The following is a 56,331-nucleotide window of genomic DNA, read 5'->3' on the forward strand; positions in this document are numbered from 1 at the left end:
GTCGCCGGGTCGCGGACGAGGGTGACGCCGGAGGTGATGTAGCGGCCCGCGTCGTCCCGCGAGTGGACGCCGAAGGGCAGCGCGGACAGGTCCACCTCCTCCCCCCGCTCCACCACCTCGTGGACCGGCGCCCGCTCGGCGTGCCGTACGGGGAGCGGGTGGCGCATGCGGTCGAGGACGTGGGCGACGGCCGCGTCGACGTCCACGCCGAGGGCGAGCGCGATGCGCCGCCGCGTGCCGTACAGGCCGGCGACCACCGGCATCCCGGCGCCCTTGACGCGCTCGAAGCGGACGGCGGGGGCGCCGTGCGGCTCCAGTGCCTTGACCACGGCGGACAACTCGTACGCCGGATCGACCTCGCCGGCGACGGTGACCAGCGCGTCGGGGTCGGCCGCGACCAGGTCGCACAGGAAGCTCCGCAGGTCCGCCGGAGCGGCGGAGCTCACCGGCCGTCCTCCGTCCCGGCCTCGTCGGCGTACCGGACGTCGCCGTGCGTGAGGAAGGCCCCGCCGAGGACCAGGCTCTGCACCGCCTCCATCTCGGGGGCCAGCACCCGGTCGGCGTCGAGATAGGGCGCCTCGGCGCGGACGAGGTCGTAGACCGGCCGGGTCCCGGGCGCGGTCCGGCCCTCGGCGCGCAGGTCCACCCCCTGGGCCGCGCACAGCAACTCGACGGCGACCACGTACGCCGCGTTGACCGCCATCCGGTGGACCCGGCGGGAGGCGTGCGTCGCCATGCTGACGTGGTCCTCCTGCCCGGCGGAGGTCGGGATGCTGTCCACGCTGTTCGGCGCGGCCAGCGCCCGGTTCTCGGCGACGAGCGCCGCGGAGGTCACCTGGGCGAGCTGGTACCCGCAGTTGAGCCCCGCGTCCTTGACGAGGAACGGCGGCAGCCCGCTCATGCCCGTGTCGTTGAGCATCGCCGTACGGCGTTCCGAGAGGGAGCCGATCTCACAGAGCGCGAGCGCGATGATGTCGGCGGCGTAGGCGACCGGCTGGCCGTGGAAGTTGCCGCCAGAAAGGATCTCGGCCTCGTCCGGGAAGATCAACGGGTTGTCCGAGACCGAGTTGGCCTCGCGGAGCAGGATGTCCGCGGCGAACTGCATGAGGTCGAACGCGGCGCCCATCACCTGCGGCTGGCAGCGCATGCAGTACGGGTCCTGCAGCCGGCGGCCGGGGAACTCCTCGGCGAGGATGGGGCTGTCCTCGACCAGCCGGCGGAGCGCGGCGGCCACCCGGATCTGGCCGTGCTGCCGGCGGATCCGCTGGATGCGCGGGTCGAGCGCGGCGGGACGGCCGGCGACGGCCTCCAGGCTGAGCGCCCCGGCGGCGACGGCCGCGTTGAACACGGCCTCGGCGGCGAAGAGGGCGCGCAGCGCGAGGGCGGTGGACGCCTGGGTCCCGTTGATGAGGGCGACGCCCTCCTTGGGGCCGAGCACGAGGGGGCTCACCCCGGCGATCTCCAGCCCGCTGAGGGCGTCCGTCTCCTCGCCGCGCACCCGGACCCGGCCCTGGCCGGTCAGTACGGCGGCCATGTGCGACAGCGGGGCGAGGTCGCCGGAGGCGCCCACCGAGCCCTGGGACGGCACGACGGGCAGCACGTCGGCGTTGATCAGGGCCTGGAGCGCCAGCACCACGTCCCTCCGCACGCCGGAGTGGCCCTGGACGAGGCAGGCGAGCTTCACCAGCAGCATCGCCCGCACGACGTCGTCGGGCAGCGGCTCGCCGACGCCGGTCATGTGCGACACGATCAGCCGCCGCTGGAGCTCCAGGAGGTCGTCCGGCGAGATCCTGCGGTCGGCCAGCTTGCCGAAGCCGGTGTTCACGCCGTAGATGGTGTCGCCGCGGGCGATGGCGGCGTCGATCACCTCGCGGCCGCGGTCCACCCGCGCCAGGACCTCGTCCGCCAGCCGGACCTGAACGGGCCCCTCGAACGGCCGGCGGAGCATGTCGAGGTCGACGCCCCGCGCCGAGATGTGCAAGGTCGTGCTCATGGTGGGTCCTTTCGTCAGTACGGCTGGTCAGTACGGCTCATCAGTACGGCGTGGCCGGGATCGGCACGGCGGCGTCGGTGCGGGCCCCGGAGCCGGGGTCGTCCGCCCGGGGAGCCCGGGGAGACGGAGCGCCCTCCCAGCGGTGGACCAGCCCGGAGTCGATGCCGAAGAGGTCGAGGACGCGGCCGACGGTCTCGTCGACGATGTCGTCCAGCGTGGACGGCATCGTGTAGAAGCTCGGAGTCGGCAGCGCGATGATGCCGCCCATCTCGGTGACCGTCGCCATGTTGCGGATGTGGGTGAGCGTCAGCGGGGTCTCCCGCAGCAGGAGGACCAGGCGGCGGCGCTCCTTGAGCGCCACGTCGGCGGCGCGGGTCAGCAGCGTGGTGGTGACGCCGGTGGCGATCTCGGCGAGCGTGCGCACCGAGCACGGCGCGATGAGCATCCCCATGTTCTGGAAGGACCCGCTGGACACCGGCGCGGCCACGTTGTTGATCGCGTGCGCGTGGTCGGCCAGCCCGCGGACCTCGCGCACGGTCATCGGGGTCTCCATGGCGATGGTCAGCGCCGCCGCCTTGGACACCACCAGGTGGGTCTCCACGTTCTGCCGGGCCAGCACCTGGAGCGCGCGGATGCCGTAGATCGCCCCGCTCGCCCCGGACATCCCGACGACCAGCCTGCGGGGCGGCCCCTCCTGCGCGCTCATCGGCCTCCCTCCCCGGTGGAGGCGGACGGGCGGGGGACGCGCACGTTGACGGCCTTGGTCTCGTAGTAGCTCAGCAGCTCGTCGAAGCACTCCTCACGGCCGACCCCGCTGTTCTTCACCCCGCCGAAGGGCGCGCCCAGGAAGTGGCGGTTGGCGTCGTTGACCCAGACGTAGCCCGCCTCGACGTCGTGCGCCGCGCGCAGGGCGAGGTCGATGTCGCGGCACCACACCGCCGCGCTCAGCCCCAGATCGACGTCGTTGGCGAGCCGGACCATCTCGTCGTAGTCGGACCACTCCATCGCGGCGACCACCGGGCCGAAGATCTCCTCGGTGGCGATGCGCATCCGCGGGGTCACCTCGGCGAAGAGGGTCGGCTCCAGGTAGTAGCCCCCCTCCGGCACGCCGAACGGCACGCCGCCGCCCGTGACCAGGGCGGCCCCCTCCTCGTGCCCGGAAGCCACGTACGCGCGGACCCGCGCCAGGTGCTCCCGCGAGACGAGCGGGCCCATGTCCACGGACTCGTCGTACGCGACCCCGACCCGGATCCGCCGCAGCCGCTCCGCGAGCCTGGCCACGAACGCGTCGTGGATCGACGCGTGCAGCAGCAGCCGGGACGTGGACTGGCAGGACTGCCCCTGGCTGATCGTGAAGCTCATCCCGGCCACGGCGGCGTCCACGGCCGCGTCGAGATCGACGTCGGGGAAGACGACCATCGCGTTCTTGCCGCCGAGCTCCGTGGTGAGGTGCTTGATCCGGCCGCGCGCGCCGAGCCGGGACTGGATGGCCAGCGCGGACGGCAGGCTGCCGGTGAAGGCGATCCGCTTGACCGCCGGGTGCGTCACCAGCGCGTCACCCGCCTCGGCCCCGCCCGCCACGATGTTGACCACGCCCGGCGGGAGGACCCCCTCCAGGATCCGGCCGAGCGCCAGCGTGGCGAGCGGGGTCTGCGGCGCCGCCTTGATGACCACGGTGTTCCCGGCCAGCAGCGGGAAGATCATGCCCCCGAGCGCGAACAGCGTCGGATGGTTGAAGGCGATGATCTTCCCGACCACTCCGTAGGGCATGCGCAGCGTGTACGACAGCGCGTCGCCGGCCGGCGTGGTGGCCCGGCCGGCCAGCGCGAAGGCGTACGACGGCCACCGTTTGAGGTAGCGCAGCGCGAGCGCGACGTCCCTGCGGGTGGAGGGCAGCGGGTTCCCGCTGTCGGCGGAGTCGAGGAGCGCGAGCGCCTCCCCGTGCTCGCGCAGCCGGGCCGCCACGCCTTCGAGCGCGTCGGCGCGCGCCTCCAGGCCGGCCGCCGACCAGGCGGGCTGGGCCAGGCGCGCCGCCTCGACGGCGGCGTCCACCTCGGCCGCGGACGCCACGGGCGCCTCGGCGAGGACCTCCCCCGTCGAGGGGTCGTACGAGGGCGCGGCGTCGGCCGAGGCGGCCCATTCCCCCGCCACGAACGATCTGGGCCGCGCGTCGGGCCAGAAGCGGGTGAGCGCCTCTGCGGCACCGGACATACCGGGCTCCTTCCTGGGGGTCGTGGTCAGCCGTTGACCGTGGTCACGAGGCCGCGGTCGGGGCTGCGCAGGCGTGAGTAGGCGGACAGGTGGATCTCGCGGCCGGTGTGCGTCCCGGTGACGGTCAGCGGCTCCGCGTCCACGTCGCGGCCGGACTCGACCGCGTCGATGAGTGTCGACATCAGCGCGCCCACGAGCGGCGCGGTCTTGAACTGGTTTCCGCTGGTGCCTATGGCGACGTAGAACCCGTCCAGGTCCGTACGGTCGTAGATCGGCGCCCAGTCGTCGGTGATGTCGTACAGGCCGGCCACCCCCGAGGGGCGGGAGGGGATCCGCAGCGTGGGCAGGCGCTGGGCGAGCCGCAGCACGTGCCGGTCCCAGACCTCCAGGCTGACGGCCGGGTCGTGGGCGTCGGGGTCGGCCACCTCGACGGTCGGGTCACACGGGGCGCCGTTGCCCCCGACGAGGATCGCGTTGCCCAGCTCGGGCCGGAAGTTGATGCCGAGGTCGCCGTCGACGACGTGCAGCCCCTGGGTCAGGTAGTCGATCTCGGGCGGCGCGGTGACCTGGTGGAGCTCCTGCCGGATCGCCCGGGTGCGCACCCGCATGCCCTCCTCGACCCCGGCCATCCGGTTGAGCAGGGAGGAGTGGGGGCCGGCCGCGTTGACGACCACCGGGCAGTCGACGCGCGTGCCGTCCGCCAGGGTCACCCCGGCCACGCGGCCACCCGCGCGGCGGATCTCGACGACCCTGGCCCGCAGGGCGCAGTCGGCGCCTTCGAGGCGCGCCGCGGCCATGAGGTTCTGCGCGGCCAGCGCCGGGTCGCCGACGAATCCGGACGACGGCGTGTACAGCGCCCCGGTGATGACGTCCTCCGGCTCGCGCCCGAAATCCTCGTCGTCCGGCAGGCACGGCGGCCCGAAGGCGCGCAGGTCGAAGTAGGGCAGGTGCTCGGCGAGCCGCTCGGCGCTCCACCGCTCGTGTGGCTCGCCGAGACCGGCCAGCGTCTCCTCCGCCCGCGCGCCGTACCCGGAGCCGTCGTCGAAGATGACCGAGCCGCACCGCTGGAACTCGGCGAGCCGCTCTCCCGGCGGCAGCCGCACGAAGTCGGCCCAGCCCTCCCAGTACGGCAGTGCCTCGGCGGCGAGGACGACCGCGTCCCGCGACGTGGCGTGGACCCGCAGGATCCCGGCCGACGCGCTGGTGGATCCATGGCCGGGCATGCCCTCGCGATCGACGTTGAGCGTCCGCCAGCCGGCGCGCGTGAGCGCGAGTGCGACGGACGCGCCGATCACGCCGGCGCCGACGATCACCGCGTCGTACGTCCGCCGCGGCGAGGTCGCGTCGTTTGCCAGGACCATGCGGGCTCCTCGTGAGCGTGCCGTCCCCTCCGAATGAGGAAACGACGGCAATCTTCCATCAGGCAGCAGAGTATGCCACCAGACGGTAGACACTCCGCAAGAGACGAGCGCCCGGAGAATCAGGACATAGGAGCGATGAGGCGAGGTAGGGGCGTCGCATCAGGGCATAGCTGCTGAACATCACGGCAACCGCTGCACAGTTGTTAGTTCCGCTCTGGGGTAGACACTCCCTCGCCGTGATGGCAATATCACGCCCCAAGTGGTGCGTCGCGCCACCTCGTGCCTGCACCCCTCACCACGAGGAGAACCATGACCGTGCGACTCCAACCCCTTCGGCCCCGTACCGCCGCGCTCCTGGCGGCGAGCCTGGTCTCCGCGGTCGCGCTGGCCGGCTGCGGCTCGGGCGGCGACCCGGCCGCCGACGACGTCACGTCCCCCGCCGCCGGCGGTCCGGCCGCGAGCGCCGCCGGGACCGAGATCCCGGCCCAGGAACAGGACCCGGCCGTCGCCGCGCTGGTCCCCAAGGAGTTCCGGGACAAGGGCACCGTGACGATCGCCAGCGACGCGAGCTACCCCCCGATGGAGTTCATGGCCTCCGACGGCCAGACGGTCGTCGGCCTCGACCCCGACCTGGGCAAGGCCCTCGGCGAGGTGATGGGCCTCAAGATCACGATCGTCAACTCGCAGTTCGATGCCATCATCCCCGGCCTGAGCGCGGGCAAGTTCGACATCGGCATGTCCGGCTTCAACGACACCGAGGAGCGGCGCAAGATCCTCGACTTCGTCGACTACTACAAGGGCGGGTCGTCGTTCTTCGCCAAGTCGGGCGGCGTCGTGGTCAAGACACTGGACGACCTGTGCGGTCACCGCGTCGCCGTCCAGAAGGGCACCGTCCAGCAGGACGATGTGACCGCTCAGGACGCGAAGTGCAAGAGCGCCGGCCAGAAGAGCGTCGACCTGCAGGTCTATCCCGACCAGGCGGCGGCGAACCTGGCCCTGGTCAGCGGCCGGGCCGACGTCAGCATCGCCGACACCCCCATCGCGGCCTACCAGGTCGCCCAGTCGGGCGGCCAGTTCGCGCTGACCGGCGACGAGTACGGCGTGGTCATGCACGGCATCGCGGCGCCCAAGGGCAGCGGCCTGGTCAAGCCGCTCACCGCCGCGCTCGACACGCTCATGAAGAACGGCGCCTACCAGAAGATCCTCGACAAGTGGGGCATCGGACACACCAAGCTCGACGCGCCTCTGGTCAACGGCGCCGAGCCGCAGCAGTGAACAGCGGGGCCATTCCATGCAGGTACAGCACATGACCCAGGCCGCCGAGTCCGTGGAGTCGATGCCGACCGTACGCCGCCGGCAGCCGGGCCGCTGGGTCGCCGCCGCGGTCGTCTGCGTGCTGCTGGCGATGCTGGTCAACACGTTCGTCACGAACGAGCGGTTCCAGTGGGACGTCGTCTTCGACTGGTTCACCTCGGACCGGATCCTCGCCGGGCTCGGGCGCACCATCCAGCTCACCGTGATCTCGATGCTGATCGGCATCGTGCTGGGGCTGGTTCTGGCCGTCATGCGGCTGTCCGACAACCCGCTGCTCTCCGGGGTCGCCTGGGCCTACATCTGGCTGTTCCGCGGGACGCCGGTCTTCGTGCAGCTCCTGTTCTGGGGGTTCATCTCCGCCCTGTACCCGCGGCTGTCCCTCGGCGTGCCGTTCGGCCCGGAGTTCACCAGCTTCTCGGCCAACGAGCTGATCAGCCCGTTCGTGGCCGCGATCCTCGGCCTCGGGCTGAACGAGGCCGCGTACATGGCGGAGATCGCCCGCGCGGGCATCCTCTCGGTCGACCGCGGCCAGGCCGAGGCGGCGCAGGCGCTCGGCATGACCCGGGGCCTGGCCCTGAGGCGGATCGTGCTGCCGCAGGCCATGCGGGTCATCGTCCCGCCCACCGGCAACCAGGCCATCGGCATGCTCAAGACCACGTCGCTGGTGGCGGTCCTGGCCTACCCCGAGCTGCTCTACTCCGCGCAGCTCATCTACTCCGCCAACTACCAGACCATTCCCCTGCTGATCACGGCATCGCTGTGGTACCTGCTGATCACCTCGGTGCTCAGCGTCGGCCAGTTCTTCGTGGAACGGCACTTCGCCCGGGGATCCGTCATCTCGGCGGGCGCCACCGACCGCCGGGGAAGCCTGCGCCGGCTGGCCGCCCGGCTGCCCGGACGCCGCCCCTGATCGCCGGACCGCCGGCGCCGCCCTCCCCCTGGAGCACAGGAAGGACCCGTTGATGGCCCAGCCGATGGTCAAGGCCGTGCAGGTGCACAAATCGTTCGGCCGAGTGAAAGTCCTGAACGGCGTCGACCTCGAGGTCGCCCCGCGCGAGGTGCTCTGCATCGTGGGGCCGTCCGGATCAGGAAAATCCACTTTCCTGCGATGCATCAATCATCTGGAGAAGATTGACGCCGGACAACTGTTCGTGGACGGCGAACTCGTCGGCTACGCGCGCCGCGGCGGGAAAATGCACGAACTCGGGGAACGTGCGGTCGCGGAACAGCGGAAGAACATCGGAATGGTCTTCCAGCGCTTCAATCTCTTTCCGCATATGACCGCTCTGGAGAATGTGATGGAAGCGCCGGTCCGGGTGCGCGGGGAATCCCGGGCGACCGCGCGCGAGCACGCCGTGAAGCTCCTCGACCAGGTCGGGCTGTCCGCGCGGCGGGACATGTACCCCGCCCAGCTCTCCGGAGGCCAGCAGCAGCGCGTCGCGATCGCGCGGGCGCTGGCGATGCGGCCCAAGCTGATGCTCTTCGACGAGCCGACCTCCGCGCTCGACCCCGAGCTCGTCGGCGAGGTGCTCGACGTCATGCGCTCGCTCGCCGAGGACGGCATGACCATGGTCGTCGTGACCCACGAGATGGGCTTCGCCCGCGAGGTCGGCGACGCGGTGGTCTTCATGGACGGCGGTGTCGTCGTGGAGTCTGGCCACCCCCGCGACGTGCTGGTCAACCCGCGGCACGCGCGGACCGCGGCGTTCCTCTCCAAGGTGCTCTGATCTACCCGGTCGAACCGATCCGGCCGCGCTCGCTCACCCTCGCGCCGCGTACCGGCGGCCCCGCCGGTCGGCGCGCGGGGCGCGGGCCGACCCGGAAACGCCGCCTCGGCGGCTGAAACCGCAGGTCAGCGGGTGAAACCGGGGAAGCCGAGCTCGGCGGACAGCGCCTGGGCGTGCTCGGCGACCGCCTTCGCGTAGGACGCCAGGTCCTCCTCGCTGATCCGGAACGACGGCCCGATGATGCTCAGCGCCGCCACGACACCGCCGGCCGAATCGTAGACCGGGGCGGCCGCCGCCGCGGCTTCCGGCTCGACCGCGGTACGCCGGGACACGGCGTACCCTCCCTCGGACAGCCGCCCGTTCAGCGCCGCGCCCACCGCCGTGCCGACCGTGGGGATGGCCCGGCCCGCCCAGGTCGCGTGCCGGATCGCGCGGGGGCTCTCGACCTGGCGCAGGTAGAGCGCGTGGCTGTCCCCCTCGGCGACGGCGAGATAGGCCGTCTCGCCGGTGAAGTCGGCCAGGTCGCGCAGGTGCGGCTCAGCGATCTTGTAGACCGGCAGGTGCCCGAGCGCGATGGCGCCGGCCTGGAGCATCCGGGGGCCGGGGTGGTACAGCCCGGACGAGTCCCGCCAGGCGAAGCCGGACAGTTCCAGCGCCTTGAGCAGGCGCGCGGCCGTGCTCAGGGCGAGCTCCGCCTCGCGTGCCGCCGCGGTGAGAGTGAGCCCGCCGGACGAGATGGCGACGATGTGCGCCAATCGGAGCGCGCGTTCCACCGTGCGTATCGCCGTCGGCTCGGCACTTTCGGACATGCGCCCCCGTCTCCGCGAGAGATTCGTCGGCCTGGACACCGGTGCGCGTTTCCGTGCCGCAATTCCGATCTGCGACCTGGGCCACACCCGATCACGGGCTAAACCCGCGATTATTTAACTGTACCGCAGAATATCATCGGTAAGCGTCATTCCCTCTCGATCCGGCCGCCCGCATATCCCGAGCCCGGGACGCGATTTCATCCTCGCCTTCACCTTGTACCGCGCTTAGTTCGCAATGTCGCCCCGACCCCTCCGAACCGCGTGATCCATGCGCTCCCCGCCGCCTGTGCGCCAACGCGGAGTCTCGCGACCTCCGACGTCGCCTTCCACACTCCGGCACTCAGGTTGAGCCCCTCCACCCTGTCCAAGTGCCGCCGGAGAAACACCGGGCCACGGGAAGCCGCCGCTCCATGACAAGGCGTGCCGGATGCGGCACAGGGCCCGGGAACGGACAGAGTCGCGCACCTCATCGGCAAACCCGTTCCCGTCGGTGAACCCGCGCATCCGTACGACACAGCCACGACAGGCCGGAGCCGCCCCCACCCACCTGTCGCCGTTCGCCCAGTTCACGACGCGCAAAGGCGGCCACGAGCGAGAGTCAGGGGCCCGCCAAGACGGAGCAGGGGGCGCGCGACCTGTCCAGAAGGTGACATCACCCTCAACCCCCGACTCCCGATGTCGCCATATTCCGGCCGATGACGACTATCGAAACCTTGCCGATCACCAGGCTTGAAGTAACTCTGAGTAATCAATCAGCAACCATGAGCGCCTGGAGGCACCCAGATATGAGAACCATCCCCCTGCTCGTACGGCTGGCCGCCGTAGGAGCGGCGTCGGCCACGCTGCTCACCGGCGCCGGTACCGGCGCCGCGGCGGCCGCGCCCCGGCCGCCCGTCCCCTCCGGCGTCATTCGCGCCGCGGGCTCCCCCTTCAGCATCCCGGGCCAGTACATCGTCGTGCTGAAGGACAACGCCGCCAACCGCAGGCGCGGGGCCGAGCGCCTCGCGCAGGACCTCGCCTCCCGGCACGGCGGCACCGTGCACCAGGTGTTCCGCAACGTCATGATGGGCTTCGCCATCAAGTTGAAGCAGCCGGACGCCGAGCGGCTGGCTTCTGACGGAGCCGTCGATTACGTCGAACAGGACCAGCGGGTCACGGTCAACGACACCCAGCGCAACCCGACGTGGGGTCTGGACCGCATCGACCAGGCTTCTCTGCCGCTCAGCGGCACCTACACCTACCCGACCACCGCGTCGGGCGTCCACGCGTACGTCATCGACACCGGCATCCTCACCACGCACAGCGACTTCGGCGGCCGGGCGAGCAGCGGGTACGACTTCATCGACAACGACAGCGACGCGACCGACTGCCACGGCCACGGCACCCATGTGGCGGGCACCATCGGCGGCACGACATACGGCGTGGCCAAAGGGGTCAAGCTCGTCGCCGTCCGCGTGCTCGACTGCTCGGGCGGCGGCGCGGTCTCCGGCGTGATCGCGGGCGTCGACTGGGTCACGGCCCACGCGATCAAGCCCGCGGTGGCCAACATGAGCCTCGGCGGCGGCGCGAGCAGCACCCTCGACTCCGCCGTGCAGCGGTCCATCGCCTCTGGCGTCACATACGGCGTGGCCGCCGGGAACGACGGCGCGAACGCATGTGACTCCTCCCCCGCCCGGCTCCCCGAGGCGATCACGGTGGGTGCGACGGCCTCGAACGACGGGCGGCCGTCCTGGTCCAACTACGGGAGCTGCCTGGACGTCTTCGCCCCCGGCGACTCCATCACCTCTGACTGGTTCACCGGCCCCACCGCGACGAACACGCTCAGCGGCACGTCGATGGCCACCCCGCACGTCGTCGGCACGGCGGCGCTGATCCTCGGCCTCATGCCGTCGGCGACCCCGGCGCAGGTGGCCGCGACGATCGTGTCCCAGGCGACCAACGGGAAGGTGACGAACGCGGGGAGCGGCTCGCCGAACCGGCTCCTCTACACCGGCACGCTCGGCGGCGCCGCGCCAAGCCCGTCGCCCACCCCCACGCCGACCCCGACATCGGCCCCGACGCCGCCGAGCGGCACCAGGGTCTTCTCGGACGACTTCGAGACGCCCACCGGCTGGGTCACCAACCCCAATCTGACCGACACCGCCTCCTTCGGCACGTGGATGCGCGCCCGGCCGGAGGCGACCAGCGTCAACGGCATCCCCACCCAGCTCGGCACCCCGACCAGCGGCAGCTACGACCTGGTCACCGGCCCGTTCGCCGGAATGGACGCGGGCACCTGGGACATCGACGACGGTGTCACCACGATCCAGTCGCCGCCCATCAAGCTGCCCGCGTCCGGGAAGCTGACCCTCTCCCTGAACTGGTACTTCGCGCACCTCAACAACGCGTCGAGCGCCGACTACTTCCGGGTGCGCGTGGTCGGCTCCACCACATCCACGGTCCTGCGCCAGCTCGGCTCGCCGACGAACCGGCCGGCCGCGTGGGCCAAGGCCACCGCCGATATCTCCGCCCACGCCGGGCAGACCGTACAGATCGTCATCGACGCGGCGGACAACGCCGAGCCCAGCCTGGTCGAGGCCGCCGTCGACGACGTGCTGATCACGCGATCGTGACGGACGGCTGAGCACAGCCCCCGAACGTCGGCCCGGCGCGGGGCCGACAGGAAAGACGGCCGGTGCGGCTCGCGTGAGCCGCACCGGCCGTCCTGTTTCTCCCGTTTCCCACACGGGAGCCCGCCCGCGCACCACCGCACCGGGCGCGGGCGGGCGGCTCAGCGGGTGTCGGAGCCGTCGGAGGCGAGCGCCGCGCGCCCCGCCTCCAGCCGGGCCACCGCGACCCGGAACGGCGAGCACGACACGTAGTCGAGGCCGATTTCGTGGCAGAAGTGCACCGACGCCGGGTCGCCTCCGTGCTCGCCGCAGATGCCGATCTTGAGGTCGGGGCGGGTGCGCCGGCCCTCCTCGACCGCGATCCGCATCAGGCGGCCGACGCCGTCCCGGTCGATCGACTCGAACGGCGAGACGCCGAAGATGCCGAGGTCCAGGTACTTGCCGAAGAACGCGCTCTCCACGTCGTCCCGTGAGAAGGCCCAGGTCATCTGGGTGAGGTCGTTGGTGCCGAAGGAGAAGAACTCGGCCGCCTCGGCGATCTGCCCGGCGGTGAGGGCCGCGCGCGGCACCTCGATCATCGTGCCGATCATCGCGTCCACGCCCTTGTCGGCGAGGATGCCCAGCGCCTCCTCGCGGACGCTCTCCAGCTCCTGCACCGCGCCCACCAGCGGGATCATGATCTCGGCCCGGGGGTTGGCGCTCTCCTTGGCCGCGTCGGCGATCGCGCGTACCTGCATCGCGAACAGGCCGGGGATGACCAGGCCGAGCCGCACGCCGCGCAGGCCGAGCATCGGGTTCTGCTCGTGCAACCGCTTGACCGCGTCGAGCAGCCTGCGGTCCTTCTCGTCGGCCGCGTCGCCGGCGAGCGCGATCTTGACGGCCAGCTCGGTGTAGTCGGGCAGGAACTCGTGCAGGGGCGGGTCGATGAGCCGGACGGTGACCGGCAGGCCGTCCATCGCCGCGAAGATGCCGGCGAAGTCGGCCTTCTGCAGCGGTTCGAGCGCGTCCAGCGCCGCCTGCCGCTCCTCGTCGGTGGAGGCCAGGATCAGGTCCTCGACCAGCTTGCGCCGATCGCCGAGGAACATGTGCTCCGTACGGCACAGCCCGATGCCCTGGGCGCCGAACGCGCGGGCGCGGGCGGCGTCCTCCGGCGTGTCGGCGTTGGCCCGTACGTCGAGGCGCCGTACGGCGTCGGCGTGCCGCATGATCCGGTCCACCGCGGCGACCAGCTCGTCCTCGACCGGGCCGCCCTCGAAGTACTCCATCGCCGGCGAGGCCACCACGGGCACCTCGCCCAGGTAGACGGCGCCGGTGCTGCCGTCGATCGAGATCACGTCGCCCTCGTTGACGACGACACCGCCTGGAGCGGTGAAACGGCCGGCGCGCGTGTCCACGACCAGTTCCTCGGCGCCGCACACGCAGGTCTTGCCCATGCCGCGGGCGACCACGGCCGCGTGCGAGGTCTTGCCGCCGCGCGAGGTGAGCACGCCCTGGGCGGCGATCATCCCGGCCAGGTCGTCCGGGTTGGTCTCCCGGCGGACGAGGATGACCGGCTCGCCCCGGCCCGCCAGTTCGACGGCCTTGGCCGAGGTGAAGACGGCCTTCCCCACGGCGGCGCCGGGCGAGGCGTTCATGCCCGTGGTGAGCCGGGTGTTGTCGGCGGTGGCGGAGAAGCGCGGGAACATGAGCTGCGCGAGCTGGTCGCCGGAGACGCGGCTGACCGCCTCGTCCATGTCGATCAGGCCCTCGTCCACGAGCTGCGTGGCGATGCAGAAGGCCGCGCCCGCCGTCCGCTTGCCGACCCGGGTCTGCAGCATCCAGAGCTTGCCGCGCTCGATGGTGAACTCGATGTCACACAGGTCGCGGTAGTGGTTCTCCAGCGTGCTCATGATGTCGAGCAGCTCGCGGTAGGAGGCGGGGTCGATCCGCTCCAGCTCCTGCAGCGGCACGGTGTTGCGGATGCCGGCCACCACGTCCTCGCCCTGCGCGTTCTGCAGGTAGTCGCCGTACACGCCCTGCTGGCCGGAGCCGGGGTCCCGGGTGAAGGCGACGCCGGTGCCCGAGTCCATCCCGATGTTGCCGAAGACCATCGCGACGACGTTGACGGCCGTGCCGAGGTCGGCCGGGATGCGTTCCTGCCGCCGGTAGAGGACGGCCCGCGGCGCGTTCCACGAGTCGAAGACGGCCCTGATCGCCAGCTCCATCTGCTCACGCGGGTCCGAGGGGAACTCCCGCCCCTTCTGCTCCCGGACGATCCCCTTGTACGTCTCGACGAGGCGCTGGAGGTCGCCCGCGTCGAGGTCGGTGTCCTGGCGGGAGCCCTTCAGCTCGTCGAGCGCGGCCTCGAACAGCTCGCCCTCGATGCCGAGAACGGTCTTGCCGAACATCTGGATCAGCCGGCGGTAGGAGTCCCACGCGAAGCGCTCGTTGCCGGACTGCTTGGCCAGCCCGAGCACCGAGGCGTCGTTGAGGCCGATGTTGAGGACGGTCTCCATCATGCCGGGCATGGAGAACTTGGCGCCCGACCGGACGCTGACGAGCAGCGGGTCGGCGGCGTCGCCGAGGCGCTTGCCCATCGTCGTCTCGAGGGCCTCGAGGTGGGTGGCGATCTCGGCGGCGAGACCGTCGGGGGCGTCGCCCTCGGCGAGGTAGTGCCGGCAGGCCTCGGTGGTGATCGTGAAGCCGGGGGGGACCGGGAGACCAAGATTGGTCATTTCCGCAAGATTGGCGCCCTTTCCACCGAGCAGATCCTTGAGATCCTTGTTGCCCTCGGTGAAGTCATAAACAAACTTGCGCACGCGAGCTCCTTCGGCCACTTCAATTACACGGGTCCGTCCGCATTCGCACTGTACCGAGCATCAACCCGGCGAAACATCACCAGTCGAGAGATATCGTGTTTACCCAGGTAGGAGGGCACATGGAGGTCTAATCCATTCCAGCCTAGATTAAAAACGAGCATTTTTCTCCGATCATCAAAGAGTGGTGTAAACCAATTCCATCCGACATTGGAGATCGTTCATCTCGCGTTAATTGGTGTAGACCATTACGCTTTCGAGTGGCGTGCGGCTTTCGGGGGCGGGACACGGCGACCGGGTAACGGGAACACCGGAGGCATGGGGCCTAGGATTGATCCACCCCTCCGAAGATGATCCGTAACGGAGGGTGTTCGCATGTCACCAAAGTTCCGGCATATCGCCATCTCCGGACTCGTCGTACTCGCCGCGATGGGCTGTGGGGCCGGCCGGACCGAGATCTCCCCCACCCGGGTGGACGGCGCCTCCACCATCGACCCGTCCCCGCAGTCCCTCAAGTGGGGGGCGTGCACGGGCGTGCCCTCCTCCGCGGGCTTCCAGTGCGCCACGCTGAAGGTGCCGCTCGACTACGCGAAGCCGTCCGGCGAGACGATCGGCATCGCCCTCGTCCGCCGTCCCGCCATCGACAAGAAGAACCGGATCGGCTCGCTGGTCTTCAACTTCGGCGGGCCCGGCGGCTCCGGCGTGTCCACACTGCTCGACGCCGCGGGCGCCTTCTCCACGCTCAACAAGCGCTACGACCTGGTCAGCTTCGACCCCCGCGGGGTGGACGAAAGCAGCGGGATCAGGTGCCTGAACAGCGCCGAGCTGGAACGGTACCTCGCCCGCGAGCCGAGCGCCGACACGGTCGAGGAGACCCACCTGCTCACCCAGTTCGCCAAGGCCTGCGAGCAGAACGCCGGGCACATCCTGCCGTACGTCGGCACCCTCAACGCGGCGCGGGACATGGAGGTCATGCGCGCCGCGCTCGGCGACCAGCACCTGAACTATTTCGGCTTCTCCTACGGCACCCACCTGGGCGCCCTCTACGCGACGCTGTTCCCCAAGCAGGTGGGCCGCATGACGCTCGACTCCACGGTCGACCCGACTGTGGGGATGCTGGACACGGCCCGCACCCAGATCAAGGGCTTCCAGAAGGCGTACGGGAACTACCTCGCCGCCTGTGTGAAGCAGCCGAACGGGTGCCCGCTCGGCAAGACCACCAAGGCGGCGAACGCGGCCGTGCTCAAGCTCATCGACCGCCTTGAGGCGCACCCCGCCAAGTCGGGCGACCGCGAGGTCACCTCCACCGTCGCCAGGACCGCCGTCGCCCAGGCTCTCTACAGCAAGATGGCTTGGCCGCTGCTCACCGAGGCCCTGGATGAGGGGATGAAGGGCAACATGGCCGGGCTGCTGACCCTCGCCGACCAGTACGGCGGGCGCCGCCCCGACGGGACGTACTCGACCCTGCAGATGTCACTGCCCGCCATCCTGTGCGCGGACACCACGGCCCGGCCGAGCATCGAGGAGTCGGAGAAGGCGGCGCACGAGCTCAAGAACGAGTCGCCCATCTTCGCCATCACCGCGGCCAGCTCGGGCATCTGCAGCGTGTGGCCCGTCCCGGGTGAGGACACCAACCGGCACATCGACGCGTCCGGGGCCAATCCGATCGTGGTCGTCGGCGTGACCCACGACCCCGCCACGCCGTACGAGTGGGCGCCCAGGCTGACCGAGCAGCTGCGCAGCGCCGTCCTGGTGACGCTGAAGGGCGAGGGCCACGGCGCCTACGGGCAGAACAACCCGTGCGTGGACAACGCCGTCAACTCCTACCTGCTGGAGGGGAAGGTCCCGCCCAAGGGCCTGATCTGCTCCTGACCTTCACCACACCGCCGACGCGACCGAAGCCGCCCCCGGGGACAGCCCCGGGGGCGGCTTCCGCATGAGACCCGGGACGCGCTGTCCGAAGCCCCAGGATCAGCCCGCGGACTCAGCGGCCTGGTGGGGTGTCGACGAACCTGGTAGGCACAGGCCCGGACACGGAAGAGCACCCGCCGGACGGACCGGCGGGTGCTCTTCGCTGCTCCGATGCCGCCCCGCACCCGCTCTACGCGGGCGGTGGGGCGGGCACTCAGTCGTTGAGGTGCGTGCGGAGGTAGGACTCGACCTGGTCGATGGAGATCCGCTGCTGCTCCATGGAGTCGCGCTCGCGGATGGTCACCGCGTTGTCCTCCAGGGTGTCGAAGTCCACCGTGATCGCGAACGGCGTGCCGATCTCGTCCTGGCGGCGGTAGCGGCGGCCGATCGCGCCCGCGTCGTCGAAGTCGACGTTCCAGCGGCGGCGGAGCTGGGCGGCGAGGTCGCGCGCCTTCGGCGACAGGTCGGCGTTGCGCGAGAGCGGCAGCACCGCGACCTTGACCGGCGCCAGCCGGTGGTCGAGGCGCATGACGGTCCGCTCCTCCATGACGCCCTTGGCGTTGGGCGCCTCGTCCACCGTGTACGCGTCGAGCAGGAAGGTCAGCGTCGCCCGGTCCACACCGGCCGCCGGCTCGATCACGTACGGCACGAAGCGGTCACCGGACTCCTGCTCGAAGAACGACAGGTCGGTGCCGGACGCCTTGCCGTGCGCGGTGAGGTCGAAGTCGGTGCGGTTGGCGATGCCCTCCAGCTCGCCCCACTCCGAGCCGGTGAAGTTGAAGCGGTACTCGATGTCCACCGTGCGCTTGGAGTAGTGGGACAGCTTCTCCTTCGGGTGCTCGTAGAGCCGGAGGTTGTCCTTGTTGATGCCGAGGTCGACGTACCAGCGCAGGCGCTCGTCGATCCAGAACTGGTGCCACTCCTCGTCGGTGCCCGGCTTGACGAAGAACTCCATCTCCATCTGCTCGAACTCGCGGGTGCGGAAGATGAAGTTGCCCGGGGTGATCTCGTTGCGGAACGACTTGCCGATCTGGCCGATGCCGAACGGGATCTTCCTGCGCGCCGACTGCTGCACGTTGAGGTAGTTGATGAAGATGCCCTGCGCGGTCTCGGGCCGGAGATAGGCCAGGCCGGACTCGTCCTCCACCGGGCCGAGGTACGTCTTCAGCAGGCCGCTGAACTGCCGGGGCTCGGTGAACGCGCCCTTGTTGCCGCAGTTGGGGCAGGTGATGTCCGCGAGGCCGCCCGCGGGCGCCTTGCCGTGCTTCTCCTCGTACGCCTCGAGGAGGTGGTCGGCGCGGTAGCGCTTGTGGCAGGACTGGCACTCGGTCAGCGGGTCGCTGAAGGTGTCCACGTGGCCGCTGGCCTGCCACACCTCGGGCGCGAGGATGACGCAGGAGTCGAGGCCGACGACGTCGTCGCGGCCCTGCACCACGGCCTTCCACCACTCGCGCTTCACGTTGTTCTTCAGCTCGACACCGAGCGGTCCGTAGTCCCACGACGCGCGCAGGCCTCCGTAGATCTCGCTCGACGGGTAGACGAGCCCGCGGCGCTTGGAGAGGCTGACGATCGTTTCCATGACGTCGGTGCGACGTGCCATTGGTGAGAACTCCATCCGGCTGGGTGTCGGGTTGGGATCGTGCGCACACGTGCGGGGCCGCGCCGACGGGCCTGCCGTCGCCCGGGCGGAAGTCGCGCCCGCTACCTGCTCGATCTCATCCAAGCTTAGGGGAACCCCGGCCCGACTCGCTCACAGCTCGCTCAGGTCTGATCGAGGACCCGTGACGGGGCGGCCGGGGCCGCGTCCACCGGCTCGAACGCGCTCGGCTCATTGATCATCAAGGTCATCAGGGGGTACATCGCCATCCGGGCGGCGCCCAGCGCCCGGCGGTAGAAACCGGCCCCCTCCCACTCGCTGACCAGGGCCCACAGGTCGGGCTCGTCGACGGACCTGCCGAGCTGGCCGCGCAGATATCCGGGCTGGGCGGCGAACAGGTCGAGGATGTCGCGGGCCTGCGCGGCGAACTCGTCCGCCTGGGCGGCGGGCACAGCGTAACGGATCAGGGCGAGCATGGGCCCAGCATCCCACGTGCCCGGCGGTCAGCGGGTGCGCCAAGGCGGCACGCGTGACTAGGCTCGGCACGTGGCAGGTGACACAGGGCAGGACAAGGGGCCGGGCGCGTCGAAGGTTCCGGCGCATCCCCTGGCCAGGAAGCCGGTCGGCGAGCCGGCGCGGGGACGCGGTCCGGGACGGCCGGGGACCCCGGGGCGGAAGGGGGCCGGACGTCCGCTCCCGCCGGGCGAGCAGTTCTTCACACCGGGCGCGACCGGCCTGCGGCGGGCGGTGGAGAGCAGGAGCGCGACCGCGCTGGTGTTCCTCTTCCAGCTCCCGCGCTGGGTGGTCCCGGTCGTCATGGTCGTCCTGATGCTGACCGGTGTCGTGGTGGACGACTGGCGCGGCGGCCTCGCCGTGCTGCCGGTGCTGGCGTTCGTCTTGTGGCTCGCGTACATGTCGTGGCCGTCCCTGCGCCCGGTCGCGCGCCTGCTGCGGGTGGCGCTGGTCACCTTCCTCGTCCTGCTCGCAGCGACCCGGTTCGGCTTGTTCTGACCGCGACAGGGGGCTTCTATAGCGTCCTGCGCCGGTTCAGCGCACTCTGCCGATTTTGACAACGGTTTTCATTTTGCCGGATACTTGGTGGCGTGATGTCCCGTATGCGCTCTCTCGTCCTCACCGGCGCCCTGCTGAGCGCCACCACCGCCACCGCCGCGGCCTGCGGCTCCGGAAACGCCGCCACCGGCGGCAAGCCCGCCGTGATGGCCGCCTTCTATCCGCTCCAGTGGATCTCGCAGCAGGTGGGCGGGCCGGACGTCTCCGTCGCCGGTCTCACCAAGCCCGGCACCGAGCCGCACGACCTGGAGCTGACCGCGCGCCAGGTCGCCGACATCCAGGACTCCTCGCTCGTCGTCTACATCAAGGGTGTCCAGCCGGCGGTGGACGAGGCGGTCGCGGGGCACGCGTCCGCCAAGGCGTTCGACGCCGCCTCCGTCGTGGCCACCCTGCCCGCGACGGCCGAGGAGGAAGCGCACGACGAGCACGGACACGACGACGTCCCCTACGACCCGCACATCTGGCTCGACCCGAGCCGGCTCGCCACCGTCGCCGGCAAGCTCGGCGAGCGGCTGGCCGAGGCCGACCCCGCCCACGCCGCGGCGTACCGGCAGCGCGCCGCCGCCACGGCCACCGAGCTGAACAAGCTGGACGAGGCGTACCGGAGCGGCCTGACCGGGTGCGGCAAGAAGACGATCGTGACCAGCCACGCCGCCTTCGGCTACCTGGCCGCGCGGTACGGCCTGGAGCAGATCGCGGTCAGCGGCCTCGACCCGGACGCCGAGCCCTCCCCCACGCGCCTCGCGCAGGTGGCCGACGTCGCCAAGCGACAGAATGTGACTACCATTTTCACCGAGGAACTCGTCAGCCCCAAGGTGGCCGAGATCCTGGCCAAGGAGGTCGGCGCCCAGACTGCCGTACTCAACCCCATCGAGAGCGCGCCCGATGGCGGTGACTACCTCTCCGCGGCCAAGCAGAACCTGGAAGCCCTGAGGAAGGCCCTGGAATGCCCCACGACGGAAGGGTGATCGTGCGGTGAGTGCCGCGTTCACGATGACCGGCGGCGAGGTCGCCCTCGACGGCCGGCCCATCCTGCGGGGCGTCGACCTGGCGGTGAAGGACGGGGAGTTCCTCGTCGTCCTCGGCGCCAACGGCTCCGGCAAGTCCACGCTCGTCCGCACCCTGCTCGGGCTCGTCCCGCTGTCCGGCGGCTCCGTCCTGCTGTACGGCACGCCGCCCGGCAAGTTCCGCGACTGGGGGCGGATCGGCTACGTGCCGCAACGCCTGTCCGTCGGCGGCGGGGTGCCCGCCACGGTCCGCGAGGTGGTCTCCTCGGGGCGCATCGCCCGGCGCCGCCGCTTCCGGCGGACCGCCGCTGAGGACCGGCGCGCCGTCGCCGACGCCCTCGACGCCGTGGGGCTCGCCGACCGGGCCGGATATCCCGTGCAGTCCCTGTCCGGAGGACAGCAGCAGCGGGTGCTCATCGCCCGCGCGCTGGCCGGCGAGCCGGACGCGTTCGTGATGGACGAGCCGACCGCCGGTGTGGACGCGGACAGCCAGCGCCTGCTCGCGGGCACCCTCGCCGGGCTGCGGGAACGCGGCAAGACGGTGGTCCTGGTCGCGCACGAGCTCGGCCCGCTCGAACCGCTGATCACCCGCGCCATCGTGCTGCGCGAGGGCCGCATCGCCTACGACGGCGCGCCTCCGGCCGCGGCGGAGGCGGGGGCCGGCGCGGGCGGGCACGTCCACATCCACGCCCACGCCCACGCGCACACCGGCGTGCTGAACGGCTGGCCGGACGTCATCGGATCACGGTCGGCGGCCGCCGAGGCCGGCGCGACGGGAGAGGCATGAGCGGCATCCTGCAGTACGACTTCATGGTCCTCGGGCTGGTCGCGGCCGTCTTCGTCGGCCTCGCCGCCCCCGTCGTCGGCACGTTCATCGTCCAGCGCCGTCTGGCGCTGCTCGGCGACGGCATCGGGCACGTGGCGCTGACCGGTGTCGCGCTCGGCTTCCTGACCGGCACCGCTCCCCTGGTGACCGCCATCATCGTGGCCATTCTGGGCGCCGTCGCCATCGAGATGGTGCGCGCCCGTGGCCGGACCAGCGGCGACGTGGCCCTCGCCCTGCTGTTCTACGGCGGCATCGCGGGCGGCGTGCTGCTCATCTACCTGTCGCCGGGGCAGAGCAACTCCACGCTGACGTCCTACCTGTTCGGCTCGATCTCCACGGTGGCCGAGCGGGACGTATGGGTGATCGGCGGCCTGGCGGCGGCCGTGCTCGGCGTCGTCGCGATCTTCGGACGCGAGCTGTTCGTGCTCTGCCAGGACGAGGAGGTGGCCCGGGCGAGCGGCCTTCCGGTGCGCTTCCTCAGCCTGCTGCTCGCGGTGACCGCGGCCCTCACGGTGGTCATCGCCATGCGTGTGGTGGGCCTGCTCCTGGTGAGCGCCCTGATGGTCGTCCCCGTCGCGACCAGCCAGCAGATCATGCGCAGCTTCCGCGGCACGATGATCCTCGCCACGGCGCTCGGCGTGGTCGCCACGGTCGGCGGCCTCACCACCGCGTTCTACATCGACGTCCCCCCGGGCTCGGCGATCGTGCTGATCGCGCTCGCCGGGTTTGTGCTCTCCCTGCTGATAGGTAGATTCGTACGGCGAAGCCGTACCTGGGAGTCGACACCATGAGTAAGAGCAGTGACGCCGTTCACGCGATCCTGCGGCAGAGCGAGGGGTTCCGAAGCGCCCAGGACATCTTCACCAAGATGCGGGCGGACGGCGCCAAGATCGGACTGACCACGGTCTACCGGGCGCTCCAGTCGCTCTCCGACGACGGCCGGGTGGACATGCTGCGCACCGACGACGGCGAGTCGGTCTACCGTGCCTGCGAGAGCGACGTCCACCACCACCATCTGGTGTGCCGCCGCTGCGGCCACACCGTCGAGGTCGCCGGGCCCGACGTCGAGCGCTGGGCCGAGGCCGTCGGGGCCGAGTACGGGTTCACCGAGGTCACCCACACGGTCGAGGTCTTCGGCACCTGCCCCGACTGCGCGTCCGCCGCCGGGAGCCGCTGACCGGTTCATGACGATCCGCCGCTCGGCCGCGCGCCGGCCCTCTCCGCGGGGTACGCTGCCCCCGCCGACATAGGGAGATGCCGTGCCGTTCAGCCATGACATGGTGTACTCGCTGACCACCGTGGTCGATCTGCTCAACACCTCGCCCGCGGCGGGCGGCGGCGAGGGCCTGACGAGCGTCGAGGACCTCCGCGCTTTCGTGGGCCGCCGCGTGATAAGCGACGTGGAGAACCTGGACGACCGCGACCTCGCCGAGGTGCGGGAGCTGCGTGACGAGTTCTACAAGGTCTTCACGGCGCCGGATCGGGAGACCGCGGTGTCCCTGCTCAACACGCTGCTCGGCCGTACGCGCATCACGCCGAGCCTGGCCGAGCACGACGGTTTCTCACTGCACGTCCACTATTTCGCCCCGGGGGCGTCGCTGGCCGAGCACCTGGCCGCCGACTGCGGGGTCGCGCTCGCCCACGTGCTGGTCGAGGACGAGCGCGACCGGCTGCGCACCTGCGCGGCGCCCGACTGCGACCACGTGTTCGTGGACGAGTCGCGCAACCGCTCCCGGGTGTACTGCGACAGCCGTACGTGCGGGAACCGGATGCACGTGGCCGCCTACCGGGCCCGCCGCCGCGCCTAGAAGGCCACTCGGGTCCCGGAACCGGCGGCCCGGTCCCGGGACGCGGTCAGCTCTGCCGTAGGGCGGGCATCGGGATGGGGATGGCGTACGCGGTCGCGCCGCCGCCCACTCCTCCTTCGCAGGAGTTCGGAGGCGTGGTGGTCACGCCCTTGGTGGAGGGGCGTTCGGCGGCCCAGAACATGTAGCCGAGCATGCCGGGGGTGAGGCCGGCACCCTTCGGCGCGGCCGTCTGGACGAACGATCCCGTCGACTTCTGCAACGAGGCGGTGAAATCCGCGCATTCGGCGCGGACCTTGTTTCCTTCGGCGATGTAGAACGCGCCGGTGAACTTGGCCGGAGCCAGCGGCGGGATCGGCGGGGAGTAGGTGGGCTTGCCGTCGAGGTGCTCCTGCCAGTTGGCGATGGCGTCGGAGCTGCTGGGCTGGCGGGCGGGCACCATCGCGTTGGCGTAGTCCAGGACCGGGGTGTCGGTGCGCAGCCAGTCCGCGGTGGCCTTCCTGCCGATGTCGATGAGCCAGCGGTCACCCGCGGCGAGGTCGATGGTGAGCCGGGCGGCCGGGTTCGCGCCGCTCGGGTCGTACGGCAGGACGGAGCGGTAGGCGTCGATGAAGGCCTGCAGGCCGACCAGGTCGGGCTTACTGTTCTCCTCGTAGTCGATCTCGATGCCGACGCCGAGCCGCTGGGCGACCTCGGCCGCGTTGCGGCCGAACTGCGCCGCGTTCTCCGCCAGGGCGGAGTTCCACGCGGTGGTGTACGTGATGCCGCCGATGGAGAGCATCACCCGAATGCCCCGGCCGGCGAAGTAGTTGACGATGTCAGCGGTCATGCCGCGCGGCACGCCGTCGAGTGTCTGCGTGTCGGTGGTCTTGTGCAACAGCTTGACCGGGTGGACGAAGCTGAGAACCACGACGTTGACCGACGGGCGGCCGTCGCCACGGTCGATCAGCCAGTGGTTCTTGGCGTCGAAGTCCGTTGTGCTGCGGACGTTGCCCCAGATGCAGGCGTCATCACCGCAGTGCCACGCGCCGTAGACCTGCAGCGGGGTCGCCGCGGCCTGGGCGGGGGTGGGAAGGAGGAGGGGGAGGAGGAGTAAGGAGACGAGTGCGGCCAGGCGGCGCATGCTGATACCTCCGTACGCGAGAGATCAGTGCCCCTCCTGGCAATCTTTGCCTCGTCGCGTCGCCAGGACAGCGGCTCGCCGCGTTATCGCGTCACCCGCGAAAACTCGTCACAAGCTCGGGCTTTCCGCAGGGCCTGGGACTGTCGGCCGTAGGTTCCGCTACGGCCTTCTCCGCCTTGCGATGCACCACCCTGGACATCGCTCCTTCCGAGCCAAACCCCGCCGATCACGGCACTGGAAAGAAGGTTAACCACTGCTGCGTGGTGCCGTCCCTCGCCTGGAGGACACATCCGCCTCCGTCACACCGGGCAGGGTGTGCCGCTCTTCATCGGCGTGATCGCCTCGCCGGTCTCCGCGATGCCGCTCATGTGGGTGCTCGCCGAGTGGGCGGTCGGGCGCAGGGCCGTCCAGACGCGGCCCAAGATGTCCGGGGTCGGCACCGTCGGCGGCCTACGCACCTGGCAGGCAGGAAGAACCCGCCGAGCTGTATTCGGCCGCTTCTAGAGTGCGACCGGGTTGGGGACGGCCCCGCCGTACCTGCGGTCGCGCTTGGCATAGATCTCGCAGGCCTGCCACAGGTCCCGGCGGTCGAAGTCGGGCCAGAGCTGGTTGAGGAAGACCATCTCGGCGTACGCGGCCTGCCAGATGAGGAAGTTGGACGTGCGCTGCTCGCCGGAGGAGCGCACGAACAGGTCCACATCCGGGATCTCGGGCTCGTCGAGATAGCGGGCGAAGATCTTCTCCGACACCTTGTCCGGCTTGACCCGCCCGGACGCGATGTCCTGGGCGAGCTTGACCGCCGCGTCCACGATCTCGGCGCGGCCGCCGTAGTTGACGCAGAACTGCAACGTCAACGTCCTGTTGTCCCTGGTCATCTCCTCGGCGTCGCACAGCTCGGAGATGACGCTCCTCCACAGCCGTCCGGGACGGCCGGCCCAGCGGACCCGCACCCCCATCGCGTGGAGCTGGTCGCGGCGGCGGCGGATCACGTCCCGGTTGAAGCCCATGAGGAAGCGCACCTCGTCGGGCGAGCGCTTCCAGTTCTCCGTCGAGAACGCGTACGCCGACAGGTAGGGGATGCCGAGCTCGATCGCGCCCTCGATGACGTCGAAGAGCGACGCCTCGCCCATCTTGTGGCCCTCGGTCCTGGGCAGGCCGCGCGCCTTGGCCCAGCGGCCGTTGCCGTCCATGACGATCGCGACGTGACGCGGCACGAGGTCGCGCGGGATCGCGGGCGGCGTCGCGCCCGAGGGATGCGGAGACGGAGGACGAACCATGACCACGAGCGTATTGGGTGTGACAGGGTCCTCAGGCGCGGAAAATGTGAGAGTTCGGTGTGGATTCCGCGCCGAATTCAGGCGGTGACGCCGCTCCGCGCTCCCCCGCCGACGGCCACCACTCACGGCCGGACTCCCGCACGGACTCGCGCTCGACGTGGCGCAGCGAGCGGATCCCGTGCTCCAGGTGCCACTGCAGGTAGGCGGCCACGAGGCCGCTGCACTCGCTGCGGTGCCGCGACTCGGACGCGTCCGCCATGGGCCAGTCGCCGCGCAGCAACGCGATCATCAGGGCGATGGTCTCCGCCGCGGGCACCGTCGCGGCCGGCGGCCGGCAGCTTCCGCACACGACGCCGCCCGCCGCGATCGCGAACGCGCGTACCGCCTCGGCGCCGCATCGGGCGCACTCCGACAGGGCGGGCGCGTACCCGGCCACCGCGAGGGAGCGCAGGAAGTAGGCGTCGAGCACCAGCCGGGCCTCGTGCTCGCCCTCGGCGAGGGTGCGCAGCCCTCCGACGAGCAGCAGGAACTGACGCAGGGCGGGTTCCTTCTCGCCCATGGTCAGCCGGTCGGCGGTCTCCAGCATGGCGGTCCCGGCGGTGTAGCGGGGATAGTCCGCTACCAGCGCCTCGCCGTACGGGCGGATGGTCTCGACCTGGGTGATCACGTCGAGGGAGCGGCCCTCGTGCAGCTGGAGGTCGACGTGGCTGAACGGCTCCAGCCGCGCGCCGAAGCGCGAGGTGGTCCGGCGCACGCCCTTGGCCACACCGCGCACCTTGCCGGTGCGTTTGGTGAGAACCGTAATGATGCGGTCGGCCTCGCCCAGCTTCTGGGTGCGCAGCACGACGCCCTCATCCCGGTACAGGCTCACCAGGCCATCGTATGACCTCCCGCTGACTCCCCCCTGAGATCACAAACGGTGAAATTTCGGTAATGATGCGGACTCGACGCTGACCGGACATCACCATCAACATGGACATTTCGGAACGGTCCCGGGAGGCTGGATGCACCGACTTGACCGAAAGGTCACTAAGCTTTGCCCCCTGGCGGAACTTCCCCGCGCCTCTTCTAAAAGGCCCTGCCCCCGTGTTTGAAAGGGTGCCATGACCCTCGTGGTCCTGCTGGGCTCATCGCCCGGCCCGATCGGTTCTCTGCCGCCGGGATCCGGCGGCCGGCCCGTCCTGCCGACGGACCTGAAGCTCACCTCACTCCCCGGCGCGCCCACGGCGTACGGCAGGCTGCTGGGGCAGGTGGCCTCGCTCGGCCCGCAGCCGGTCACGATCGCCCGCCCGGCCGACGCGTACGCGTACCGCGAGCAGGGCGGCCGGGTCGTCGAGAGCGCCGGCGTCGCCGAAGACCTGTGGGCCCTCGCCGACCTGGTCGAGCACACGACCGACAACATGCTGATCATGCCGGCCAACTCGTTCGTCCACGACGAGCTGATCTACCAGATCACCAAGGCGAAGCGCGCCGCGCTCGCGCTGATCGTGCGCGAGGAGCGGGACGAGAACGCGCCCGAGCCGCCCCCGATCGAGGAGGCCGAGCCCGAGATCGGGCGCGGCGTCCTGGAGGGCCTGCCGCAGCGCACCCGCGCCGGTCGCGGCCGCGTCACCTCGGTCGGCACGTCGTACCACGCCGTCACCCGGCCGAACGCGGCGCTGCTCGGGCCGATCCACCTGCACCAGCGGCACGCCGCGGTGCTCGCCGACGTCGCCCGCGAGCTGGCCGGCATGGCGCACCTGTTCGGCCCCGAGGACGACGTCACCGAGTTGCTCGTCCTCGGCCTGGTCCGGCGCGGCGTCTCGGTCGGCGTCCGCGGACGCCGCGACCTGTTCTACCGCCGCCTCCACACGCCGGAGGACACGGCCGAGGCCGAGCGGGACTTCGCCGGCTTCGACGAGGACCGGGCCCGCCTCGACAACGCGGTGAAGGGCGCCGACGGCTTCTTCACCACGTTCTTCGTCAGCACGTACTCCCGGTTCATCGCGCGCTGGGCGGCCCGCCGCGGCCTCACGCCGAACCAGATCACCCTGGTCTCGATCTTCTTCGGCCTGCTGTCGGCCGCGTCGTTCGCCACCGGCACGCGGGCGGGGTGGATCGCGGGCGGGGTGCTCATCTACTTCGCCTTCGTCTTCGACTGCGTGGACGGGCAGGTGGCCCGGTACGCCAGGAAGTTCGGCGTGCTCGGCGCCTGGCTGGACGCCACGTTCGACCGGTTCAAGGAGTACGCGGTCTTCGTCGGCCTTGCGGTCGGCGCCACCGTCTCCGGCCAGTTCGGCGACGGCGAGGGCGTGTGGACGCTCGCCTTGGCCGCGATCGCGCTCCAGTCGGTCAAGCACCTCCTGGACTTCTCGTTCGGTGCGGCCAACCGCCGCCGGGCGCCCGTCCCGCTGCCGACGCTCGAACTGCACGTCGCCAATGACCGCCCGCTGCGCGACGCCCTGGAGGAGCGCCGGGTCAGCCGCAGCACCGGCGTGCGCGGCCTGCTCAAGCTCTGGACCAAGGCCGGGAAGTTCCGTCCCGTCCACTGGGCCCGCAAGATGATCGTCTTCCCCATCGGCGAGCGCTTCGCCGCGATCGCGATCACGGCGGCCTTCTTCGACCCCCGCGTCACCTTCATCACGCTGCTGATCTGGGGCGGCGTCGCGGCCACCTACACCCTCACCGGACGCATCCTGAGGTCTATCGCATGATCACCCAGCCACAGGTCACCCCCACGCCCGACCCGGACGAGGAGCGGCGCCGCATCCAGACGGAGCGGCTGCTCGCCTACCGCGACGACGGCCCCCTGGTCGCCGCGCTCAAGGGCCGTCTCGGCCGCGGCCTGCCGCCCGTGCCCGCGGTGCTCGCCGCGCTGATCGCGATCATCGCGCTGGCCGTCACCGGCTCGCTCAAGGACGGCCCGATCCTGCTCGTCCCGGCGCTGGTGCTGGTCCTGCTGGTGGTGCCCAGCGCGCCGCGCGACCACCTCGGCCGGCTCGACTGGCTGACGCCGCCGCTGCTGCGCGGCGCCGAGTTCCTCACGATCATCCTGCTCGGCCTCGCGGCGGGCACGCCCAAGTGGCTGCTGTTCGTGCTGCTCTACGTCATCGGCTACCACACGTACGACACGGTCTACCGGACGCGGCAGAGCATCTGGCCGCCCACCTGGATCTTCCTGGCCGGGCTCGGCTGGGAGGTGCGTCTGCTCATCCTCGGCGTGGGCGCGGCCCTCGGGCAGCTCACCCTGGTCGCGGCGATCCTCACGGTCTACCTGTTCCTGCTGTTCTCCATCGAGAGCGTGGTGAGCTGGGTCGGCCTGGACAAGGCGACGGCGCAGGCCAACGCCGACCACGAGCAGGACCTGGAGCAGTCCCCCGAGGACGCCGCCGAGCAGGTCACCGGCGAGGCCGAGCACGCCTGACCGTTGCCCCTCCGTCTCCGGCCCCGTGCGATCGCGATCGCACGGGGCCGCGCGTTTTCCGGCCGAGGCGCTCAGGCGGGGTGGTCGAGCAGGGCCCAGACGATCTTTCCCCGGCCCCTGATCAGGATCCAGCCCCAGGTGATGCTGACCGCCTCGATCAGGTGGAGGCCGCGGCCGGACTCCGCGAACTCGTCGTCGTGCGGCCCCGGCAGCGGCTCCCGCTCGCTGGGGTCGCGTACCGCGCAGAGCATGTGCGGCCCGTGGGTGAGCAGCCGAAGCTGGATGTGCGCGTCCGGAACGGCGGACAGCGCGTGGCGCAGGGCGTTGGTGACCAGTTCCGAGACCACGAGCTGCGCGTCGTCGATGAGCCCGGCCAGGCCCCACCGCCCGAGCGTGTGGGCGGTGAAGTCACGGGCGGCGGAGGCGGAGGCGGTGTCCCCATGGAGCGCGCAGCTCGCGAACGGCGCGGATGATGTGTCGGCGCTGTCAGGACCGAACGCCGGCGTGGCCCACGAAGGTGCGGCGCCGGCTCTTCTGCCTGCCAGGTCTGCGGTCATCGGATCCCTACGCGAGTCGTTGTCACATGGGTGCGCTGCCGCCGTCTATCGTTCCCTGAGCCTTGTCGGAGCAAGCGCGCCCGCACTCGCGAATGCGGGAACTTAGCCATGTCCTGCGTTGATTTACCGTAACCGTGACGTTGTCCGTCCGGAACCGTCATCATCTCCTCGTCACTCTGACGAAATGAGACACTGTTCGACCATCGTCAGAAGCCGACTGCCATAGGAACCGTCAAAGCACAACGTTGTAGTAATCCGTCCGCGCAATGGAGTCCATGTGAAATCCCTGCAGGTCGCCCACGCCGATCCCCGATTAACGGGGCGCCCCCGAGGCGGGCCGACCGTGCTGCGCATGCTGCTCGGAGCCCAGCTTCGCCGGCTCCGCCGGGAGAGGAACATCACGCCGGAGGAAGCGGGCCACGCCATCCGGGCCTCGCACGCCAAGATCAGTCGCCTGGAGCTCGGCCGGGTCAGCTTCAAGGAGCGCGACGTCGCCGACCTGCTCACCCTGTACGGCCTGGCCGACCCGGACCAGCAGGCGACGCTGCTCGACCTCGCCCGGCAGGCCAACGCCCCCGGCTGGTGGCACAAGTTCACCGACATCCTCCCGCACTGGTTCGAGGTCTACGTGGGCCTGGAGGAGGCCGCCTCGGTCATCCGGACGTACGAGCTGCAGTTCGTGCCCGGTCTGCTGCAGAGCCCCGACTACGCCCGCGCGGTCATCCTGCTCGGGAACGCGGGCGCGCCCGAGGAGGAGATCTCCCGCCGCCTCGACCTGCGGATGCGCCGCCAGGAGCGGCTGACCGGCCCGGACGCGGTCCGGCTGTGGGCCGTGGTGGACGAGGCCGCGCTGCGCCGCCCGATCGGCGGCAACAAGGTCATGCGCCGCCAGATCGAGCATCTGATCGAGGCCACCGCCAACCCGAACGTGACGGTGCAGATCGTCCCCTTCAACCGGGGCGGGCACTCGGCGGCGGGCGGGCCGTTCACGATCCTGCGCTTCGAGGAGACCGAGCTGCCCGACGTCGTCTACCTCGAACAGCTCACCAGCGCGCTCTACCTGGACAAGCCCGAGGAGACCGACGCGTACCGGCAGGTGATGAACACGCTGTGCGTGGAGGCGCGGCCGGCGTCGGCCACGCGCGCCTGTCTGGAGGAGATCCTCTCCGACCTGGAGTGATCCGGTTCCTCGCGGTGGGAGCCCGGCCGGTCAGGAGACGTTGGCGAAGAACGCCTCGCAGGTCTCGGTGAACGCGGTGGCGCGGGCGGTCAGCCGCACACCGCGCATCGAGGCCAGGACGATGTCGAGGACCGGCACCTCCTCGCTGATCGGCCGGGAGACGACGTAGCCGCCGTCGTACGTCTGGTCCGTCGCGGCGCGCTGGTTGAGTATGGAGTAGCCGTGGCCTCCGGCGACCAGCGCCCGCACGGTCTCGTAGCTGGAGCTGCGGAACCGGACGCGCGGCTCGACCGGGTGCAGCGCGCGGAAGTAGTCCCGGCTGTGCGGCAGGTCGAGCAGGATCATCGGCTCGCTGGCCAGCTCGACGAGCGAGACCGCCTCCGCGTCGGCCATCGCGTGCCCGGACGGCAGCAGCACGTACGGCCGGACCCGGGTGAGGACGCGGACGTCGAGGTCGAGGGCGAGGTCGATGGCGTACAGCAGGGCGACCTCGCACCGGCCGTCCACGAGGGCGCGCTGGACGGCCGAGATCTCCCCTTCGGCGAGCGTCACCCGCACACCCGGGTGCCGGTCGGCGAACTGGCGCAGCAGCTTGGGCAGGTAGAACGGCGACAGCGTGGTGAAGCAGCCGACCGCGAGCTCGCCGCTCAGCGAGCCGGCCAGGCCGCGCGCCGACTCGGCGAGCGCCGCCGCGTGGGAGAGGAAGTCGCGGGCCTCGACGAGGAACCGCTCGCCCGCGCGGGTGAGCGAGAGACCCCTGGCGTGGTGCCGGATGAGGAGCTGGACGCCGAGCTCCCGTTCCACCTGCGCGATGGCCGCCGAGATGGCCGACTGCGCCACCATCAGCTCTCGGCTGGCCGCGGTCATGCTTCCCAGCTCGGCCGCTGTCACGAAGTAACGCAGCTGGACGAGCGTGAAATTGACGTCCGCCACGTCACCCATTGTGACCTCCTGACCGTAGGGCGCTCGCAGAAATCACTTCAAGGCTGCGTCGCGGTTCCGGCTGGATTTTTCGCGTTTCAGACGTTCTCGCTCTGGAAGGTCCGTCCGCCGACGGCCACGTTCACGATCCCCCCGGTGAACAGCCCACGAACGGCTTCGACAAGATATCGGAAAGGCGCGAGCCTGGACAGGAGGTCGAGCGCGTCCGAAGCCGCGGTATCGGCGGAACACGCCCACCCGGGACGGCTGCCATGCGCCGGCGGGGACTCCACGGCGCCGATCGCGGGTTCCCGTGCGGTTCGCGGTATACAGGTCCGCGTGAAGTTGGACGGATTGGATCGCGCCATCATCGGGGTCCTCATTGAGGACGCCCGAGCGACATATGCCGAAATCGGTACTCAGGTGGGCCTGTCCGCTCCGGCGGTCAAACGGCGGGTCGACCGGCTTCTCGCCAGCGGCGCGATCACCGGGTTCAGCGCGCGGGTCGAGCCGTCCGCCCTGGGCTGGACGACCGAGGCGTACGTCGAGCTCTTCTGCCGGGGGAAGACGTCCCCCGCCGAGATCGGCGTGGCGATCGCCCGGCACCCCGAGGTGGTATCCGCCTGCACGGTGACCGGTGAGGCCGACGCGCTGCTGCACATCCGGGCCACCGACGTACGGGACGTGGAGCGGGTGATCGAGCGCATCGCGGCGGAGCCGTTCGTGGTCCGCACCAAGAGCGCGATCGTGCTCTCCCGGCTGATCGACGAGAAGCTCTGAAACCTCGCCGCGCCGGGGCGCCCACGTGGTTAACGGATTGCCACAAAAACCGGGAATAACGCAACCGATCCACGGTATGGCGCAATGGCGCGGCATTGGCCGGTCATGTCCATGTTTCTAGGCTGAGGAGCAGTTCAATCGCCTTCTCCCTGGAGTTCCGCATGGCTCTTGCGACCCTGCCCGCCGCCACGAGCGGCGACCGGACGGGTACGGCGCGCCACTACCTCATGTGCCGCCCCGAGTTCTTCGCCGTGACGTACGCGATCAACCCCTGGATGGACCCTGACCAGGGCGCGGACACGGCTCGGGCCGTCCGGCAATGGGAGGAGCTGCGCGCGGCCTACGAGCGGCTGGGACACAAGGTGAGCCTCATCGACCCGGTGGACGGCCTCCCTGACATGGTCTTCGCCGCGAACGGCGCCCTCGTGGTGGACGGCCGGGTCTACGGTGCCAAGTTCACCCACGCGGAGCGCGCCGCCGAGGGGCCGGCCTACCTGCGCTGGTTCGCCGACCGGGGCTTCGAGACGATGGCGCCGACGCACACCAACGAGGGGGAGGGCGACTTCCTCACGCTCGACGACGTGGTGCTCGCCGGCACCGGCTTCCGCACCGACGTGGCGGCGCACGTGGAGGCGCAGGAGTTCGTCGGCCGCCCGGTCGTCACCCTGCGGCTGATCGACCCGCGCTTCTACCACCTGGACACCGCCCTGTTCCCGTTGGACGGGCACAACGTCGCCTACTACCCGGGGGCGTTCTCCGAGGGCAGCCGCAACGTGCTGCGGCGGATGTTCCCGGACGCGGTCATCGCCACCGAGGAGGACGCCGCCGTCCTCGGGCTCAACGCGGTCAGCGACGGCGCCAACGTCGTCATCAACGCCGAGGCGACCGGCCTCTCCCGCGAGCTGGAGCGGCTCGGCTACAACGTCGTCCCTGTCGAGCTGTCCGAGCTGCGCAAGGCGGGCGGCGGGCCCAAGTGCTGCACCCTGGAGATCCGGGAGGTCACGGGAGCATGAACGCCGCCGACCTCATCGCGCTGAGCGAGCGCCGGAGCGCGCACAACTACCACCCCCTGCCGGTGGTCATCCAGTCCGCCGAGGGTGCCTGGGTGACCGACGTCGAGGGCCGCCGCTACCTCGACTGCCTGGCGGGCTACTCCTCGCTCAACTTCGGGCACGGCAACCCGGTGATCCTCGCGGCCGCCCGCGAGCAGCTCGACCGGCTGACGCTGACCAGCCGGGCGTTCTTCCACGACCGGTTCGCGGAGTTCGCGGCCGGCCTCGCCGACCTGTGCGGCAAGGACATGATCCTGCCGATGAACACCGGCGCCGAGGCGGTCGAGACGGCCATCAAGGTGGCCCGCAAGTGGGGATACGAGGTCAAGGGCGTCCCCGCCGAGCAGGCGAACATCATCGTGATGGAGGACAACTTCCACGGTCGCACCACCACGATCGTGAGCTTCTCCACCGATCCGGACGCGCACGACGGCTTCGGACCGTACACACCGGGGTTCCGGGTCGTGAAGTACGGCTCGGCCGAGGCGATCGGCGAGGCGATCGACGAGAACACGGTCGCCGTGCTGCTCGAACCGATCCAGGGCGAGGCGGGCGTGCTCGTGCCGCCGGACGGCTACCTGCGCGCGGTGCGCGACCTGTGCTCGGAGCGGGGCGTCCTGTTCATCGCGGACGAGATCCAGTCCGGGCTCGGCCGCACCGGCCACACCTTCGCCTGCGACCACGAGGGCGTCGTCCCCGACATCTACATCCTGGGCAAGGCCCTCGGCGGCGGCGTCGTGCCGGTCTCGGCCGTGGCGGCGAACGCCGACGTCCTCGGCGTCATCCGGCCCGGCCAGCACGGCTCGACCTTCGGCGGCAACCCGCTCGCCTGCGCGGTCGGCGCCGCGGTCATCGGGCTGCTGGGCACCGGCGAGTACCAGGCCAGGGCGCGTGAGCTGGGCGAGCACCTCCACGGCCGGCTGCGCGAGCTGGTCGGCGCGGGCGTCGTCGCCGTACGCGGGCGCGGCCTGTGGGCGGGCGTGGACATCGACCCGTCGCTCGGGACCGGCCGCCAGGTGAGCGAGGCCCTGCTGCGCCGCGGCGTGCTGGTCAAGGACACGCACGGCTCGACGATCCGCCTCGCCCCGCCGATCGTGGTCTCCCGCGAGGACCTGGACTGGGCGGTCGATCAGCTCGCCGAGGCCCTGCGGGAGCTCAGGACAGCCTGACCGAGCCCAGCTCGGCGTCGTGGGTCCGCCAGGTCACGGTGGCGGCGTCCTGGGCGAGGTCCACGGTCGCCAGCGCGTTGTCGAACCAGGGCCCGGCCCTCAGCCGCCACCGGATCGGCGGCGGAGGCAGCCGGGCCGTCAGCGCCGCCAGGCGTCCGAGCGGGCCCGCCGCGGCGACGGCCGCCACGATGTTGGCCGTCCGGAGCGCCCGGCTCAGCGGGTTGCGGATCGGCGAGCAGACGATCTGGTGGATCCGGGAGCCTCCCCCGCCACGCGGCGGCCGTACGGAGGCGAGGTAGGAGTAGTGGACGTCGCCGGACAAGAGCAGCACCGTGGCCGGCGGACGTCCCCTGCCGCCCGCGGCGACGTCGGTCAGCAGCCGGGCCAGGTGCTCGAACGACCGGCGGAACGCCGCCCAGTGCTCCAGGTCGAGGAACCGGCGCAGGCGCTCGCCCCACCGTGCGGCCCGGCGCCCCCACAGGCCGTCGCAGACCGCCTCGTTCCAGCTCTCCACGTGGTGGATGGCCGGGGGCAGGAGCACCGGCAGTGAGGAGCCGACGATCAGGTGGTCGACGTCGCCCGCGGCCGACTCCTCCAGCCACGCCCGTCCGGCGTCGTCGAGCATCCGGCGGGCGCCCGGGGTGAGGACCCGGCCGCACCTGCTGTCCAGCATGATCACCCGGGTGGGCCCGATGTCGCGGCGGTAGCTCCAGCGGGCCGATCCCGGGTCGGCGTCGGCCCGCTCCGCGAACGCGTCGAGCGCCGCGCCGCCGTCGCCCGCCCTGAGCGCGGCGAGCACGGGGTCGCCCGCGCGCTCCTCGGCCGTGAGGTTGCCGAGGTGCTGGTAGACGTAGTAGGCGCCCAGGCCGGACACGATGCGCCGCCGCCACCACGGCACCTCGGCCATGCTCTCGCGCCACGCCGCCGAGGTGTTCCAGTCGTCCCTGATGTCGTGATCGTCGAACATCATCAGGGTCGGCACCGCCGCCATCAGCCACCGCACGGCCGGGTCCGACCAGGCCCGGCGGTAGAGCTCGGCGTACTCGTCGAAGTCCACGACCTCCTCGGGCCCCTCACCGCGTCGCCCGGCGATGAACTCCTTCATCTCCGGGGACGGCTCGTCGGCGTACACCTGGTCGCCGAGCATGATCAGCAGGTCCGGCGCCTCCCCCGACTCCATCAGCCCCGTGCCGTACGCGCGCAGGACGTCCACGCCGTGCGTCCGCGCGTACGGCCCGTCGTGCGGCACGCCGGTCCGGCAGGTGCCGAAGACCAGGCGGCGCAGCCGGGTGAGCGGCCGGATCGCGGTGGCCGGCAGGTCCGGGACCGGCCACACGACCGCGCCGTCCAGCTCCACCGTGTACGGCACGCCTCCGGGCGGCGGGTCCGGCGGGAGGGCGACGTCGACGACCGCGTAATGGTGCCCGTGGACGGTGAAGGTGCGCTCCTCCGACCGCGCCTCGCCCGCCAGCACCGTGACCGCGCACGGCTCGCTCGTCTCCACCCAGATCGTCGCGCTCGCCGCGTCGACGTGGCGGAGCATGGGGCCGATCACCAGATGTGCCACGCCTACAGATCTACTGCGGCGCCGCGCCACGCGCGAGAGCCACGGGGGCCGCCGGGGCTTCGTTTCCGGCCCCTCCAACGACCCGGCGGTCGTCTCCCGCCGAAACGGGTGATGCGGCGGTCGTCAGGCTTTCAGCAATCGCACCAGGTCGTCCAGTTCGTGCATGAGCCGCGCGGTGCGCTCCGCGCCGTACACCGTGAGGATCGCCCGGCGGTGCTCGCCGATGCCCTCCTCCAGGCGGCCAAGGAGGTCGCGCCCGCGGTCGGCCAGGTAGACCGCCACCTTGCGGCGGTCGAGGGGGTCGTGCCCGCGATAGACGAGGGCGCGCTCAACGAGCCGGTCGACCGCCTTCGTGAGGGTGGGGTGCGGCATCAGCGCGGCCTCGGCGAGGCCGCCCATCGAGTGGCCGCGCCCGTCCGCGAGCGCCTGGAGGATGCGCCACTGCTCGACGCTGACCTCCTCGGCCGCGAGCGCCGCCGACAGCTCGCGGTTGACCGCGCGTTCGGCCCGGCTCAGCAGGTACGCGAGCGAGGACGCGAGGCCCGACGGCGCGACCGCCTCGACCGGCCCTTCCGGCCCTTGGATCGGCTGGTCAACCCGGCTCTCGCCGGTGGATCCCGCCGCCGTCACGCGGCCCCCGACCCGTCCGCGACGTGGCGCGGCACCGTCATCATGACCACTGCGGGCCCCTTTCCTGTTTTCGGCGGTACTTTGCAGTGATTTTCCAGGCCTTCTGATGGTTCCCTTCACGGGGGCGGATGGACGATACTCTCCCCCGTGATCGATCCAGCCGCGGTGGTCATCGATCCCCTGGAAGCGCACCTGCTCAGGGCCGACACGCTGCGCGTATGCCTCGTTGTGCCCGTCTCCGGCGTGCTGGGCCTCGTCGGGCCGGGCGCGATCAACTGCGCGGCGCTGGCCGCCTCGGAGGTGAACGCCGCGGGCGGGCTGCTCGGCAGGCCGATCGAACTGGTCCTGGTGGACGGCGGCCGCGCCCCGGCCGAGGTCGGCGCGGAGGTCGCCGAGCTGGTGCGGGCCGGAGCCGCACAGGCGGTCGTCGGCACCCACGCCAGCGACGTCCGCGTCGGGATCGAGCACGCCCTGCGCGGCGCGGCGCCGTTCGTCTACACGCCCCCGTACGAGGGCGGCCCACGCTCCCCGGGCGTCTACTTCCTCGGCGAGCAGGCGTCCTCCCAGGTCGCCCCGGGGATCGACTGGCTGGTCGACCACCGGCGGGCACGGCGCTGGTTCCTGCTCGGCAACGACTACATCTGGCCGTACCTGGTCCACGCGTCCGCGCGGGCGCACCTGACGTCCCGCTCCGCGCGCGTCGTCGGGGAGCGGTTCCTCCCCGCCGGCACGCGCGACATGGTACGGGTGATCGAGGAGCTGGCCGCCGTACGGCCGGACGCGGTGCTGCTCAACCTCATCGGGAGCGACCTGATCGAGTTCAACCGGGCGTTCGCGGCGAGCGGGCTGGGCTGCGCCCGCCTGTGCGGCGCGCTGGAGGAGCACGGCCTGCTGGCGATCGGAGGCGACTTCAGCGGCGAGCTGTACACCGCGATGGGGTACTTCGGCGGCATCGCCACCGACGACAACCTCGGGCTGCACGAGCGCTACACGCGGCGGTTCGGGCCGGACGCGCCGCTGCTCAACGGACATGGGCACGGGTGTTACGAAGGCGTGCTCATGCTCGCCGCCCTCGCCGCCCGCGCGGGCTCGCTCGCGGTGCCCGCGGTCGAGGCGATCGCCGACGGGACCACCGTCATCACCGGCCGAGGCCCGCTCACGCTCCGGGACCGGCAGGTGTCGCAGCGCGTGTACGTGGGACGCGCCGACGGCCTGGACTTCGATCTCGTGACCTCCTCACCCGGGCTGTGACGCCGCCTGTGGCGAGACGCCGCATGACGCCCATCTGACCACCGTCGTCATGGTGCCGCCACAAAGATTTACAAACGAAATCTTTTCCTTTTCAAGGAATAGTCCTATCGTACGCTCTGCCCCCCCGCGTGCGAAGGAGTCTCATGTCTTCCCCCTCCACCACGCCCTCCTCGTCGGCGTCGCCGCAAAGTGCGGCGACCGGCGTGGAGCGGTTCGGATATCAGCAGGAGTTGCAGCGCTCGCTGAGCTTCACCGACCTGCTCATCTACGGCCTGATCTTCATGGTGCCGATCGCGCCGTTCGGCATCTTCGGATCCGTTTTCGAAGGCTCGGGCGGCATGGTCGCGCTGGCCTACATCATCGGCATGGTGGCGATGGCCTTCACCGCCCTGTCGTACGCCCAGATGTCCAAGGCGTTCCCGATGGCCGGCTCGGTCTACACCTACGCGGGCCGCGGGATCGGCGCCCCGGTCGGCTTCCTCGCCGGCTGGGTGATCCTGCTCGACTACATCCTCGTGCCCGCGCTGCTCTATCTCGTGGCGAGCGCGGCCATGGCGTCGTTCGTGCCCGTGATTCCCGTCTGGGCCTGGTTGATCATGTTCATCGTCCTCAACACGGCGGTGAACTACTTCGGCATCCAGATGACCGCGCGGATGAACAAGATCATGCTGGTCGCCGAGCTGATCGTGCTGGCGATCTTCCTGGTCGTCGGCGTCGTCGCCCTCGCCCAGGGCAAGGGTCACGGCGACGCGTTCAGCCCGATCTTCGACTCCTCGACGTTCTCCGGGCCGCTCGTGTTCGGCGCCGTCTCGGTCGCGGTGCTGTCCTTCCTCGGCTTCGACGGCATCTCGATGCTCGCCGAGGAGAGCCGGGAGGACGCCCGCAAGCTCGGCCGTGCCATGGTCGGCGCGCTCATGCTGGCCGGTCTGCTGTTCATCACGCAGACCTGGGTCGCCGCGCTGCTCGCGCCGAACCGTGCGGAGCTGCTGGACAAGGGCGGATCCATGGACAGCGCGTTCTACGACGTCGCCGAGTACGCCGGAGGCCACTGGCTGAGCGTGCTGACCGCCGTCGCCACCGCGATCGCCTGGGGCTTCGCCAACTCGCTGGTCGCCCAGGCCGCCACCTCGCGCCTGCTGTTCGCCATGGCCCGCGACCGGCTGCTGCCCCGGTTCCTGGGCAAGATCCACCCGAAGCACAAGGTGCCGATCAACGCCACGTTCCTGACCGCCGTCATCTCGCTGGTCCTCGGCCTCATCCTCGTCAACAGCGAGGACGGGATCGGGCAGCTCAGCTCGCTCATCAACTTCGGCGCGATGACCGCCTTCCTCGCGCTCCACGTCTCCGTCGTCGTCCACTACGTCGTACGGAAGCGCAGCCGGGACTGGTGGCGGCACCTGATCGCCCCCGCGATCGGCTTCCTGATCCTGCTGTACGTCGTCATCAACGCCAAGGTCGCCGCCCAGGCGGTCGGCCTGACCTGGCTGGCGATCGGTGTGTTGATCCTGATCACCTTCATCCTCATGGGCCGTCGCCCCACCCTTCCCGACGAGACGGAGGTCTCCGAGTGAACGTCGTCTCCTTCCGGCCCACGGCCGAGGACCTGGCCTACACCTTCGGCGGGCGGCCCGCCGTGGCCCGGATCGCCCCCGGCACGGTCCTCGAACTCTTCACGGAGGACTGCTTTGGCGGGCGGGTGCGCGGCCCCGAGGACCTGCCGTCGAAGGTGTGCGAGTTCCCCTTCCTCAACCCGGTCACCGGTCCCTTCCACGTGGAGGGGGCCGAGCCGGGCGACACGCTCGCCCTGCACTTCGTCTCCATCGAGCCCGCCCGCGACTGGGCCGTCTCCACGACGTTCCCCCACTTCGGGGCGCTCACCGGCACCCACACCACCGCGATGCTCCAGCCTCCCCTCGACGAGGTCGTCTGGATGTACGACGTGGACGTGGAGAAGCGGACCGTCCGCTACCAGGCGCGGAACAGCGACTTCAGCGTGGAGATGCCGCTCGACCCGATGCACGGCACCGTGGGCGTCGCCCCGGCCGCCTCCGAGGCGCGGATGACGATCACCCCGGACGCCCACGGCGGCAACATGGACACCCCCGAGCTGCGGGCCGGCGTCACCGTCTACCTCGGCGTGAACGTGGAGGGCGCCCTGTTCTCGATCGGGGACGGCCACTGCCGCCAGGGCCACGGCGAGGTCTGCGGCACCGCGGTCGAGGCCGCGATGAACACGGTCGTCGCCGTCGAGCTGGTCAAGGGCGTCGGCACCCCGTGGCCGCGCCTGGAGGACGACGACCACCTGATGTCCACCGGCTCGGCCCGTCCGCTGGAGGACGCCTACCGCATCAGCCAGCACGACCTGGTCACCTGGTCGGCCGCGCTCACCGGGCTGGACGAGCTCGACGCGTACCAGCTCGTCAGCCAGGGCGGCGAGGCGCCGGTGGGCAATGTGTGCGACACGAACTACACGATGGTCGCCAAGCTGCCCAAGGCCTACCTCGGCCGCCCCGAGGTGTACGAGTCGGCCCACGCGCGCCTGCGCGCACTCGGCGCGGAGTACCTCTCCTCCCGCTGACCTTCCGCGGCCTGATCCCGTCTCCTTCCGGGGACGGGATCAGCTCGTCTTCGGCACCAGGTCCGCGTCGGCGAGCGCGGTGGACACGACCTCCTCGCACATCGCGTGGGTGATGAGCGCGTCGTCGGCGCGGAGCACGTCGCCCGCGCGGACCGCGTCCAGGAACGCGTGGCAGATCTGCTCGATGCCGCGCTGCCGCGCGACCGGCGTCCACGGCGGCCTCCGGGACAGGATCTCGCCGCCGTCGTGGTCGACCACGTCGCCGAGATCGAGCACCCGCCGCTTGCGCCCGCCGCCCATGACCTCGCAGGTCTCCTCGGTCGCGCCGCCGACCCGGTTCATGACGCCGATGGCGGTGAAGCCGTCGCCGCCCAGCTCCAGCACCACGTGTTCGAGCAGCCCGGACCGCACGCGGGTCCGCACCCGGACATCGGTGACCTCACCCGGCACGAGGAACCGCAGCGTGTCGACCACGTGGATGAAGTCGTCGAAGACCACCGTGCGCGGTGCCGCCGCCGCTCCCACCCGGTTCTTCTCCAGAATCACCAGGTCGCGAGGCAGGTCGCGCAGCGCCACGTAGCCGGGGGCGTACCTGCGGTTGAACCCCACCATCAGCGACCTGTCCCGCTTCCGGGCCAGCCGTACCAGCCGCTCGGAGTCCGCCGGCTCGTCGCTGAGCGGCTTGTCCACGTAGACGTGCACGTCCGCCTCCAGCAGCGCCTCGACGATCGGCACGTGCGCGCTCGTCGCGGCGTGGACGAAGGCCGCCTCGACACCCGCCGCGAGCAACTCCTCCACGCCGGTGAAGAGCCGGTCGATCCGGTACGCGGCTCCGAGCTCGGCCAGCGTGTCCTCGTCGCGCGTGCACAGGTGGGGCACGATCCCCGGCGTGGCCGCGAGTACCGGCAGGTAGGCCTTCCGGGCGATGTCCCCGAGCCCGATGATCCCGATTTTCATGTGCGGGAGCCTATCGCCGTTGCTAATTTCCACTTAGTAAGTGAAACTGAATAGAGGAGGTGCCCCATGGCCCGTCGCCAACCCGATCTGGGACGTTTCACCGACGTCGCCCTGCTGGTGCTCGTGAGCCTGGCCGAGGGTGACAAGCACGGCTATCGCATGATCCAGGACATCGAGGAGTTCTCGGGCACAGCGCTCGAACCCGGCACCCTGTACGGCGCGCTCATGCGGCTGGAGGAGCGCGGGTGGATCGAGCCGCTGCCGGTGGTCGAGCGGCGCCGGCCGTACCGGATCACTCCGGGGGGCCGCGAGGCCCTGGGCGAGCAGCTCGCCACGCTGCGCCGCATCGAGGAGACCGGCAGCAAGCGGATCCGGCCGTTATGGGGATGAACTGAGATGCGATCGCTTGGCGGGTCGCCCTGTCGAAGCAGGCGGGCCCGGCCCCGGCCCCGGGTGAGCGCCCTGGTCAGCCTGGCGGTGTGCGTCGCGGTCGCGCGGATCGCGCTGTCCGCTCCCCGGACGCCGGGGCTCCCCCAGCCCGCGGCCGCCTGATCAGCGGGCTCGCCACGAGGCGATGGTCTCCTTCAGCGCCTCGTCCATCGGGGTGGCGGTGACACCGAAGGTCGCGGTGAAGGCGGAGGAGTCCACGATGAAGGGCCGATCGAACTGGTAACGCGTCTCCCTCAACTCGCGGAGGAGCGGCGAGACGACACCCCCGGCCGTGAGCGCCCAGCCCGGCAGGCGGCCGAGCCTGGGAGCCGGCGCCTCGGCCAGATCGCACAGCCGCTCCGCCATGGCCCGGATGCTCTGCGCCGGGCTCGTGGGGATGTGCCAGGCACGGCCCCAGGCGCGTTCGTCGGTCGCCACCGTGGCGAGAGCCGTCGCCACGTCGGGAAGGTAGGTCCAGCTGTGCGGGATGTCCGGGTCGCTCAGGACCAACGCGCGCCGTCCCGCGAGCAGCGGTCCGACGAAGCGTCCGCCGAGGAACGACTGCTCCGACGCGCCCGGACCGAAATAGTCCGAGCCGCGTACCTCGGTGATCCGCACCCGCCCGGCCTGGTGCGCGGCGAGCGCCTGCTTCCACATCTCGGCGCGCACCCGCCCCTTGGTTCCCGTGGCCGCCAGCGGCGTGTCCTCGGTCATCGGCCCGTCCACGGGGCCGTAGCCGTACAGGTTGCTCAGGGTGACCAGGACCGCTCCCGTCGCCTCCGCCGCGCGCAGCAGCGAGTCCGCGATCGGCGGCCAGTCCTGGGCCCACCGGTGGTACTTCGGGTTCGCGCAGTTGTAGAGCGCGTCGGCCCCTTCCGTCACCCGGCGCATCTCGGCCGCGTCCTGGGCCGGGGCGGCGACTCGTGTGACCCCGGCCCGGTCGGGGCCCGAGCCCGAACGGGTGACCACGACCACGTCGTCGCCGGCCTCCGCGAGCGTCTCGGCGACCCTTCCTCCGACCTGACCGGCTCCGACGACGACGTGCTTGCCCATGATCCGTCTCCTGTCTCTGTTCGTTCGTACGGGCGGTGGTCCTCAGACCTGGTCCCAGACCAGGCGCAGGACGCCGTTGACCACATAGAGGATGGCGAAGACCGTGCCGCCCGTCACGAGCCCGGACGCGACGAGGGCGGCCGCGCCGCCGCCGAACCAGGCGATCTCGAACGCCGCCCTGGCCAGGCCGTGCAGCTTGAACCTCGCGCCGTTGGCCGCCGCGAAGAGCCCCCAGAGGGTGGCGAACACCACGGGTGCGCCGAGCCCGGCGAGGATCCGGACCGCGAGAGGAGCGGCGAGGGTGAACCCCCAGTACCCCACCGAGACCAGGACGCCGAGTTCGAGGAAGAACATCAGGGCGGGGTTGGCTCCCTTGGTCACGGTAAGCATGGACACTCCTTCGATTCATCGCTCTCGTTCGAGAGCAATGCTCTCTAGAGAGAGCGCTGATGTCAAGAGCAGTGCTCTCGAATACTGCCGCCGCTCTGATAGCCTCCGGACATGAGCGCGAGCCGCACCGCACGGGAACGAGTCAGAGCCGAGCTGATCAGGGAGATCACCGACATCGCCCGTCGACATCTCGCCGTCGACGGAGCGGCGGGGCTGTCGCTCCGGGCCGTGGCACGGGAGATGGGGATGGTCTCCTCCGCGATCTACCGCTACTTCCCCAGCCGCGACGACCTGCTCACCGCACTGATCATCGACGGCTACAACGCACTCGGGGAGGCGGTGGAGAACGCCGAGGCCGCCTGCGCCCGCGAGGACCTCACTGGCCGCTGGCTGGCGGTTTGCCGTGCCGTACGCGAGTGGGGGCTCGCCCATCCACATGAGTACGCCCTGCTCTACGGCTCTCCGGTGCCGGGCTACCGCGCCCCCGAGGACACCATCGCCCCGGCGGCACGGGACATCCTGGTGTTCGGGAAGATCATCGCCGACGCAATCGCGACCGGGCGCCTCAACCCACCCGCCATCCTCCCCGAGCCGCCTGAGATCATCTCCCCGGACGCCGAGGCCGTCAGGGGGCTCATTCCCGGGGCGTCCGATGACGTGATCACCCGGTCCGTCGCCGCCTGGACGAATCTGTACGGCATGGTGAACTTCGAGCTGTTCGGCCAGTTCAACAACACGATCGAGCACCGCGCGGAGTTCTTCGACCATGTCATGACCGGCCTCGCCCGCATGCTCGGCCTTCCCGAGTGACACCTCTGGCACGACTCTTTCGTATGTGAAAGTGTCGTGCCATGACAAGAAGTTACGCAATCGCCACCCTCGGTGCGATAGCCGAGGCACAATGGGGTCTCGTCACAGCAAGACAGGCAACGCGCAACGGTGTCTCCGCAGTGGAGCTGACGCGCCTGACGGACGACGGGGTTCTTGATCGTGTCGCATTCGGCGTCTACCGCCTGCCCGGCTCGCCTTCCGGCCCGCTCACCGAGCTTCGCGCGGCATGGCTCCAGCTCGACCCCGATACCGAAGCGGAAGCCCGTGGCATCGACTCGGGCGTCGTCTCGCACGGCAGCGCCTCGCTCGTCCTCGCTGTGGGGGACTTCACCGGCGATGTCCACGAGTTCACGTGTCCCAGGCGCAAGCGGTCCCGCCGCACCGACGTTAAGATCCACACCTCGCCCGTCCGGCTCGACGACATCGTGTGGCGTGACCAGCTTCCGGTCACCGCACCGGCACGACTGGTCGGCGATCTGCTCGCGGATCGTCACGACGGTCAGCACATCTCCCATGTCGTGACGGACATCCTCGATCAGAGACTCGCCACGAGGAAGGAACTGGTACACGCGGCGGCTCCGCATGCCGCCGCCTACGGCGTGACACCCGCCGGGGAGTTTCTCGACCACCTGATATCTCTCACCCGTCCTCCCACCCCCCGGAAGGCTCATGGAAACCCGCAGCGATCTGCCATACGCCTCCCCCCGTGCGCTTGACGCCGCGCTCACCGCCCGGTTCAAGAAGCTTTCGGCCGCACGCCCCCACTCCATCTCCCAGATACGCCGGCAGTTCGCCTACGATCGCGCGCTCGCTCGGTGCTTCACCGGACCAAACGGTGATCGGTGGGTGCTCAAGGGCGGAATATCCCTGCTCGCCCTACTCAGAGATGCTCGGCATTCCGCCGACCTGGATCTCGCCGCCGACGCGAGGGACACCGCGCAGGCGACGCAACTGCTTGGGGAGTCACTTCAGCAGGATCTCGGCGACCACTTCTCGTTCCAGCTCGGGCACGGCCTCAAACTGATCGAGGGCATCGAGGGAGTGCGCGTCCCCGTGGTGGCGTTCCTCGGCCCTCGCCCATACGAGCGCTTCCACCTGGACGTGGTGATCGGGGCGACCGTCACCGGCAGTCTGGAGGAGGCCGACCCACTGGTGCCGGTTGGAATTCCCGGACTGCGCCAGCCGAAGTACCAGCTCTATCCGCTGTGCGACACGCTGGCGGACAAGGTGTGCGCCATCATGGAGCGGCACGGCGACCGGCCGAGCACGCGTTTCCGCGACCTCGCCGACATCGTCCTCATCGCCAGGAGCCGTTCCATCGAAGCGGCCAAACTGAGTGCCGCGCTGACCTCTGAACGCCTGCTGCGGAAGAGCGGCCGGCATACGTCGCTCGACGTCCCGGATCAGATCATGTGGCGCGCCGGCTATGCCAAGGTCTCAGGAAACGCACCCGGACTTTACGGCTATCGGGATCTGGAAGCCGCTCTCTCACTCGCGCGGGCCCTCGTCGATCCGGTGCTCGACGGCTCGATGCGCACCGGCCGGTGGAACCCGACAGCACTCCGCTGGGAGCCCTAGCATTCACCCCCGGATACGGGCAGCACAGACCGTGCTCTCGGCGCGACCGCCGACGAAATCAGTACGCAAAGGAACGGGGCGGTGGCCGTGGGTCGCACGGCCGCCGCCCCTTCTCGTTGGCTTTGGCGCCCGGTCGTCGCGGCCTCGTGGGCCTGACCGGATGTCGTCGGTCCCGGGAGCCGGGCAGGTCGTGCCCGCGCTCCCGTCATCGGTGCGCGGGCGTCAGCGGCTCGCGCGGTTCACGGCGGAAATGATCGCCTTCAGGGACGCGGTGGTGGTGTTGGCGTCGATGCCCACGCCCCACAGGGTCTGGGAGCCGCCCTCGACGGCGACCTCGCACTCCACGTAGGACGCGGCCTTGGCGTCGGCGCCCGCGCTCATCGCGTGCTCGGTGTAGTCGAGCACCCGTACGTCCACGCCGATGCCGCGCAGGGCGTCGCAGAAGGCCGAGATCGGGCCGTTGCCGACCCCCTCGATCTCGCGGATCTCGCCGTCGACGCGGATGTCCGCGTTGATCACGTCCTTGTCGTCCACGGCGGAGGACCCGCGGTGCGCCAGGAGGCCGACCCGGCCCCACGGCTTGGCGGGGTTCGGCAGGTACTCGTCGGTGAACGCCTCCCACATGGCGGCCGGGGTGACCTCACCGCCCTCGGCGTCGGTCTGCGCCTGGACCACGCGGGAGAACTCGATCTGCAGCCGGCGCGGCAGGTCGAGCTGGTGGTCGGCCTTCATGATGTAGGCGACGCCGCCCTTGCCCGACTGGCTGTTGACCCGGATGACCGCCTCGTAGGTGCGGCCGATGTCCTTCGGGTCGATCGGCAGGTACGGCACGGCCCAGGTGAAGTCGTCCACCGGTACGCCGGCCGCGGCCGCGTCGCGCTCCAGGTGCTCCAGGCCCTTCTTGATGGCGTCCTGGTGGGAGCCGGAGAAGGCGGTGTAGACCAGCTCGCCGCCCCAGGGGTGGCGGGGGTGAACCGGGAGCTGGTTGCAGTACTCGACGACGCGCCGGATCTCGTCCATGTCCGAGATGTCGACCTGCGGGTCGATGCCCTGGGAGAACAGGTTCATGGCCAGCGTCACCAGGCACACGTTGCCGGTGCGCTCGCCGTTCCCGAACAGGCATCCCTCGATGCGGTCGGCTCCGGCCATGTACCCCAGCTCGGCGGCGGCGACGGCGGTGCCGCGGTCGTTGTGGGGGTGCAGCGACAGCACGATCGAGTCGCGGTAGGCCAGGTGGCGGTTCATCCACTCGATCTGGTCGGCGTAGATGTTCGGCGTGGCCATCTCGACCGTGGCGGGCAGGTTGACGATCACCTTGCGGTCGGGGGTGGGCTGCCAGACGTCGTTGACGGCGTTGCAGACCTCGACGGCGTACTCCAGCTCGGTGCCGGTGAAGGACTCCGGGGAGTACTGGAAGAAGATCTCGGTGCCCTCCATCTCGGCGGCCATCTTCTTGCACAGCTTGGCGCCCTCGACGGCGATGGCCGTGATGCCGTCCTTGTCCTGGCCGAAGACGACCCGCCGCTGCAGCGTCGAGGTCGAGTTGTACAGGTGGACGATGGCCTGCTTCGCACCGCGCAGCGACTCGAAGGTGCGCTCGATCAGCTCGGGCCGCGCCTGGGTGAGGACCTGGATGACGACGTCGTCGGGGATGCGGCCTTCCTCGATGATCTGCCGGACGAAGTCGTAGTCGGTCTGGGAGGCGGCGGGGAAGCCGACCTCGATCTCCTTGTAGCCCATGCGTACCAGCAGCTCGAACATCTTGAGCTTGCGGTGGGCGTCCATGGGGTCGATCAGGGCCTGGTTGCCGTCACGCAGGTCGACGGCGCACCACTGCGGCGCTCGCTCGATGACCTTGTCCGGCCAGGTGCGGTCCGCCAGCCGGATCGGCTCGAACGGCGTGTAGCGGTGGTACGGCATGGGGCTGGGCTGCTGTTGCGGGTACATCATGCTCCTCGATGGACGCGCCGGCGCGAGCGTGGAAAGACGGGCATCCCGATCGGGAAGAGGGGCTCGCCACCGGTAAATGACCTGGGGCGGCCGACGCGCACGGCAGTCTCCGCGGCGAGGGAGCCGGCCTCTTACAGGCCCTCGCCGCGGCGGATAAGAAGAAGCCCGCGCAGCACGCCTTGCAGATTAGCAGACCGTCTCAAATGCTCCCGACGGCAAGGGGGACGGACACATAACCGGCCCTCCGCTGGAAAGGGGGTCGGACATGAGGGACGACGAGATCCTCCGCCGCATCGGCGAGCTCATCGACGAAGAACACACCCTACGCGGGAGGCTGGCGGCGGGAGAACTCACCAGCGAGGAGGAGCACGAGCGGATCCGGACGCTGGAAGGCGCGCTCGACCAGTGCTGGGACCTGCTCAGACAGCGCCGGGCCAGCAGGGACGCCGGAGAGGACCCCGACATCGGCGTGCCGCGGCCGGTCGACGAGATCGAGGACTACGAGCAGTGACGCGTGCCCGCGGCCTCGTGTAGGGCGAGCGCCGCGCGGCCCGTTTCCCGCCGGCGCGGGGTGCTGGGACGGCCCGGATAATCGGTCGCGCCCCCGTTGGCCAGTGCGGTTTCCTGGTGCGCATGCATTTCGAACGCCTCCGCCTCTCCGACCCCGGCGACCGGGTTGCCGGCCTGTACGCGATCCACCAGGCCGTGGACGACCCCGGAGCCCCGACGTCGGTGCGGCACTTCTCGTCCATGCTGGAGGACGGCTGGACGGGCGAGCCCGGGGAGAGCTGGGTGGTCCGGGTGGACGGCGAGATCGCCGGCGGCTACACCCTGTACTACCCGCAGGAGGACAACACCCACATCTCGGACCTGGTCTTCCTCCTCGTCCACCCCGAGCGACGCCGCCGGGGCCTGGGCGGGGCCCTTCTGGATCACGCGATCGGCCGGGCCCGCGGCGAGGGGCGCAGCCTCCTCGTCGGTGAGACGCCGACGGGCGGTCCGGGCGCGGCCTTCGCGCAGGCGAAGGGTTTCACGCCGGCCACGGCGGAGGCGCGCCGCGTCCTCGACCTGCGCACCGTGGACTGGGCGTCCTTCGAGCTCATGCGGGCCGACGCGGCGCGTCACGCGCGGGGGTACACGCTCGAACGGTGGACCGGCCCGGCGAGTGACGAGTTGCTCGACGACCTGGCTCTCCTGGCGGGGTCCATGAACGACGAGCCGCTGGGCGACCTGGAGATGGAGGGCCACCGCTGGACCGCCGAACGGATGCGGGCCGGCGACGAGGCGCTGGTGCGGGCCGGGCTCACGGCCTACACGATGATCGCCCGGCATGACACCAGCGGCGAGCCGGCGGGCTTCACCCGGATCCTGGTGGATGCGGAGGAGCATCGCGGCTGGGCGCGTCAGGCGGACACCGGCGTGCTCCAGGCGCACCGCGGCCACCGGCTCGGAACGGTGCTCAAGCTGGCCAACGCCGCCTGGCTGCACGCCTGCGAGCCCGCTGTCGAGCGCATCATCACCTGGAACGCCGACTACAACGCGTACATGCTGCGGATCAACGAACTGATGGGGTTCCGCCTGCTGGACAACTGGAACGCGTGGCAGCTCCGCGTCTGAACGGCTGGATGGGCCCGGGGTCGCTGGTTATGATCCCGCAGTGGCGTCAAACGGTGGAAACCCCGATGAATCCCCGATAGGTGACGCCCTGCGCGAGGGGGATCCTCACCAGGCCGGGCCGTTCACCCTGCTCCGCCGGCTCGGCCAGGGCGGCATGGGCACCGTCTACCTCGGGCGCGCCCCCGACGGCGACCTGGTCGCGGTCAAGCTCATCCACCCCCAGTGGGCCGCCGACCCCGAATTCCGCCGCCGCTTCACCCGCGAGATCGCCGCGGCCCAGCGCGTCGCCCGCTTCTGCACCGCCCCCGTCCTGGCCGCCGATGTCGAGGGCGACACCGCCTATCTCGTCACCGAATACGTCCCCGGGCCCACGCTCCAGCAGGCCGTACGCGAGCAGGGGCCGCTCAGCGGTTCGCACCTCGAGAGCGTCGCGGTGAGCGTCGCGGTCGCGCTGCAGGCCATCCACGCCGCCGGGATCGTCCATCGCGATCTCAAACCGGGGAACGTCCTGCTGTCCCCGCTCGGCCCCAAGGTGATCGACTTCGGCATCGCCCAGCTCGCCGAGGCCGGCGCCCACACCAGCAGCGCCATCGTCGGTACCCCCGCCTACATGCCCCCCGAACAGGCCCGAGGCGAACACGTCACCTCCGCCTCCGACATCTTCGCCTGGGGAGCCCTCGTCACCTACGCCGCCACGGGACACTCCCCCTTCGGCGACGGACCGCCGCCCAGCGTCCTCTACCGCGTCGTCCACCACGAACCCGACCTCGCCGCGCTCGAACCCGACCTGCGCGCCCTCGTCGCCCAGGCACTGGCCAAAGACCCCGCCCACCGACCCACCGCCCAGCAGCTCATCGACGCCCTCACCCGCCACGCGCCGGTCGCTCAGGCCACCGCGGCGGGCCGTACGGGCGAGGAGACGGGCGCCGAAGTCACGGGCGGGACGGCCGTCGCCCGCCGCAGCCCCCGGGTAGTCGCCGGAGCGGCGGCCGCCGCCGTGGCGCTCGTGACGGCCGGAGTCGTGATCGCCCTGCGGATCGGCCCGGCGGGCGGGGACGACGGCGGGCCTCCGTCGCAGGCCATCGGCTCGCAGAAGGTCCCCGTGTCGTCCACCGGCCCCGCCTCGGCCGCCTCCCCGGGTGGAGCGGGAGGCGGGACCGGCGGCGCTACGGACGGCGGGAAAGATCCGGCGACGGACGGCGCCGGTGGAGGCGTCAAGGACGGCAACCCTCTGGGCGGGCAGGCGGTGCGGTTCTACGTCCGCCCCGACAGCGACGCGGCCGAGCAGGCGTCGATCTGGCAGGCGGACGGCCGGAAGGGCGACGCCGCCCTCATGCGGGCGCTCGCCCGGGTCCCGCAGTCGGTCTGGCTGGAGGCGCGCATGTCCGACGCCGACGCCGCCCGGGTCGTGAACGCGACGCTCGACGTGGCCGGGAAGCAGAAGGCCGTCGCCGTGTTCGTCACGGACGGCATCCCGGTGCGCGACTGCTACCCCAACGGCGCGCCCGACTCGCGGGCGTACGCGTCGTGGATCGACGCGATCGCCACCGCCATCGGCGACCGCCCCGCCGTGGTCGTGCTGGAGCCCAACAGCCTGAGCAAGCTCCCGGGCGCGCCGGGCTGCTCCCTCGGAGGCCCCGACGGCGAGAAGAACCGTTTCGCCCAGCTCTCCGGCGCGGTCCGGCGGCTCGGCGCGCTGCCGAAGACCGCCGTCTACCTGGACGGCGGGCAACAGTACTGGCCCTCGATCGCGGACGCCGCGAGCCGCCTGATCAAAGCGGGGCTCGACCAGGCCGACGGGTACTTTCTCAACGCCTCCGGCTTCCAGCCGACCGCGGACGTCGAGGCGTACGGCGTCAGACTGGCCAAATGCGTCCATCTCATGAAGGAGCGCGCCGGGAGCCGCTGCCAGGCTCCGGAGATCGACACCGTCTCGAATGACACGCCGGGGCTGCCCCACTTCGTCATCGACACCGGCAGGAACGGCAGGGGTGAGTGGCGTCCGCCGGCCGGGAAGTACAAACAGGCCCAGGAGTGGTGCAACCCGCCCGGCCGGGGCGTCGGCGCACGCCCCACGACGGACACCAGGAGCGGCCTGACCGACGCCTACCTGTGGCTCCGCGACCCCACCAAGTCGAACGGCACCTGCACGCGCGGCACCTCCGGCCCCGGGGATCCCGTCTACGGGCTCATGGCCCCGCACGGCGGCGCGTTCTGGCCGGACCTCGCCCTCCAGCGGGCCAAGAACGCCGTCCCGCCGCTGCGCTGAGGACGTAGGCGGCGGGGGACGGGGTTCTGTCGGCCCCGGCTGCTAGGAATCTCACCGTCACCTCCGACGAGCGAAGGACGTCCGATGGCGTTGGTCACATTCCGCGACGAGACCGCGACCGGCAGGTCGCTGGACGAGTTCGTCCTGCCCGGCGTGCCCGAGCGGATCTCCGCCCGAGAGCTGGTACGGCTGCGCGTGCGCGAGGAGGTCGCCCGATACAACGCGGCTCCGTCGGCTCACTTCCGCGGCCTGGTCAGGCCGACCGAGGCCGAGGTCGAGCTGAACGGCTACCGGATGCGCACCGCCCGCAGGCTCGACTGGGAGCGGCAGGCCGACGCGGCCGAGGCGGCCTTCGCCCGCAACGGGTTCATCCTCCTGGTCGGCGACCGGCAGATCGAGGACCTGGCCGACGAGATCGACCTGGCGGCCGACCCCGTGGTGTCCTTCGTCAAGCTCGTCCCCCTGGTCGGAGGCTGACCGTGGGCGTCGTCGCCGATCCGTCCGTCGCCCGCCATATCAAGGGATGATCCCGATGCGCCTCTCTCCCGCCGCGCTGACCCTGCGCGCGCTCATGACCGACCCGGACACCACCGGCGACCCATGGTTTGAGAAGTCCTACCTGACCGCTTCCGACCTGGGCGCGCTCCTGCCGTACGCGTACCGGACGACGGGGAGCGGAGGCACGTCCATGTCGGCGAGGTTCGTGGTGGAGGACGCCGTCAAGGAGCGCCAGCCGTCGTTCACGCCGGAGGCGTGCGCCGGCCTGTTCCTGGCCCTCGTGGACGGGCTGCCGGAGCGCCAGTGGTCCAACCTTCCCCTGGCCGCGGCGGCGTTGGTGCGCTGCCCCGACGGCCCGCCACGCGCCGACCTCGCCGAGCCCGCGCGGGCGTTGGTGCGCTTCCACCTCGGCTCGCGCCGCCTGGAGCACCCGCACGCGCTGCTGGCGGTCGCCGGGCTCGCCGGGCTGGACGACGAGGTGGCCGCGGTGCTCAAGACCGGGCCGGGTCCGATCGCCACGGGCGAGATCGACCTGCTGCTCGGCTGGGAGGCGGAGCGCCGGGCCCTGCTGGCCGAGATCGTCGAGAGGAGCTACGGCTGCCCTCCCCCGCTGCCCGACGCCTGGGAGCGGCTGGCCGCGATCCCGGAGTACGCGGCCTTCGCCCGCTCCGCCCTGGAAGTGGCCGACACCAGGGTCGCCGCCATCCACGCGGGCGAGATCCCCTATCGCGCCGACCGCGCCTTCGACGACGGGGAGAAGACCGTGCTCGGCCGGGCCGTACGGCTGGCGCTGCGGCAGGACGAACCGTGGCTGCCCGACCTGTTCGACCGGCTGGCGCGCGGCGTGGCGGTGGCGCCCACCACGGCGCGCACGCTGCCCTCCCAGGGCCTGCTGTACGAGATGGCCCGCGCCGCGGAGGAGTTCCCGACCCCGGAGGCGGTCGGCGCGCTGCGGGCCGCGCGGGAGGTGACGCGGCACGCGGGCGTGCCCAAGCAACTCGACCGCACGCTCAAGCGGATCGAACAGGCGCTGGCCGATCGGGTCGAGGTGGCCTTCCGGATGCCGGACCTCGGGTTCGAGCCGGGCGGGCGGCTCCGCGTGCCCGTCGGCGGGCACGCGGCCGTGATCTCCGTCGGCGACGACGTCGAGCTGGCCTGGTGGCAGGGCGACAAGCGGCTCAAGGGGGTGCCCGCGGCGGTACGGCGGGACCATGCCGACGAGGTCAAGCGCCTGCGCGACCTGACGGGGCGAGCCCGCCGGCAGCTCACCACGCTGATCCGCGCGCTGGAGGCGGGATTCCCCGGCGAGACGGCCCATCCGTACGCGACCTGGCGGGAGCGGCTGGCCGACCATCCGATCGCCGGGACGGTCGCACGGCGGCTGATCTGGGAGATCGAGGTCTCCCCCGGGCGACGGGTGAGCGTACTGGGCGGCGCCACGGACGCCGACATCGCCGGAATCACCGGGGTCGCGCCGCCGCCCGACGCCCCGGTCCGGCTGTGGCATCCGGTCCGCGCCTTTCTGGACGACGTACGCGCGTGGCGCGAACGGATCAGTGAGGACCGGATCAGGCAGCCGTTCAAGCAGGCGTTCCGCGAGATCTACCCGCTCACCCCCGCCGAGGAGCGCACCGGCGTCTACTCCAACCGGTTCGCCGCCCACGTGGTGGACTACCGGAAGCTGTACGCGCTGTTCAAGCAGCGCGGCTGGGCGGCCGACATGCTGGGCCCGTGGGACGGCGGCAGCCACGGGACGGCCCGGCGCATGCTCGCCGGCGGACGCTGGCAAGCGTTGTTCCTCCACGAGGCCGACGGATCGGGCGAGCACGCCACCACCGACCAGATCCGCTTCCATCGCAACGAAGACGGCGAATGGCGGCAGGCGGCGCTCAGCGAGGTGCCGCCGCTGGTGTTCAGCGAGGCGATGCGGGATGTGGACCTGTTCGTCGCGGTCACGTCGATCGCCACCGATCCCGGGTGGGCCGACCGCGGCGACGCCCGCCGCGACGACTACTGGCACACGGCCGCCTTCGGCCCGCTGCCGCCTTCGGCGGAGGTCCGTCGGGACGCGCTGGCCCGCCTGCTGCCGCGCACCGCGATCGCGGAGCGCTGCGTCCTGACGGACCGCTACCTGCAGGTCCGGGGCGATCTGCGGAGCTACCGGATCCATCTGGGCAGCGCCAACATCCTCATGGACCCCGGCGACGTCTACCTGTGCATCGTCAGCGCCCCGGACGCGGCCGACGACGTCTTCCTGCCGTTCGAGGAGGACGGGCGACTCGGGCTGATCCTCAGCAAGGCGTTCCTACTGGCCCGCGACAGCGAGATCGAGGACGAGACCATCCTGCGGCAAATCAAGGGGTGAACGGCCGCGGGCCCTGACGGCGGAGCCCGCTGAGCCCGACGTCCACGAACGTCCGCGACGCGCTCCATGCCGCCGCCTCGCACAACCGCCGGCAATGGGCGCGTCCTCGAATGATGGCAGGGCGGCTCCCCGGGCCGTAGCCTGTGATCGTGGCCGACCTCACCCCGTCCCCGCAGGGGGTTCCCGCCAGGAGCGGCGGGGGGACGTTGATCTCCATGGCCGTGATCGTCACCGGCCTGGCGCTCGCCGTCACCGCCGTCCTTCCCTGGGCCGGGGTGACGGCGGAGTTCGGCCTGGTGGGCACCGAGCTCACCCGGGCGATCCGCGGCGTCGACAGGGCCCCGGGCTGGTTCGTCCTGGGCGCGGGCATCGCGGCCACGCTCCTGGGCGTTCTCGGGATGACGAGGAGCAGGCTGTTCACCGGGTTCGCGATCCTGCCCGGCGCCGTCGCCGCGTTCGCGCTGGCCATGTTCCTGACCGACCCGCAGGAGTGGGTCGAGCGGCTGAGCTTCCGCATCCCCGGCCTGGTGGACGTGCATCCCAGCGTCCAGTACGGCTGGTTCGCCGCCCTGATCGCCTCCGTCGCGGTCGCCGCCCTGGCCGCCGCCGCCCTCCTGCGCCGCCGCTGACGGCACGACACCGGCCTGAAGACCGTCGGCCGCCGCCCGCCCCGCGGGGTAGCGGTGGCGGAGGCCGGACGGCCGACGTTCGAGAGGTCCCCGAGACTCAGTCGTAGAAGCCGAGGCGGCGGAGCTGCTTGGGGTCGCGCTGCCACTCCTTCGCGACCTTGACCCGCAGGTCGAGGTAGACGCGGGTGCCGAGCAAGGCCTCGATCTGCTTGCGCGCCCGGGTGCCGACGTCCTTGAGCCGGGCACCCGCCGGACCGATCACGATCGCCTTCTGCGACGGCCGCTCCACGAACATGTGGGCGTAGATGTCGAGGAGGTCGTCCCGGCCCTCGCGCGGGCCCATCTCCTCCACGACGACCGCGATGGAGTGCGGCAGCTCGTCACGGACCCCTTCGAGCGCCGCCTCGCGGATCAGCTCGGCCACGAGAACCTGCTCGGGCTCGTCGGTCAGCTCGCCTCCGGCGTACAGGGGCGGGGACTCGGGCAGCCGCGCGGTGAGCAGGTCGGCGAGCACGTCGAGCTGCTCTCCGCTCTCGGCGGAGACCGGCACGATCTCCTCGAAGTTCGCCAGGGACGAGACCGCGAGGAGCTGCTCGGCGATCTGCTGCCGGCTGGCCAGGTCGCACTTGGTCACCACGGCGACGAGCGGCGTCTTCTTGACCGCGGCGATCTTCTCGGCGATGAACCTGTCGCCCTTGCCGATGGGCTCGTTGGCCGGCACGCAGAAGCCGATCACGTCCACCTCGGTCAGCGTGGACAGCACGAGGCTGTCGAGCCGCTCGCCGAGCAGGGTGCGCGGCCGGTGCAGGCCGGGGGTGTCCACGATGACGAGCTGTGAGCCGGGCCGGTGCACGATCCCGCGGATGGCCCGCCGCGTGGTCTGCGGCTTGGAGGAGGTGATGGCCACCTTCGTGCCGACCAGCGCGTTCATCAGCGTGGACTTGCCCACGTTCGGCCGCCCGACGAAGCAGGCGAAACCGGCGCGGAATTCGGGAGTGCTCACGTCAGACGTACCGGCCCTTCACCACACCGTCGGGACCGGCCAGGAAGATGGGGGCCTTGCCGAGGTCCCGGACCGCGGCGACGTCCCGCTCGCCCGGCTCGTCCACCTCGCCGACCAGCGCCACGGCCTCCAGAGACGCCGCCCCACTGGAGACCGCCATCGCCACCGCCACCTGCGTCGCGGACAGCTCCAGCGAGGGCAGGGCGACGTTCGTCGCCACGTACGTGCGCCCGGTCTC

54 protein-coding genes (2 of these 54 only partly in view) are annotated in these 56,331 nt (G+C 71.0%); 32 read left to right on the top strand and 22 right to left on the bottom strand.

Annotated features, from left to right (window positions below):
- The 5 genes in view from AWQ68_RS27465 to AWQ68_RS27485 are tightly spaced (at most 40 nt apart) and all read right to left on the bottom strand, a layout consistent with a single transcriptional unit that may run on beyond the window.
- Positions 1–446, bottom strand: partial view of a UbiD family decarboxylase gene (locus tag AWQ68_RS27465; protein ID WP_066945294.1) — the start only. It extends 1,000 nt beyond the left edge of the window; 446 of the gene's 1,446 nt are visible here — the first part of the coding sequence; its start codon is at positions 444–446; its stop codon lies off the left edge, out of view.
- Complete coding sequence (gene hutH, locus AWQ68_RS27470) at positions 443–1,993, bottom strand: histidine ammonia-lyase (protein WP_066945297.1); 1,551 nt, start codon at positions 1,991–1,993, stop codon at positions 443–445. Before hutH ends, AWQ68_RS27465 begins: the two co-directional genes overlap by 4 nt.
- Positions 1,994–2,033: 40 nt before the next feature.
- Positions 2,034–2,699 carry a UbiX family flavin prenyltransferase gene (locus AWQ68_RS27475; protein ID WP_066945300.1) on the bottom strand — a complete coding sequence of 222 codons (666 nt, stop codon included), beginning with the start codon at positions 2,697–2,699 and terminating at the stop codon, positions 2,034–2,036.
- On the bottom strand, positions 2,696–4,204 hold the full coding sequence (locus tag AWQ68_RS27480; protein ID WP_066945303.1) for an aldehyde dehydrogenase family protein: 1,509 nt from the start codon (positions 4,202–4,204) through the stop codon (positions 2,696–2,698). Before AWQ68_RS27480 ends, AWQ68_RS27475 begins: the two co-directional genes overlap by 4 nt.
- A 26-nt stretch (positions 4,205–4,230) precedes the next feature.
- Complete coding sequence (locus AWQ68_RS27485; RefSeq protein ID WP_066945305.1) at positions 4,231–5,565, bottom strand: NAD(P)/FAD-dependent oxidoreductase; 1,335 nt, start codon at positions 5,563–5,565, stop codon at positions 4,231–4,233.
- Between the two features lie 309 nt (positions 5,566–5,874).
- On the opposite strand from AWQ68_RS27485, the gene AWQ68_RS27490 reads away from it, so the two are divergent.
- The 3 genes from AWQ68_RS27490 to AWQ68_RS27500 are packed head-to-tail and all read left to right on the top strand — an operon-like array spanning position 5,875 to position 8,606.
- A complete protein-coding gene (locus tag AWQ68_RS27490; RefSeq protein ID WP_066945308.1) occupies positions 5,875–6,840 on the top strand; it encodes an ABC transporter substrate-binding protein in 966 nt (321 codons plus the stop codon).
- A gap of 16 nt (positions 6,841–6,856) precedes the next feature.
- Positions 6,857–7,789: an amino acid ABC transporter permease gene (locus AWQ68_RS27495; RefSeq protein ID WP_066945311.1), complete on the top strand. Its 933-nt coding sequence runs from the start codon at positions 6,857–6,859 to the stop codon at positions 7,787–7,789.
- Positions 7,790–7,841: 52 nt separating this feature from the next.
- Entirely contained in the window at positions 7,842–8,606 is a 765-nt protein-coding gene (locus tag AWQ68_RS27500) for an amino acid ABC transporter ATP-binding protein (RefSeq protein WP_305071508.1), read from the top strand.
- Between the two features lie 125 nt (positions 8,607–8,731).
- Here the strand turns inward: AWQ68_RS27500 and AWQ68_RS27505 are convergent, their stop codons facing one another.
- Positions 8,732–9,415, bottom strand: a complete 684-nt coding sequence (locus AWQ68_RS27505; RefSeq protein WP_066945317.1) for an IclR family transcriptional regulator — start codon at positions 9,413–9,415, stop codon at positions 8,732–8,734.
- 785 nt (positions 9,416–10,200) lie between these two features.
- Between AWQ68_RS27505 and AWQ68_RS27510 the strand changes: the two genes are divergently transcribed.
- A complete protein-coding gene (locus tag AWQ68_RS27510) occupies positions 10,201–12,027 on the top strand; it encodes a S8 family peptidase (RefSeq protein WP_066945320.1) in 1,827 nt (608 codons plus the stop codon).
- Between the two features lie 158 nt (positions 12,028–12,185).
- Here the strand turns inward: AWQ68_RS27510 and ppdK are convergent, their stop codons facing one another.
- Positions 12,186–14,822, bottom strand: a complete 2,637-nt coding sequence (gene ppdK, locus AWQ68_RS27515) for a pyruvate, phosphate dikinase (protein ID WP_066945322.1) — start codon at positions 14,820–14,822, stop codon at positions 12,186–12,188.
- Between the two features lie 372 nt (positions 14,823–15,194).
- On the opposite strand from ppdK, the gene AWQ68_RS27520 reads away from it, so the two are divergent.
- Positions 15,195–16,691, top strand: a complete 1,497-nt coding sequence (locus tag AWQ68_RS27520) for an alpha/beta hydrolase (protein ID WP_066945325.1) — start codon at positions 15,195–15,197, stop codon at positions 16,689–16,691.
- Positions 16,692–16,944: 253 nt separating this feature from the next.
- Here AWQ68_RS27520 and AWQ68_RS27525 read toward each other — a convergent pair whose 3' ends face one another.
- Positions 16,945–18,330 carry a glycine--tRNA ligase gene (locus AWQ68_RS27525; protein WP_174554153.1) on the bottom strand — a complete coding sequence of 462 codons (1,386 nt, stop codon included), beginning with the start codon at positions 18,328–18,330 and terminating at the stop codon, positions 16,945–16,947.
- 161 nt (positions 18,331–18,491) lie between these two features.
- Positions 18,492–18,803: an antibiotic biosynthesis monooxygenase family protein gene (locus AWQ68_RS27530; protein ID WP_066945328.1), complete on the bottom strand. Its 312-nt coding sequence runs from the start codon at positions 18,801–18,803 to the stop codon at positions 18,492–18,494.
- A gap of 70 nt (positions 18,804–18,873) precedes the next feature.
- On the opposite strand from AWQ68_RS27530, the gene AWQ68_RS27535 reads away from it, so the two are divergent.
- The 6 genes from AWQ68_RS27535 (at position 18,874) to AWQ68_RS27560 (ending at position 23,039) form a co-directional block, all read left to right on the top strand.
- Complete coding sequence (locus AWQ68_RS27535; protein WP_084464456.1) at positions 18,874–19,338, top strand: DUF6703 family protein; 465 nt, start codon at positions 18,874–18,876, stop codon at positions 19,336–19,338.
- Positions 19,339–19,442: 104 nt separating this feature from the next.
- Positions 19,443–20,366: a metal ABC transporter solute-binding protein, Zn/Mn family gene (locus AWQ68_RS27540; protein ID WP_157545790.1), complete on the top strand. Its 924-nt coding sequence runs from the start codon at positions 19,443–19,445 to the stop codon at positions 20,364–20,366.
- A gap of 25 nt (positions 20,367–20,391) precedes the next feature.
- Positions 20,392–21,192 (top strand): metal ABC transporter ATP-binding protein, encoded by an 801-nt coding sequence (locus AWQ68_RS27545; protein ID WP_066945504.1) that lies wholly within the window; start codon positions 20,392–20,394, stop codon positions 21,190–21,192.
- Positions 21,189–22,022 (top strand): metal ABC transporter permease, encoded by an 834-nt coding sequence (locus AWQ68_RS27550; RefSeq protein WP_066945333.1) that lies wholly within the window; start codon positions 21,189–21,191, stop codon positions 22,020–22,022. The genes AWQ68_RS27545 and AWQ68_RS27550 overlap by 4 nt, the downstream gene beginning before the upstream one ends.
- Positions 22,019–22,408 (top strand): Fur family transcriptional regulator, encoded by a 390-nt coding sequence (locus AWQ68_RS27555; protein ID WP_066945336.1) that lies wholly within the window; start codon positions 22,019–22,021, stop codon positions 22,406–22,408. The genes AWQ68_RS27550 and AWQ68_RS27555 overlap by 4 nt, the downstream gene beginning before the upstream one ends.
- Before the next feature lie 82 nt (positions 22,409–22,490).
- A complete protein-coding gene (locus tag AWQ68_RS27560) occupies positions 22,491–23,039 on the top strand; it encodes a CGNR zinc finger domain-containing protein (protein WP_218007065.1) in 549 nt (182 codons plus the stop codon).
- A gap of 46 nt (positions 23,040–23,085) precedes the next feature.
- On the opposite strand, the gene AWQ68_RS27565 is transcribed toward AWQ68_RS27560, so the two are convergent.
- Positions 23,086–24,159: a glycoside hydrolase family 18 protein gene (locus AWQ68_RS27565; protein WP_084464457.1), complete on the bottom strand. Its 1,074-nt coding sequence runs from the start codon at positions 24,157–24,159 to the stop codon at positions 23,086–23,088.
- Between the two features lie 315 nt (positions 24,160–24,474).
- On the opposite strand from AWQ68_RS27565, the gene AWQ68_RS27570 reads away from it, so the two are divergent.
- Complete coding sequence (locus AWQ68_RS27570; RefSeq protein WP_066945339.1) at positions 24,475–24,663, top strand: hypothetical protein; 189 nt, start codon at positions 24,475–24,477, stop codon at positions 24,661–24,663.
- Here the strand turns inward: AWQ68_RS27570 and AWQ68_RS27575 are convergent.
- Complete coding sequence (locus AWQ68_RS27575) at positions 24,660–25,436, bottom strand: isoprenyl transferase (protein ID WP_066945512.1); 777 nt, start codon at positions 25,434–25,436, stop codon at positions 24,660–24,662. The genes AWQ68_RS27570 and AWQ68_RS27575 overlap by 4 nt on opposite strands.
- Positions 25,437–25,467: 31 nt before the next feature.
- The gene (gene recO / locus AWQ68_RS27580; protein ID WP_084464458.1) at positions 25,468–26,307 is read right to left on the bottom strand and encodes a DNA repair protein RecO; all 840 of its coding nucleotides are present in this window, start codon (positions 26,305–26,307) and stop codon (positions 25,468–25,470) included.
- A gap of 232 nt (positions 26,308–26,539) precedes the next feature.
- Between recO and AWQ68_RS45810 the strand changes: the two genes are divergently transcribed.
- Positions 26,540–28,129: a CDP-alcohol phosphatidyltransferase family protein gene (locus AWQ68_RS45810; protein ID WP_066945342.1), complete on the top strand. Its 1,590-nt coding sequence runs from the start codon at positions 26,540–26,542 to the stop codon at positions 28,127–28,129.
- The gene (locus AWQ68_RS45815; RefSeq protein WP_066945344.1) at positions 28,126–28,839 is read left to right on the top strand and encodes a DUF5941 domain-containing protein; all 714 of its coding nucleotides are present in this window, start codon (positions 28,126–28,128) and stop codon (positions 28,837–28,839) included. Before AWQ68_RS45810 ends, AWQ68_RS45815 begins: the two co-directional genes overlap by 4 nt.
- A 71-nt stretch (positions 28,840–28,910) precedes the next feature.
- Here AWQ68_RS45815 and AWQ68_RS27595 read toward each other — a convergent pair whose 3' ends face one another.
- Positions 28,911–29,396 carry an ATP-binding protein gene (locus AWQ68_RS27595; RefSeq protein WP_084464459.1) on the bottom strand — a complete coding sequence of 162 codons (486 nt, stop codon included), beginning with the start codon at positions 29,394–29,396 and terminating at the stop codon, positions 28,911–28,913.
- A gap of 286 nt (positions 29,397–29,682) precedes the next feature.
- Between AWQ68_RS27595 and AWQ68_RS27600 the strand changes: the two genes are divergently transcribed.
- Positions 29,683–30,576: a Sco1979 family transcriptional regulator gene (locus tag AWQ68_RS27600; protein ID WP_505781992.1), complete on the top strand. Its 894-nt coding sequence runs from the start codon at positions 29,683–29,685 to the stop codon at positions 30,574–30,576.
- 30 nt (positions 30,577–30,606) lie between these two features.
- Here AWQ68_RS27600 and AWQ68_RS27605 read toward each other — a convergent pair whose 3' ends face one another.
- Positions 30,607–31,518, bottom strand: coding sequence for a LysR substrate-binding domain-containing protein (locus AWQ68_RS27605; protein WP_066945350.1), 912 nt, complete (start codon positions 31,516–31,518; stop codon positions 30,607–30,609).
- Between the two features lie 318 nt (positions 31,519–31,836).
- Here AWQ68_RS27605 and AWQ68_RS27615 point away from each other — a divergent pair, with 318 nt between their 5' ends.
- From AWQ68_RS27615 to rocD, 3 genes are all read left to right on the top strand, one after another.
- Entirely contained in the window at positions 31,837–32,277 is a 441-nt protein-coding gene (locus AWQ68_RS27615) for an Lrp/AsnC family transcriptional regulator (RefSeq protein WP_066945356.1), read from the top strand.
- Positions 32,278–32,438: 161 nt separating this feature from the next.
- Positions 32,439–33,290, top strand: coding sequence for a dimethylargininase (gene ddaH / locus AWQ68_RS27620; protein ID WP_066945359.1), 852 nt, complete (start codon positions 32,439–32,441; stop codon positions 33,288–33,290).
- Positions 33,287–34,498 (top strand): ornithine--oxo-acid transaminase, encoded by a 1,212-nt coding sequence (rocD, locus tag AWQ68_RS27625; protein WP_066945362.1) that lies wholly within the window; start codon positions 33,287–33,289, stop codon positions 34,496–34,498. The genes ddaH and rocD overlap by 4 nt, the downstream gene beginning before the upstream one ends.
- On the opposite strand, the gene AWQ68_RS27630 is transcribed toward rocD, so the two are convergent.
- Entirely contained in the window at positions 34,485–36,065 is a 1,581-nt protein-coding gene (locus tag AWQ68_RS27630; protein ID WP_157545792.1) for an alkaline phosphatase D family protein, read from the bottom strand. The genes rocD and AWQ68_RS27630 overlap by 14 nt on opposite strands.
- A 123-nt stretch (positions 36,066–36,188) precedes the next feature.
- A complete protein-coding gene (locus AWQ68_RS27635; protein WP_245656135.1) occupies positions 36,189–36,695 on the bottom strand; it encodes a MarR family winged helix-turn-helix transcriptional regulator in 507 nt (168 codons plus the stop codon).
- A gap of 147 nt (positions 36,696–36,842) precedes the next feature.
- Here AWQ68_RS27635 and AWQ68_RS27640 point away from each other — a divergent pair, with 147 nt between their 5' ends.
- The 3 genes from AWQ68_RS27640 (at position 36,843) to AWQ68_RS27650 (ending at position 40,524) form a co-directional block, all read left to right on the top strand.
- Positions 36,843–37,946, top strand: a complete 1,104-nt coding sequence (locus AWQ68_RS27640) for a substrate-binding domain-containing protein (RefSeq protein ID WP_157545794.1) — start codon at positions 36,843–36,845, stop codon at positions 37,944–37,946.
- Positions 37,947–38,089: 143 nt separating this feature from the next.
- Positions 38,090–39,517, top strand: a complete 1,428-nt coding sequence (locus AWQ68_RS27645) for an APC family permease (RefSeq protein ID WP_066945368.1) — start codon at positions 38,090–38,092, stop codon at positions 39,515–39,517.
- Positions 39,514–40,524: an acetamidase/formamidase family protein gene (locus tag AWQ68_RS27650; protein ID WP_066945371.1), complete on the top strand. Its 1,011-nt coding sequence runs from the start codon at positions 39,514–39,516 to the stop codon at positions 40,522–40,524. The genes AWQ68_RS27645 and AWQ68_RS27650 overlap by 4 nt, the downstream gene beginning before the upstream one ends.
- Before the next feature lie 39 nt (positions 40,525–40,563).
- On the opposite strand, the gene AWQ68_RS27655 is transcribed toward AWQ68_RS27650, so the two are convergent.
- Positions 40,564–41,481 carry a Gfo/Idh/MocA family protein gene (locus tag AWQ68_RS27655; protein WP_066945374.1) on the bottom strand — a complete coding sequence of 306 codons (918 nt, stop codon included), beginning with the start codon at positions 41,479–41,481 and terminating at the stop codon, positions 40,564–40,566.
- A 66-nt stretch (positions 41,482–41,547) separates the two neighbouring features.
- Here AWQ68_RS27655 and AWQ68_RS27660 point away from each other — a divergent pair, with 66 nt between their 5' ends.
- Together AWQ68_RS27660 and AWQ68_RS42805 are read left to right on the top strand one after the other, a co-directional pair.
- Positions 41,548–41,871 (top strand): PadR family transcriptional regulator, encoded by a 324-nt coding sequence (locus AWQ68_RS27660; RefSeq protein ID WP_066945377.1) that lies wholly within the window; start codon positions 41,548–41,550, stop codon positions 41,869–41,871.
- Between the two features lie 6 nt (positions 41,872–41,877).
- Positions 41,878–42,033, top strand: coding sequence for a hypothetical protein (locus AWQ68_RS42805; protein WP_157545796.1), 156 nt, complete (start codon positions 41,878–41,880; stop codon positions 42,031–42,033).
- Here the strand turns inward: AWQ68_RS42805 and AWQ68_RS27665 are convergent, their stop codons facing one another.
- The gene (locus AWQ68_RS27665; RefSeq protein WP_066945380.1) at positions 42,034–42,963 is read right to left on the bottom strand and encodes an NAD-dependent epimerase/dehydratase family protein; all 930 of its coding nucleotides are present in this window, start codon (positions 42,961–42,963) and stop codon (positions 42,034–42,036) included.
- Between the two features lie 42 nt (positions 42,964–43,005).
- A complete protein-coding gene (locus AWQ68_RS27670; RefSeq protein WP_066945383.1) occupies positions 43,006–43,353 on the bottom strand; it encodes a YrdB family protein in 348 nt (115 codons plus the stop codon).
- A gap of 111 nt (positions 43,354–43,464) precedes the next feature.
- On the opposite strand from AWQ68_RS27670, the gene AWQ68_RS27675 reads away from it, so the two are divergent.
- Genes AWQ68_RS27675 through AWQ68_RS27685 form a run of 3 tightly spaced genes read left to right on the top strand, consistent with a single transcriptional unit; the run spans position 43,465 to position 45,762 of the window.
- A complete protein-coding gene (locus AWQ68_RS27675) occupies positions 43,465–44,163 on the top strand; it encodes a TetR/AcrR family transcriptional regulator (protein ID WP_066945385.1) in 699 nt (232 codons plus the stop codon).
- Positions 44,164–44,204: 41 nt separating this feature from the next.
- Positions 44,205–44,900 carry a type IV toxin-antitoxin system AbiEi family antitoxin domain-containing protein gene (locus AWQ68_RS27680; protein WP_084464461.1) on the top strand — a complete coding sequence of 232 codons (696 nt, stop codon included), beginning with the start codon at positions 44,205–44,207 and terminating at the stop codon, positions 44,898–44,900.
- Positions 44,854–45,762 (top strand): nucleotidyl transferase AbiEii/AbiGii toxin family protein, encoded by a 909-nt coding sequence (locus tag AWQ68_RS27685; protein ID WP_066945391.1) that lies wholly within the window; start codon positions 44,854–44,856, stop codon positions 45,760–45,762. Before AWQ68_RS27680 ends, AWQ68_RS27685 begins: the two co-directional genes overlap by 47 nt.
- A gap of 222 nt (positions 45,763–45,984) precedes the next feature.
- Here the strand turns inward: AWQ68_RS27685 and leuA are convergent, their stop codons facing one another.
- Positions 45,985–47,709, bottom strand: coding sequence for a 2-isopropylmalate synthase (gene leuA / locus AWQ68_RS27690; RefSeq protein WP_066945524.1), 1,725 nt, complete (start codon positions 47,707–47,709; stop codon positions 45,985–45,987).
- 268 nt (positions 47,710–47,977) lie between these two features.
- Between leuA and AWQ68_RS27695 the strand changes: the two genes are divergently transcribed.
- The 6 genes from AWQ68_RS27695 (at position 47,978) to AWQ68_RS27720 (ending at position 55,090) form a co-directional block, all read left to right on the top strand.
- Positions 47,978–48,223: a DUF2630 family protein gene (locus AWQ68_RS27695; protein ID WP_066945406.1), complete on the top strand. Its 246-nt coding sequence runs from the start codon at positions 47,978–47,980 to the stop codon at positions 48,221–48,223.
- 122 nt (positions 48,224–48,345) lie between these two features.
- The gene (locus AWQ68_RS27700; RefSeq protein ID WP_066945408.1) at positions 48,346–49,329 is read left to right on the top strand and encodes a GNAT family N-acetyltransferase; all 984 of its coding nucleotides are present in this window, start codon (positions 48,346–48,348) and stop codon (positions 49,327–49,329) included.
- A gap of 40 nt (positions 49,330–49,369) precedes the next feature.
- Positions 49,370–51,598 carry a glycoside hydrolase family 6 protein gene (locus AWQ68_RS43740; protein WP_066945411.1) on the top strand — a complete coding sequence of 743 codons (2,229 nt, stop codon included), beginning with the start codon at positions 49,370–49,372 and terminating at the stop codon, positions 51,596–51,598.
- A gap of 84 nt (positions 51,599–51,682) precedes the next feature.
- Positions 51,683–52,075 carry a hypothetical protein gene (locus AWQ68_RS27710; RefSeq protein WP_066945414.1) on the top strand — a complete coding sequence of 131 codons (393 nt, stop codon included), beginning with the start codon at positions 51,683–51,685 and terminating at the stop codon, positions 52,073–52,075.
- Positions 52,076–52,130: 55 nt separating this feature from the next.
- A complete protein-coding gene (locus AWQ68_RS27715; protein ID WP_066945417.1) occupies positions 52,131–54,461 on the top strand; it encodes a DUF4132 domain-containing protein in 2,331 nt (776 codons plus the stop codon).
- Positions 54,462–54,610: 149 nt separating this feature from the next.
- A complete protein-coding gene (locus tag AWQ68_RS27720; RefSeq protein ID WP_157545798.1) occupies positions 54,611–55,090 on the top strand; it encodes a hypothetical protein in 480 nt (159 codons plus the stop codon).
- Between the two features lie 97 nt (positions 55,091–55,187).
- Here the strand turns inward: AWQ68_RS27720 and era are convergent, their stop codons facing one another.
- Positions 55,188–56,093 carry a GTPase Era gene (gene era / locus AWQ68_RS27725; RefSeq protein WP_066945423.1) on the bottom strand — a complete coding sequence of 302 codons (906 nt, stop codon included), beginning with the start codon at positions 56,091–56,093 and terminating at the stop codon, positions 55,188–55,190.
- A 1-nt stretch (position 56,094) separates the two neighbouring features.
- Positions 56,095–56,331, bottom strand: the 3' portion of a protein-coding gene (locus AWQ68_RS27730; protein WP_066945426.1) for a cytidine deaminase-like protein. It continues 99 nt past the right edge of the window; 237 of the gene's 336 nt are visible here — the last part of the coding sequence; its start codon lies beyond the right edge, outside the window; the stop codon is at positions 56,095–56,097.

This window comes from Microtetraspora fusca, assembly GCF_001570365.1.
In the GTDB taxonomy this organism is placed as follows: domain Bacteria; phylum Actinomycetota; class Actinomycetes; order Streptosporangiales; family Streptosporangiaceae; genus Microtetraspora; species Microtetraspora fusca.

Coding starts and splice junctions, on each gene's coding strand:
- AWQ68_RS27680 (WP_084464461.1), top strand. CDS start 44,205: ATGACAAGAAGTTACGCAATCGCCACCCTCGGTGCGATAGCCGAGGCA.
- AWQ68_RS27715 (WP_066945417.1), top strand. CDS start 52,131: ATGCGCCTCTCTCCCGCCGCGCTGACCCTGCGCGCGCTCATGACCGAC.
- AWQ68_RS27485 (WP_066945305.1), bottom strand. CDS start 5,565: ATGGTCCTGGCAAACGACGCGACCTCGCCGCGGCGGACGTACGACGCG.
- AWQ68_RS27490 (WP_066945308.1), top strand. CDS start 5,875: ATGACCGTGCGACTCCAACCCCTTCGGCCCCGTACCGCCGCGCTCCTG.
- AWQ68_RS27555 (WP_066945336.1), top strand. CDS start 22,019: ATGAGTAAGAGCAGTGACGCCGTTCACGCGATCCTGCGGCAGAGCGAG.
- rocD (WP_066945362.1), top strand. CDS start 33,287: ATGAACGCCGCCGACCTCATCGCGCTGAGCGAGCGCCGGAGCGCGCAC.
- AWQ68_RS42805 (WP_157545796.1), top strand. CDS start 41,878: ATGCGATCGCTTGGCGGGTCGCCCTGTCGAAGCAGGCGGGCCCGGCCC.
- AWQ68_RS45815 (WP_066945344.1), top strand. CDS start 28,126: ATGATCACCCAGCCACAGGTCACCCCCACGCCCGACCCGGACGAGGAG.
- AWQ68_RS27660 (WP_066945377.1), top strand. CDS start 41,548: ATGGCCCGTCGCCAACCCGATCTGGGACGTTTCACCGACGTCGCCCTG.
- AWQ68_RS27510 (WP_066945320.1), top strand. CDS start 10,201: ATGAGAACCATCCCCCTGCTCGTACGGCTGGCCGCCGTAGGAGCGGCG.
- AWQ68_RS27710 (WP_066945414.1), top strand. CDS start 51,683: ATGGCGTTGGTCACATTCCGCGACGAGACCGCGACCGGCAGGTCGCTG.
- hutH (WP_066945297.1), bottom strand. CDS start 1,993: ATGAGCACGACCTTGCACATCTCGGCGCGGGGCGTCGACCTCGACATG.
- AWQ68_RS27700 (WP_066945408.1), top strand. CDS start 48,346: ATGCATTTCGAACGCCTCCGCCTCTCCGACCCCGGCGACCGGGTTGCC.
- AWQ68_RS27505 (WP_066945317.1), bottom strand. CDS start 9,415: ATGTCCGAAAGTGCCGAGCCGACGGCGATACGCACGGTGGAACGCGCG.
- AWQ68_RS27665 (WP_066945380.1), bottom strand. CDS start 42,963: ATGGGCAAGCACGTCGTCGTCGGAGCCGGTCAGGTCGGAGGAAGGGTC.
- AWQ68_RS27530 (WP_066945328.1), bottom strand. CDS start 18,803: ATGCTCGCCCTGATCCGTTACGCTGTGCCCGCCGCCCAGGCGGACGAG.
- AWQ68_RS27520 (WP_066945325.1), top strand. CDS start 15,195: ATGTCACCAAAGTTCCGGCATATCGCCATCTCCGGACTCGTCGTACTC.
- AWQ68_RS27595 (WP_084464459.1), bottom strand. CDS start 29,396: ATGACCGCAGACCTGGCAGGCAGAAGAGCCGGCGCCGCACCTTCGTGG.
- AWQ68_RS27675 (WP_066945385.1), top strand. CDS start 43,465: ATGAGCGCGAGCCGCACCGCACGGGAACGAGTCAGAGCCGAGCTGATC.
- AWQ68_RS27475 (WP_066945300.1), bottom strand. CDS start 2,699: ATGAGCGCGCAGGAGGGGCCGCCCCGCAGGCTGGTCGTCGGGATGTCC.
- AWQ68_RS27540 (WP_157545790.1), top strand. CDS start 19,443: ATGCGCTCTCTCGTCCTCACCGGCGCCCTGCTGAGCGCCACCACCGCC.
- AWQ68_RS27480 (WP_066945303.1), bottom strand. CDS start 4,204: ATGTCCGGTGCCGCAGAGGCGCTCACCCGCTTCTGGCCCGACGCGCGG.
- AWQ68_RS27670 (WP_066945383.1), bottom strand. CDS start 43,353: ATGCTTACCGTGACCAAGGGAGCCAACCCCGCCCTGATGTTCTTCCTC.
- AWQ68_RS27645 (WP_066945368.1), top strand. CDS start 38,090: ATGTCTTCCCCCTCCACCACGCCCTCCTCGTCGGCGTCGCCGCAAAGT.
- AWQ68_RS27525 (WP_174554153.1), bottom strand. CDS start 18,330: ATGGCACGTCGCACCGACGTCATGGAAACGATCGTCAGCCTCTCCAAG.
- AWQ68_RS27495 (WP_066945311.1), top strand. CDS start 6,857: ATGCAGGTACAGCACATGACCCAGGCCGCCGAGTCCGTGGAGTCGATG.
- AWQ68_RS27565 (WP_084464457.1), bottom strand. CDS start 24,159: ATGCGCCGCCTGGCCGCACTCGTCTCCTTACTCCTCCTCCCCCTCCTC.
- AWQ68_RS27695 (WP_066945406.1), top strand. CDS start 47,978: ATGAGGGACGACGAGATCCTCCGCCGCATCGGCGAGCTCATCGACGAA.
- leuA (WP_066945524.1), bottom strand. CDS start 47,709: ATGTACCCGCAACAGCAGCCCAGCCCCATGCCGTACCACCGCTACACG.
- AWQ68_RS27550 (WP_066945333.1), top strand. CDS start 21,189: ATGAGCGGCATCCTGCAGTACGACTTCATGGTCCTCGGGCTGGTCGCG.
- ddaH (WP_066945359.1), top strand. CDS start 32,439: ATGGCTCTTGCGACCCTGCCCGCCGCCACGAGCGGCGACCGGACGGGT.
- AWQ68_RS27655 (WP_066945374.1), bottom strand. CDS start 41,481: ATGAAAATCGGGATCATCGGGCTCGGGGACATCGCCCGGAAGGCCTAC.
- AWQ68_RS45810 (WP_066945342.1), top strand. CDS start 26,540: ATGACCCTCGTGGTCCTGCTGGGCTCATCGCCCGGCCCGATCGGTTCT.
- AWQ68_RS27500 (WP_305071508.1), top strand. CDS start 7,842: ATGGCCCAGCCGATGGTCAAGGCCGTGCAGGTGCACAAATCGTTCGGC.
- AWQ68_RS27575 (WP_066945512.1), bottom strand. CDS start 25,436: ATGGTTCGTCCTCCGTCTCCGCATCCCTCGGGCGCGACGCCGCCCGCG.
- AWQ68_RS27685 (WP_066945391.1), top strand. CDS start 44,854: ATGGAAACCCGCAGCGATCTGCCATACGCCTCCCCCCGTGCGCTTGAC.
- AWQ68_RS27605 (WP_066945350.1), bottom strand. CDS start 31,518: ATGGGTGACGTGGCGGACGTCAATTTCACGCTCGTCCAGCTGCGTTAC.
- AWQ68_RS27545 (WP_066945504.1), top strand. CDS start 20,392: ATGACCGGCGGCGAGGTCGCCCTCGACGGCCGGCCCATCCTGCGGGGC.